The organism is Pseudoalteromonas sp. (genome assembly GCF_041613455.1).
Lineage (GTDB): Bacteria > Pseudomonadota > Gammaproteobacteria > Enterobacterales > Alteromonadaceae > Pseudoalteromonas.
This window is the reverse complement of sequence record NZ_JBFJHD010000003.1, coordinates 1-57,671: the sequence shown is the minus strand read 5'-3', so window position 1 is coordinate 57,671 and position 57,671 is coordinate 1. Positions and strand designations below refer to the sequence as shown.

The window sequence follows — 57,671 nt, the reverse complement described above, 5'->3', positions numbered from 1 at the left end:
TGTCAAGAATCTGATGGCGCGGTGGCAATGATCATTACCAGTGTTGAACGCGCCAAAACGCTAACACATAAGCCGGTAGTGATTAAAGCCGGTTCACAAGGTATTGCCGAAGGCCAGCAAAGTATGACCTCGTATTATCGCGATGATATTACCGGCTTACCAGAAATGGGCATCGTGGCTAAGGAGCTATACGCACAATCGGGCTTAGGGCCTGATGATTTTCAAACGGCGATTATTTACGATCACTTTACCCCTTTTGTACTCCCCCAGCTTGAAGAATTTGGTTTTGCTGAGCGCGGTAAAGCAAAAGACTTTATTCGCGCAGGGCATCATCAACGTGGTGGTAAGTTACCGATTAATACTCATGGTGGGCAACTAGGTGAAGCCTATATTCATGGCATGAATGGCGTGGCCGAAGCCGTAAGGCAAGTGCGTGGTACGGCAGTAAACCAAGTTGATAATGTTGAAAATGTACTCGTTACAGCGGGCACTGGTGTACCTACCAGCGGCTTGATTTTAGGCGCAGAGTAGGAGTGCAACATGTTTATTGATTTAACAGCAGAGCAACGGGCGCTACGCCTTGAAGTACGTGATTATTTTTCTCAATTAATGACCCCAGAGCTACGTAAAAAGCTACGTGGCAGTGAAGGCGGCGACGACTACCGTCAAGTGGTACGGCAAATGGGTAAAGACGGCTGGCTTGCCGTTGGCTGGCCAAAAGAGCACGGTGGTCAGGGTTATCAAGCCACCGAGCAATTAATCTTTTTTGAAGAAGCGAATATCGCGGGTGCGCCGCTGCCATTTGTTACTATCAGCACCGTGGGTCCGGCGTTAATGCAATACGGTACTGAGCTGCAAAAAGAAAAGTTTTTACCGGGAATTGCCAATGGCGAAATTCATTTTGCGATTGGTTATTCGGAGCCGAATGCCGGCTCTGATTTGGCTACCTTAAAAACCAAAGCAACCCTAGAAGGCGATAACTTTATTGTTAATGGCAATAAACTATGGACGTCGGGCGCAGACTCAGCCGACTATATTTGGCTTGCGGCACGCACCGATCAACAGCTGGCACGTCACAAAGGGATTTCTATAATGATTTTAGATACCCAAAGTGAAGGCTTTAGCAGCACGGTGATCCCTACCTGTTCCAATCCCACCGCCGCCACCTATTACGACAACGTAAAAGTACCCAAAGAGATGCTGGTGGGACAACTTAATGGTGGCTGGCAGCTTATTACCTCACAGCTGAATCACGAGCGGTTAGGGTTGGGGTCGTGGTCAGATAAAGTAGTGGGCTTATTTCGCCGCGTTTATTTATGGGCCAATAGCGCCGATGAACACGGCAAATGCGCCGCCGATAACCCATGGGTACGCGCAGCCTTAGCTGAGTGTTACGCTAAATTAGAAGCGATGCGGTTAATTAACTTTCGCATTGCTGCCGACTTAGAAAAAGGTCATATGGACATTGCGCTGGCTTCAATTACCAAAGTGTATGGCTCAGAATGTTCTATCGAGATCCTGCGCAAGCTAATCGATATTGTGGGACTTAATGGGATGGTGCGTGATGACTCTGCCGCGTCATTTTTAATGGGCGAGCTGGAATACGAAGTACGTGCTTCGGTCACCTTAACCTTTGGCGGTGGTACAAATGAGTTACAACGAGAACTGATTGCCCAATTTGGTATTGGTATGCCACGCGCAGTGCGCTAACAAAGGAGAACGGCATGAGTGATTTAACTGAGTTTCGTCAGCAAGTGCGTCATTGGCTTGAGGAAAACTGTCCGGTATCGCTGCGTACGCCAACACCAGAGGGTGAGCTTATTTGGGGGGGCAGTGAGGTGAACTTCAGCTTTGATGAGCAACGCCTGTGGTTTGAGCGCATGCGCGACAAAAACTGGTTTTGTCCAAGCTGGCCCACGCAATATGGTGGCGGTGGCTTATCGGCACAGCAAAACAGCGTATTAGAAAGTGAAATGCGCCGCTTAAAGTGTCGCCCGCCACAGATCAACTTAGGTATTTGGATGCTGGGTCCGGTGTTGTTACAACACGGTACTGAGCAGCAAAAACAGCAGTTTTTAACCCCGATGACCCGTGGTGCAGTGCGCTGGTGTCAGGGCTTTAGTGAGCCAAATGCGGGCTCCGATCTGGCTAATATTCGCACCAGCGCGGTTGATCAGGGCGATCATTATCTGGTCAATGGCAGTAAAATTTGGACCTCGTACGGCGATAAATCCGACATGATGTACGCGCTCGTAAGAACCGATGCTAAAGCCCCTAAGCATCAAGGTATTAGCTTATTATTACTGGATATGCACAGTGCAGGCGTAGCGGCTAAGCCGATTGATCTCATTAGTGGCAAGTCGTCTTTTTGTGAAGTGTTCTTTGACAATGTAAAAGTGCCCAAAGACAACCTGATCGGTGAGCTCAATGGTGGCTGGCAGCTGGCCAAAGAATTACTGCAACATGAGCGCAGTGCCATGTCGAAATTTGGTGAATTTCAATTGCCGACACACTTTGATCTGATGGCATTGCTGAGCGATTATATGCCCGCGCCACACAGTCCCAGTGAAGCGTTAGTGTTTAATAAAGCGGTGGCAGCCGAAATGGAGCAGCGAGCGTATAACCTCACCGCGCAGCGTTTGGGCGAAGAAATGCAAGCAGGAAAAAATTGCTTTGCACTGATGTCGATTATGAAGTTGGTGCACACCGAGCAAGAGCGCAGTAAGTTTGAGTTACTGCTCGATGCTATGGGGTATCGTGCGCTTGGCTGGCAAGACGATAGCTTTAGCGAACAAGAGCAAGCCGTTAACCGTGCTTGGCTGAATAGTTTTTCACAAACCATTGCGGGTGGATCGTCAGAGGTTCAGCTTAATGTAATAGCGAAGCGGGTGTTGCAACTACCCGAAAATAAAGGAGTAAGCGCATGAGTATGCTCTATAGCGATGACGATCGTATGCTCGCCGATAGCGCTGAAGAGTTTTTCAGTGCACAAAGTCCGGTGGCGGCGCAGCGTGCCTTACGCGATCACAGCAGTGAACTCAATTATGACCCTAATGTATGGCAACAAATGCTGGAGTTGGGCTGGGCAGGGGTTACCTTTCCCGAACAGTTAGGCGGCCTAGATTTTGGTTTTAAAGGCCTCGGCGCCATTTTTGAAGCAAAAGGTAAGTACTTAGCGGCCTCGCCAATGTTCTCCTCGGTGGTATTGTCTGGTTCGTTGTTGCAGCAACTAGCAAATAGCGAGCAGCAGGCTTGGCTTAGTGACATTATCAGTGGCGAAAAACGTGTCGCACTGGCGTTTGAGGAGCAAGCAAGGCATGCTCCCGACAGCTGCCTGACGACCGCCACTGAGCATGGCAACGACATTATTCTGACGGGTAAAAAAACCATGGTAATCGATGGCGTTAGCCCCGATGCCTGGTTAGTAACGGCATGTTATGAGGGCGAAAACCGAGTATTTATCGTGCCCTTTAGCGAGCAGGTTACTGTACAGCGCATTAATTTAGTCGACTCGCGTAATTATGCCGAAATTAGCTTTGCGCAACTAAAACTACCTAAAACCGCATTACTTGGCAGTGCTGCAGAGACGCGCAAAGCATTAGCACATACCCTTGACTTAGGGCGTTTGTGCTTAAGTTGTGAATTGCTTGGTGCGGCGAAAGCATTGCTCAATATGACCGTAGAATACCTAAAAGTACGCGAACAATTTGGTGTGAAAATTGGTACTTTTCAGGCATTACAGCACCGTGCTGCCCGTTGCTTTGTGGAACTGGAGTTGGCGCAATCAACCGTAATGGCGGCACTTAGCGCCGCTGATAACGCCGATAGTGAGTTCGCATCAAGTGTCAGCTTGGCAAAATGGAAACTTGCCAATACGGCTGATTTGATCTCCAATGAAGCGGTGCAAATGCATGGCGGTATCGGTGTCACCGATGAGCTAGATATTGGCTTATTTGTCAAACGCATTCGGGTTGCACAAATGTGCTTGGGCGATGCCGACTTTCACCACGCCCGTTTTGCAGCATTAATGGCTTAACTTTAAAGTTCAATTAAACATAAAAAACCAGCCTGTAGTGAAGCACTGTGGGCTGGTTTTTTGTTACTACGGTGAGTAATTTAAGATGAAGAAAGGGGGATTACTGCGCGGGGGCACCAGGCACGCCATAATAATATTGCCCTGCGGTTAGGCCGCCATCGACCACCATTTCGGTGCCATTACAATACGACGCGTGCTCAGAAACTAAAAATTTAACCATATTAGCCACTTCTTCAGGCTGGCAACCGCGTTGCTGGGGAATAAATTTATAGCGCGCATTAAGCTCATCGCTACTTAGCCCCTGAGGGTTAGTCATCGGGGTGTTTACCGCACCTGGGTGCACGCTATTAACGCGAATCCCCCATGGCCCCAGTTCAAGCGCTGCGGTGCGAGTGAGTCCTCTCACTGCATATTTACTGGCCGCATAGGCTCCGGTACCATTATTGGGTGAAATTGCTGAGGCAGAAGAGATATTTACAATGGCACCACTGCCGGCTTGTTTCATACAGGGGATCACGCTGTGCAAGCCTAAAAAGGTGCCGGTAATATTAATATCGATTAATTTACGAAACTGTTGTGGCTCGGTGGTTTCAAGTGTGGCAAACAGTAAAATACCGGCATTGTTGACTAAGATATCTATTTTTTGATGCTGCGCTAAAGTGGCCGCAACAATGGATTGCCACTGTTGTTCGTCGGTGACATCGTGTGTCATCGCTGTCACTTGGTTGCCAAGCTGTTGCGCCATTTGCTCCACCTCGGCTGGCAAAATATCGGTGGCTATCACCGTGGCCCCCGCATCAACTAGGGCTTGGCAAATTGCTCTACCTATACCGCGCGCGGCACCGGTCACGAGGGCGACTTTATTAGTTAAATCTATAGCATTGTTCATGAATTGTTTTCTCGCTGTAAAAGGAGTGATAGCTAGCTTGGCTAAGCCCGTAACAGGGTTAATGATGCAAAGGGCAGGTAGCTCGGCCATTATGCAAATAAAACAGGGGCAAGCGCCCCTAGATTAATTTATCCGGGGGGCTTAGCAGTTTAAGCCCGCTTTATAACCACTGCTAATAGCCCCTTCTATGTATTCGACGCTATGACAATCGCCGATATCTTGCACCGTATGGCCCGCAGCCATTAAGCTATTGGTTAAGCGACTGTCAGCGCTAATACCGGTGGCCATCACTACGCTGTCGGCAACACAGCTGTGGGCTTGCTCAGCGCGTGTATAGTGAACTACTTTAGTGTCGATAGCGGTGACTTGTGCTTCAGTAATTAAGGTGACACCGAGTTGTTTAACATGATCCAGCACGCGCCAGCGCCTGACAATACTCAGCTCAGTGCCTAAGTTGCGTGCGGACTCAATCACCGTGACTTGACGGCCACGCTCGGCTAAAAACTCAGCCAACTCTAAGCCCACTAAGCCACCGCCCACAATCGTGACCTGCTTGCCAAGCGGCATCCATAAATGGGATAAGCGTTGTAATTTACTCAGCTGTTTAGTTAAACCAAGGGCATTACCCGCTGCCAGCATTAAGCGTTGCAGCACGGTTAGTTTATTACGGGTATGCGCGCTGACATCACCGGTGAGTAATTGTCGCAATTGTTCACCCGACCATACATGGTTTAAATCTGTGCCGAGTATATTTTTGGGCATGCCTCGGCTAGCACCGGTTGCCACTAATACTTCATCGGCCTTTAGGCTGCTAATTAATTGCGGGGTTGCCGTGGTGTTGAGCTTTACTGTGACCTTAGATTGCGCCAGTTGATTTAAATGGTAATCAAGTAACTTGCCATTTTCAGCGTAGGCCAGCGCGGCAAAAAATAACGTGCCACCTAAGCGATTACTGCGCTCTAACAAGGTGACCTTATGACCGCGCGCACTGGCGGTAACAGCCGCTTCAATACCCGCCGGGCCGCCGCCAATCACTACGATGTGTTTTGCTTTATCGGTCATAATGACCTTGAGTTGAAATTCTTTCCCGGTGGCGGCATTAACCGCACATTTAACCCGCTGATTAATAAACACTTGGCTCACGCAGACATAACAATAGATGCAGGGGCGAATATTGTCGGCACGGTTGGCGCTGAGTTTATTTGGTAATTCAGGGTCGGCTAAGAGTTTTCGTCCCATAGCCACAAATTGACATTTACCGCTGGCAATCGCTGCATCGGCAACATCGGGCTCAAGGCGGCCCACCGCGATTACTGGTATCGAGACCGCTTTACTTACCTCGGCTGCCCAGTCTAAAAAGCCCGCCGGTTTATGCACCAGCGGCGCGGCGGTAAATGCAGAGCCGTTAGTTAATGTGGCATAAGCTGAAATACTCACCGCATTGACACCCGCGTGTTCAACCAGCTTGCTTACGGCAATACAGTCTTCAAGGGTAATGCCGCCTGGGGTATTGAGTTCGTGTGCGTCTAGGCGTACCCAAAGTGGCATGTCATTACCGACGCGCTCGCGTATTGCCGCGATTACCTCGAGCAGTAACCGGGCGCGGTTTTCAATACTGCCGCCATACTCGTCATCGCGTTTATTATAATAACTTGATAAAAAGCCCGCCAAAATATACGAGTGCGCACTGTGTAGCTCAATGGCATCAAAGCCCGCTTGCTGAGCGCGTTTTGCTGCGGCGGCGAACCATTCTACCATTTGCGCAATATCGGCTTTTTCCATTACTTTTATGGTAACCGGTTTATCTGCAGCGGGGCGTACAAAGGTGCTTAACTCTGTGGGGGTCACTGCTTGCATGATATCGTTTTTTGGTGGCGCGGGCGGCATGGAAGGGACCCATAACTCGCGCCCTTCGGCTAAATCGCGTACTGCGGTTTTTCCCGCATGTTGCAATTGCACCGCAATTTTAGCGCCATGTTTGTGCACTCGCTCGGTAAGTGCGGTTAGCCCCGGAATAAACTCATCTTTTGAAATGCCCACCTGATAAGGCTCGGCAGTGCCTGCGGGAAATGCAATGGCAATTGAGCCCATGGTAATAAGGCCGACACCGCCTTTTGCTCTGGCTTCATAAAACGCTTGAATACGCTCGCTACAATGGCCATCTGGATCAGCATAATTAGAGCCCATTGGCGCCATCATAATGCGGTTGCGCAGCGTTAATCCGCCTATTTCCCCCGGTTTAAGCAAGTGCTGATAATGTGACATAGATTAATACCTCTTATTATTTATGTTATTTGAGGTGCTGTATTAGCCGTGCTGTAGAAAATCAATGCAGCTGCTGTTAAACAAGCGTTGATGTTCTACTTGAACCCAATGACCACAACGGTTCAGCATAATAAAGCGTGCTGTGGGTACGTTATCCAAAATTTTATGCATGCCTTGATGGGGGTTAAATTTATCGTTAGTGCCCCAAAAACCAAGCACTGGGCAGTTCAGCTCGCCAAGCCGTTCGGTCATGTTTGGCACCATCATAGTGGTAAATAAATTAGCCGGTTGTGTGACTGCCACGGCGGCACGCTCAGCTAATATATCATCAGAAAGCACTTCTGAATCAAAAAGTTGTAACGACATCACTTCGCGCATTTGCGCAACCCCCATAGGGCCTCGGCTGTATACTTCTACCATGCGCACTATGCCTTCCATCGCAAAGTAAGTTTCGCGCTCTTCAACGCCCCCTGGAGCCATTAAAATGAGGCGCTCTACGGTATCGGGGTGATCAAGTGCTTGGCCCAGCGCAATCGCGCCGCCTAATGAGTTGCCTAATAACGTTACTTTAGGTAGCGCAAGGGCGCTAATAAAGCCATTTAGTGCAGTCACAAAGAATGCCAAATCGTAATTAACGTCATCGGGTTTATCAGAGCGGCCAAAACCGGGTAAGTCGAGCACAATATTACGATAACCCGCGTCAGCAAATTCAGGGTAATTACCTTTAAAGTTACTAAAACCGCTGGCACCCGGACCACTGCCATGCAGCCAAATAACCACAGGCCCTTGGCCTTGCTCTAAATAATGTAATTTTAGGCCGCTCTCTAGGGTAACAAAGTGTCCCAGTGGTAACGGTAAATCCTGCGCATTGCCTGGATTGGGTGTTTGCTGATTCAAAACGCTTACTCCTAATTTTGCCGTTCAAACAGGTAACGAAGCGCCATCACCTGTGCTGATTTATATAATTTTCCTACTCCATACTGCGTGCCACACCTGCTTAAAACATCGTCCATTTAGACCACTATTTTGTTTGCTGAGCTTAGTCTTGTTGGACGATGCTGCTTGTTATTACATCTTTCAGTATTAACGGGTAATTAATAGAGCTGCGACTGCAAATGTTGCTCTAGGTACGCCAAATTGGCTTGAGAAAAACAAGGGGATAAAAATGAAACATCAGGATCAAGTTGTGCTAGTAACAGGTGCAGGGCAAGGCATTGGCCAATCAGTAGTCAGTTATTTTGCAGCTGCAGGCGCGAATGTCGCTGCGGTAGATATTAACGCCGACACATTAAATGCCAGCGTTAATGATATTAACTCTAAAGTGGCCGGCAATATTGTGGCAATTACCGCCAACATTGCTAACAGCGAATCGGTACGCGATGCCATTGCCACAGTGGTAGAAAAATTTGGCCGACTCGATGCCATAGTCAATGTGGCCGGTGTCGGCTCTATTGATGCATTTGTAGATACGCCAGATGAAAACTGGGACAAAGTGATTGCAGTTAACTTAACCGGTACTTTTTTATGTTGTCGTGAGGCGGCCAAAGTTATGCAAGCCCAAGGATCGGGGTGCATTATTAATGTCTCCAGCACGGCGGCATTAACCGGTGAAGGCCCAAGTCATTATTGTGCTTCAAAAGCAGGAGTTATGGGGCTGACGCGCAGCATGGCACGCGAACTAGCGCCAGCAGGAATTCGCGTAAATACCATAGTACCTGGGCCCACTAATACCCCCATGATGGCCGATATTCCAGAAGAGTGGACACAGCAAATGATTGCATCCATTCCACTTGCTCGCATGGGCGAAGGTGAAGACATTGCCAAAGTGGCAGGCTTTTTAGCGGGTGATGATTCTGGCTTTATTACCGGCCAAAATATCGCCGTCAATGGCGGCATGGCCTTTATCTAGGAGTGAATATGAGTGACTTAAGTTTAAGCCTTGAACAACGCATTGACCGCCTAGAGTCTATTGAGTCAATTCGTCAGCTCGCGGGTAAATACGCGTTGTCATTAGATATGCGCGACATTGACGCCCATGTTGGCCTATTTGCTCCCGACGTACGCGTCGGGGGCGGCAAAAGCGGCCGAGCACATTTAAAAGCCTGGGTTGACTCAACACTGCGCGACCAATTTACCGGCACCTCGCATCATTTAGGTCAGCACATTATTGAGTTTGTTGACGAAAACAACGCCATTGGTGTGGTGTACTCTAAAAATGAACATGAAACCGGACGGGAATGGGTGCTGATGCAAATGCTGTATTGGGACGATTACCAACGTATTGATGGCGTGTGGTATTTCCGCCGTCGTCTTCCCTGTTATTGGTATGCCAGCGATATTAATTCAGCGCCGATTGGCGATATGAAAATGCGCTGGCCGGGTCGCGAGCCCTACACCGGCACCTTTCATGATTTGTTTCCCTCATGGCAGTCATTTTGGCAGCATCGCCCTAACCCCGATGCGTTACCCGAAGTGGCAACGCCCGCGCCAGTTGAACAGTTTTTACGGACCATGCGGGGTGATACCCCGGCACCTAAAATTCGCGTTCGTTGATTAACACCAAAGGAGATTATATTTTGCATAATAATAAAATTCCTTATGCTGGCAGTCTCGACAACGCACCAGTATCAAGAGCCGAAACACAACAAAAAATGGATAAGCGTGCCCTTGCGGTACGCTCGGTAGCGCCATCGCAAAAGTACAGCATCGCCGATCGCTTAGAAGCGCAAGCAGCAGCGCAAGGTGAGGCGCCATTTTTGTATTATCAAGGTAACAGCTACAGCTATCGCGAAGTGGATGCCCAAGCAACTAAATACGCAAAAGCAATACAGGCGCGCGGATTAATGGAAGGCGATGTATGCGCTATAGCAATAGAAAACCGCCCGGAATTTTTCTTTGCCTGGTTTGGCTTAACTAAGTTAGGTGTGGTGGTTGCCTTTATTAACACGCAAGTGCAGGGCAGTGTACTTGAGCATGCAGTGAATACCACTGAAGCCAAAGTGGTGATCGTCGGTGAAGAGTGCGTACAGCGTTTTATTGACACCCCCGAGCTGGCAAATAAGTCTATTTGGTTGCTCGGCGATGATGAAGTGGTTGATAAACCCACGCTGCCAGCGTGGATTGATGACCGCTTTGACAGCGATATTGCCGCGCGCAGCGATGCGCCTTGTGAGCAGGCTCGCGGCTCGACCGTAGGTGAAACCCCCACGTTACTTATTTTTACCTCAGGCACCACCGGATTACCAAAAGCGGCGATTTACAGTCATATGCGTTGGTTAACCTCGGGTGATGTGATGGTGGAAACCATTGACGCTACACCGAACGATGTATTTTATTGCTGTTTACCGCTTTATCATGGGGCGGCGGCGACCTCAGTGACATCAACGGCGCTGGCCGCTGGAGCGAGCATCGTGGTCAGGCGCAAATTTAGTGTTAGGCAGTTTTGGCATGATATTCAAACGCATAACATTACCGTTTGCCAATATATAGGTGAGATTTGCCGCTACCTGTTGAACTACGCTGAAGCGACGGGAGTAAAACCAAAAGATCATCAACTGCGCTGTATGTTAGGGGCTGGTTTAACCGAAACCAGTTGGCGGCGCTGGCTTGAGTACTTTGGTGATATGGATATACTGGAAGGGTGGGGTTCAACCGAAGCGAACACTAACTTACTTAACTTAGATAATTACATCGGCTCCTGTGGACGCGTGCCACGCTGGGATCGCACTAATTTTAGGTTAGTGAAGTTTGACACCGAAACCGAAACCCATGTTAAAGATGCGAACGGCCACTATGTACTTTGCCAACCCGGCGAAGTGGGGGAAGGGCTGGGAATGATCATTAACATGCCTGATTTTGGTGGCGGGCGCTTTGAGGGCTATACCTCAAAACAAGGCACTGAGCAGAAAATTTTACGCAATGTGTTTCAGCAAGGTGACGCCTATTGGCGCTCGGGCGATTTACTGCGCTACGATGACAACGGTTATTTTTATTTTGTCGATCGCATTGGCGACACATATCGCTGGAAAAGTGAAAATGTTTCATCGCAAGAAGTGGCCACAGCACTGGCCGAATACGAAGGCGCTGAGCTGGTTAATATTTATGGCGTACAGGTGCCTGAAAATGAAGGTCGTGCAGGCATGGCGGCGATTGTGATGCAGCCAGGACGGCAGTTCGATGCCGACGCGTTTTATGCTTTAACACAAGAAAAAGTGCCGAACTACGCGGCCCCTCAATTTGTGCGAGTGAGCAAAGCGGCCGACATGACATCCACCTATAAGCTGCGTAAAGTAGACTTACAAAAACAAGGCTATGATCCTATTGCCTGTAACGAACCCATTTTTGTGCGTAACGATAAGTTAGGCTGTTATCAGCCATACAGTGATGCAGCGTTACAAGCGGCCGGGTTTTTACCGTTTAGAAGTGATAAGGAGAGCAGCTAATGGGCTTAGCAGGAAACGCCGCGATTGTGGGGGCGGCGCAATATAAACCAGAAAAATACCAAACTGCACCGCAAATGTTCCACTTAGAACAAGTGGCTGACTTAGCAAACCAAGCATTGTTAGATGCTGGGCTACAAAAAAGTGATTTAGATGGCTTGGTGATTAACGGCCCGCACTTTCATGAAGCGTCGGTGTTTGTACCGGCAATGGCCGCGGAATATTTAGGCATTGAAGTCAATTTTGCCGAAGTAGTTGATTTAGGAGGCTGTACCGCCGTTGCACAAATTTGGCGTGCCGCGGCGGCGATTGAGCTGGGATTATGCCAAGCGGTACTGTGTGTTATTCCCGCGCGTATGGCACCCATGGGCCCCAATGAAGATCCCGCTTGGATGGCGCAAGCAATGCGTTATGGGGGGCACAGTACGGCATTTGGCGCGCCCGAAGCGGAGTTTGATTTGCCTTATGGGCATATGGGGCAAAACAGCGGTTATGCAATGATTGCACAGCGTTACGCAGCGCAATATGGCTACGATCAGGCAGCGATGGCGAAAATAGCTGTTGATCAGCGCTTTAATGCGCAGTACCACCGCGACGCTATTTTTAAAGGTAAAGAGCTCACGGTTGACCAAGTACTCGCTTCTAAAATGGTCGCCGATCCACTGCATGTACTTGAAATAGTGATGCCGGTATCGGGCGGCGCAGCGGTTATTGTGGCTTCTAAAGAAGTGGCTGCAAGAGCAAAAAAACGTCCCGCTTTTATTACCGGTTTTGGTGAGCGTTTATCATTTAAATCGCCATCCTACGCGCAAGATATGACAGTAACGCCAGTGGCCGAAGCGGCAAAGCGTGCGTTTAGCATGGCTGGGCTAACACCACAAGATATTCATGCGGCGCAAATTTACGATTGCTACACCATCACCGTGTTGCTGTCACTTGAAGATGCCGGCTTTTGTCCTAAAGGGGAAGGCATGCGCTTTATTAAAGAGCATAACCTTACCTTTAAAGGTGACTTTCCGATGAACACCCATGGTGGGCAACTTAGTTTTGGTCAAGCGGCCGCCGCTGGAGGATATTCGCAAGTTATTGAGGCTTTCCATCAAATTTCAAACTCTGCTGAGAAACGTCAACTAAAAGGCTGCGACAATGTATTTGTCAGTGGCACCGGTGGCGTCATGAGTGAGCAGGGCGCATTGATATTACAAGGAGGCTAGCATGGCAACGTTAAAACCTATGCCAGTAGCAACAGCTATTTCAGCGCCATTTTGGCAGGCGCTTAACGACAATCAATTAAAAATTCAGCAGTGCCAGCAGTGCCAAGGCTGGGTGTTTTTTCCCCGCAAGCACTGTACGCATTGCTTGGCGCACGACTTGCAATGGCAGCAAGTGAGTGGTGAAGGCACGTTGTACTCATACACGCTGACACGCATTCCCACGTTGCCAGAATTTAGTGACGAAATGCCGCAAGCATTAGCGGTGGTTGAGCTGGCGCAAGGGGTACGCATTAACACCACGCTTATCGATGTTGCAGAGCAAGACATTAAAATAGGCATGGCGGTAAAACCGGTATTTGACAAAGTAACTCGCGATGGCGACACCTTATTGCGATTTACTTCATGCGACAATGCCGGCGGCGTACGTGACTATTGCGATCCGCTTGAAGCACTGGAGCGCAACGACAAAGGGCAAGTTAAAGTGCCGCTTAGTAACCTCAGTGCCTTGTATGCATTGGCCGATAATAAATTTACCGACTGGAGTAATCAGCTGGTGGTTGATCAAGACTTGATTAACGCGTTTGCCGATTTATCGGGGGATGATTATTGGCTACACACCGATCCTGAGCGTGCCAAAACACAGAGCCCGTTTAAAACCACCATAGCCCATGGTTCATTAGTGCAAGTGCTACAGTCGCGCTTAACCATTGCCTTACCGTTTGAAATCACAGGCTTTAATACCATGGTTAACTATGGCTCAAACCGCTTACGCTTTCCAGCTCCGGTGCCTGCAGGTGCAACCATTCATGGCCGCAGTAAGGTAAAAGACATCAGCATGTCACATAAAGGGGTGCAGTTAACCCTAGAAATGAACATTCATGTGCTTGGCAATGACAAACCGAGTGTGATCAACGATTTGGTGATTCTGTACCGCTAACGCGTATCAACAGAGTATAAAATAGCACGCCGCTGCGCCCCTTTAGGGTGCCGCGGCTTTTTGTTTTTTAGATTTAAGTTTATGACATTTAATGCTTTTTTTTCGTGTTGAGGGTTAGTCTCAATGGACGATGAAGCAATAGTAATTTGCCCTAATAATGAACCTAATCACAATTTTGTTAGAGAGGGTTCATGGATATTCGCGCTTTAGGTTATTTCGTAGCACAAACTGACGCGCCACATGAGTGGCAACACTACGCAGAGCAAGTATTAGGGATGATGACGGCGCCAACTGACGACGGTGGCTTCTATATCAAAATGGATGAGCGTCCATATCGCATGTTAGTGCAGCCCGGTGCAGACAAACGCTATTTTGCCTCTGGTTGGGAACTGACAGGCGCAGCGGCTTATAACGAAGCGAAACAAACGTTACTCGATAAGGGCATTGCCTTTGAAGAAGCCGGAGCAGCGTTATGCGCGCAGCGCCGCGTTCAAAGCATACTGATTGTGAATGACCCTGCGGGTAACCGTCACGAGCTGTATTGGGGTCATGTGTCTGACTGCCAACCGTTTATTTCTCCTCAAGGTGTGCCTGCATTTGTTACCGGTGAGATGGGCTTAGGCCACACCGTGCTGCCAGCACCAAATTTTGACGAAACCTTTGCGTTTTTAACCGACGTGTTGGGGTTTGCATTATCAGATTTATTTAATTTTAAACCGGCACCAGAGGCCGACCCGATTCGCATTTACTTTATGCACTGTGGTAACGCGCGGCATCACAGTTTAGCGATTTGTGAGTTTCCAGCCCCTAGTGGCTGTGTGCATGCCATGGTGGAAGTGGAAAACATGACCGAAGTGGGCCGCGCACACGACAGACAGCAGCAGCATCAAGTACAGCTTTCGGCCACTTTAGGCCAGCACCTGAACGACAAAATGACCTCGTTTTATATGAAAACACCATCGGGCTTCGATTTAGAGTATGGCTTTGGTGGTTTGCAAGTTGATAACTGGGAAGAGCATTGCGCTTTTGAATTTAGCCGAGTGAGCCTGTGGGGCCACGATTTCTCAGTAGGAGAAAAATAATGAATAAAACAACAACAACCGCACAGATGGTGGCAGAGCTGCGTGATGGTATGACTATTGGTATTGGCGGCTGGGGTCCGCGTCGCAAACCAATGGCGCTAATTCGTGAAATTTTAAAATCAGATCTGAAAGATCTAACCATCGTCGCCTATGGCGGTGCCGATGTGGGCATGCTGTGTGCTGCCGGTAAAGTAAAAAAGCTGATCTTTGCGTTTGTCTCGCTGGATTTCATTCCACTGGAACCGTTTTTTCGTCAAGCGCGCGAGCAAGGTGAGCTTGAGCTAATGGAAATCGATGAAGGCATGCTATTACTGGGTCTGCGTGCTGCAGCATGGGGCTGCCCGTATATTCCCACGCAAGTAGGCTTAGGCACCGATGTATTGACCCATAACCCCGATATTCAAGTGATTGATAGCCCCTATGATGATAAAGAGTGGGTCGCCATGCCAGCACTGAAACTTGATGCGGCACTGGTGCATGTTGATCATGCCGATGAGCGTGGTGTGTGTCAGATCTCAGGCCCCGATCATTACCTAGACGATTGGATTGTGCGCGCGGCAAATAAAAGCTACATCACCTGCGACAAACTGGTGAGCAGTGAGCACTTTTATGATCGCACCGCGGCAGACAAGGTATTTTGGGAGCGCAGTTTAACAACCGCGGTATGTGAAGTTCCCGGTGGTGCGCATCCTACCAGCTGTGCACCGTTTTACGGCATCGATAATAAACACTTGCTGCAGTATAACAAATACGCAAAAGAAGGCGGCTTTAGTGCTTACTTTGCTGAGTTTATTAACAATAAATCAGAGCAAGAGTACCAAGCTAATTTAGGCGGCATCGAGGCGATCCGTCAAATCCCGAACACCCGTTACTAAGGCAGGACATTAACATGACAGCAACTCAATACAGCTTGGCAGAATTAATGATTTGTGCCGCAGCAACCGCATTTGATAACGACGGTGAAGTACTTGCCACCGGCATTGGCGTGATCCCGCGTTTAGCGGCAAGTGTCTCAATGAGCACCAACAACCCAGATTTAATGATGACCGACTCAGAAGCTTACTTACTAAGTGAGCCTAACCCCATTGGCCCGCGCGCTGACGACTTTGTACAGCGCAACGAAACGTGGATGGGTTTTTCCCGCATTTTTGACAATGTGTGGAGCCGTAAACGCCATGCCATGATAGGGCCAACACAAATTGATCAGTACGGCCAATGTAATATTTCAGCGCTCGGCGGTGAATACGCTAAGCCAAAAATTCAAATGTTAGGGGTGCGTGGTTTGCCGGGTAACTCGATTAGCCATGCCAACTCGTTTTTTGTGCCCAATCACAGTAAGCGCGTATTTGTAGCGCAAGAATGTGATGTGGTGTGTTCTATTGGTTACAACCCAGCGCGTTTGCCAAAAGGGTATCAGTTATCGGATGTCGATATTCGTTTAGTGATCACCGATATTTGTGTGATGGATTGGCAAGGGCCAGAGCATCAATTGCGCTTAGTCAGCGTGCACCCTGGAGTGAGCGTAAAAGAAGTGATTGAAAAAACCGGCTTTGAAATTCACGTTGAGGAACACACCCCAACTACCGCTGCGCCAACCGCGGAGCAATTAGCGTTAATTGCTAAATTAGATCCGCATAACCTGCGCGCCAAGCAACTAAAAGACAACCCACCGGGTGTACGCCCTGAGGAGTCATAATGAGTCACGTTCAAACAATCGATGACGTGGTGTTATATGAAGTGCGTGAGCAGGTGGCTGTAGTCACCATGAATCGCCCAGAATATAACAACGCGCAAAACTCGCAAATGACCTACGCATTAGATAAAGCGTTGCAATTAGCGTGTAACGACGACGAAGTAAAAGTGATTGTACTGGCTGGTAACGGCAAGCACTTTTCTGCTGGCCACGACATCGGCACCCCTGGGCGCGATGTTGATAAAAGCTTTGAGCGCACCACGCTTTTTTACGATCACGCTAATAAGCCGGGTGGCGAGTTTTTGTACGCCCGTGAACATGAAGTGTACCTAGGAATGTGCCGTCGCTGGCGTGATTTACCTAAGCCGACCATCGCTATGGTTCAAGGTGCCTGTGTAGCGGGGGGCTTAATGCTGGCATGGGTGTGCGATTTAATTATTGCCGATGACAACGCGTTTTTCTCGGATCCCGTGGTACGCATGGGCATTCCTGGGGTGGAATACTTTGCCCATGTGCATGAACTTAACCCGCGTATTGCCAAAGAGTTTTTATTTACCGGCGACCGCATGTCGGCAGACCGTGCTTATCAAATGGGCATGGTGAACCGCGTAGTACCGAGCGAAAACTTACAAGAAGCCACCTTTACACTAGCAAATCGCATTGCACAAATGCCACGACTGGGTTTGCAACTTACCAAGCAAGTGATTAATAACGCCGAAGATTTAATGGGTAAGCGCTCAACCATGGATATGGCATTTGGCTTACATCATTTTGCTCATGCGCATAACGAAACAATCTCAGGCGATCGGTTAGGCGGTTATGATGCTAAAGCGATGGCGAACGCGAATAAATCAGCAGCCAAGGAAAACTAACCATGAGCACACAGAGCAATATGGCTGATACCCGTTGGAGTACGCCGTTAACAGAGGCACTGGGCTGTCGTTACCCGATTATTCAAACGGCGATGGGTTGGGTCTCTGATGCAAACCTGGTTATAGCAACAACGCGCGCGGGCGGTTTTGGTTTTTTAGCGGGCGCGACGATGAGCACTGAACAAGTAGAAAGCGCGATAAAAACAGTTATTGCAGCGACCGGAACCAGCAATTTCGGTCTTAATTTTCATATGTTTCAAGAAAATGCGCAGCAATGTCTGGATTTAGCCATTGCCTATAAATTACGTGCAGTGAGTTACGGACGCGGCCCTGATAAAGCCACTATTGCCCGCCTGAAAGCGGCAGGGGTACTGTGTATTCCCACCGTGGGCGCGGTAAAACATGCGGTAAAAGCGGTGGCAATGGGCGCCGATATGATCACCATTCAAGGCAGTGAAGGTGGCGGTCATACTGGCAGCGTACCGAGTACTATTTTGTTACCGCAAGTATTAAATGCGGTGTCAGTGCCGGTGATTGCTGCGGGTGGTTTTTCCTGCGGGCGAGGCTTAGCTTCGGTGTTAGGCGCAGGCGCTGCAGGCATGGCAATGGGTACTCGTTTTTTACTGACCAGTGATGCACCGACACCGAAAATTACTCAGCAGCGTTATTTGGATACCCAAGACAGTGCCGATATTCGCATTTCTACCGCGGTAGATGGCCTGCGGCATCGCATGATCAACACGCCGTTTATTGATGACTTAGAGCGCGCGGGTGGAACGAAACGCTTATGGCTGGCATTAAAAAGTGCTCGTCAGTGGCAACAAGAAACCGGCATGACATCGCTACATATGCTCAAAGTATTCATTAATGGTTTACGGGAAGATCCTAAAGCGGCTGCCACCTTAGTGATGTCGGCTAATCAACCAGTGTTAATTCAAAAATCCATGGTTGAGGGTAAACCCGATGAAGGTATTTTACCCAGCGGCCAAGTCGCGGCGGTAATCGACACCTTACCCAGCGTTGAAACGCTGATAAACGAAATTATCGCCGAGGCAGATACTTGCCTTGAGCAACTGTTAATGCGCCGGACTAACCGGTCAGTCGAACAAGAGGCCTAAGCTATGAACCCAGCATTTACTAGCCATATCGAAAATGGTATTGCCGAAATAATTATTAATAAAGCACCGGTTAACGCACTTGACAGTGTGGAATGGCAAGCGCTCGCTGATCTTGTTAACAGCATTGGTAAAGACTTTGCTGCGCGGGTATTAATTATTCGCGCAGAAGGGCGTGGTTTTTGCGCCGGTGTGGATATTAAAGAGTTAGATCAATACCCGGAGCGTATTGTCAGCGTTAATGCCGGTAATTACGAAACTTTCAAGGCGGTGCATTTGTGCCCCATTCCAGTGATTGTTGCCCTGCATGGTTATGTGCTCGGTGGTGGCATTGGCATTACCGGCGCTGCCGATATTGTGGTGGCGTCAGAATGCACCACCTTTGCATTACCTGAAGTAGACCGCGGTGCGATGGGCGGCGGCGCGCATTTACAACGCTTATTTCCGGTGCAAAAAGTACGTTACCTGTTTTTTACTGGCGACACGATTACGGTGCAAGATGCCGACAAATACGGCTTTATTGAGCGTATTGTACCAAAAGCACAATTACGTGATGCCGCTCTGGAAATTGCTAGCAAAATTGCCGCTAAAAGCGCTGATATGATCCGTATCGCCAAAGAAAGCTTGAATGGCATTGAGGATGGTGATTTAGAAGCCAAATACCGTTGGGAGCAAGGGTTTACACTACAAGCCTATACCAGCCCAGATTCTGCTGAAACCCGCCGCGCGTTTGTCGACAAGCGCGACGCGAATTTTTGAGGCCGACTATGAAACTAACTTTTACCCCAGAACAACAAAGCTTCCGTATGGAAGTGCGCCAGTGGCTGGCAGACAATGTGCCACAAGAAAAACTGCCCACCTACGACACCAAAGAAGGCTTTGAGTTGCACCGCCAGTGGGAGCGTAAGTTACACCAAGCTGGATTATCTATGGTGATGTGGCCTAAAGAATATGGCGGTCGCGGTTGTAACTTAATTGATTGGCTTATTTTTGAAGAAGAATATTACGGCGCCGGTGCGCCGGGTCGAGTGAACCAAAATGGGCAACTATTACTGGGCTCTACGTTACTTGAATTTGGTACGCAGCAACAAAAAGCCCATTTTCTACCGCGTATGGCATCCAGCGAAGACATGTGGGCGCAAGCGTGGTCTGAGCCCAATGCTGGCTCTGATATGGCTAACATTAGTAGTAAAGCGACGTTGAGTGGCGACCACTACATTATTAATGGCCAAAAAACCTGGTCTACGCGGGCGACGTACGCTGATTGGGCGTTTGGTTTGTTTCGCTCTGAAGCGGGATCACAGCGCCACCACGGCTTGTCTTTTTTAATGGTGCCGTTGGATGCAGAGGGCGTCACTATTCGCCCAATTAAAGCCCTTGATGGTGAAGATGCCTTTGCCGAAATATTTTTTGATAACGTTAAAGTTCCGGTAGCAAATCGCATTGGTGAAGACGGCAAAGGCTGGCATGTGGCCATGGCTACTGCCGGCTTTGAGCGGGGATTACTGCTGCGCTCGCCGGCGCGTTTTCAACAACCGGTGCGCAAATTGGTGCAACTATACCGTGATAACAAAGCGGCGGCCGATCGCGATCCTGCCATTGGCGCTGCGGTAGCTAAATGTTGGGCGGATGCCGAAGCGTATGCATTGTCGGCGTATAACACCGTTGGACGCATCAGCCGAGGCGATAAAATTGGCGCCGAATCAAGCCTTAATAAAGTGTTTTGGTCTGAGCTGGATTTGCTTATTCATCAAACGGCGATGGATATTTTGGGCGCAACGGGCGAATTATTGTCGTCGGCGCCTCTTGCCGCAGAGCATGGCTATTGGTTAAACGGCTTTTTGTTTTCTCAAGCGGGCCCAATTTATGCGGGCGCCAATGAAATTCAACGCAATATTGTTGCTGAGCGTGTGCTTGGCCTACCTAGATAGTGAGTGACACTATGGATTTTACCTTTACAGAAGATCAATTAATGTTTCGTGAAGCTATCAGCCGCTTTTTAATGACTGAGGCGGCACCGGAAGCATTACGCGAAATATGGGAAACCGACGCGGGTCGCTCTCCCGAGTTACGCAATAAAATGGCAGAGCAAGGACTCACGGCGTTATCGGTGCCTGAGCAATTTGGTGGCTTGGGCATGGGCGACATAGCGTGGTCATTAATGACGCAAGAGCTAGGTTACTACGCTATTCCCGACTCCCTTGCCGATACGGCTTATGTCGGCAGTGGCGTATTTTCGGCGCTTGATGATAGTGTGGCGTGCAAAGCCGATTACTTAGCTAAAATCTGTGCCGGTGAGCTGCGCTTAGCCATTGGTCATTCGTGCAGTGAGCTGGTGTCGGATGCGCATTTGGCGCAGGTATTATTAATGCAGCACGGCGATGAAGTGCATTTAGTGCCGCGTGAGCAAGTGGATAACGTGGTTAACTTAAGTATTGATGCGTCGCGCCGGTTATCGCAAGTCACTTGGCAACCTAGCGCCGACACCTGTATTGCCAACGGTGCTGCGGGTGAAAAAATTTGGCATGACGCGCTTAATCGTGGCGCGCTATCGGTAGCTGGACAATTACTCGGCTTAGCGCAGCGGATGCTCGATTTAACCGTTGATTATAGTGTGCAGCGTAAGCAGTTTGGCAAAGCCATTGGTAGCTTTCAGGCTGTAAAACATCACTTAGCCGATGTGGCTGGAAAAATTGAAATTGCCAAACCGGTATTGTATCGCGCGGCGTGTTCGCTGGAAAACAACCACCCGTTGGCGGATGTGCATGTGTCTCAAGCACGTAACTTTTGTAGTGAAGCGGCAGCACTGGCAGCGCGCCATGGGATTCAAATTCATGGTGCGATGGGGTATACCTGGGAAGTGGACTTACAAATGTTTATGAAGCGCAGTTGGGCACTGAATAATAGTTGGGGGGATAGCATTTTTCACCGCGCCAGAGTGCAAGATTATGTACTTAATTCTGATGTTGATCTAGCCCCTGCTAAAACATTTGAGGGCGCATTATGACTCATGCTTATATTGTAGATGCATTACGTACTCCAACAGGCCGGCGTAAAGGCGGCTTGGCCCATATGCATGCCATCGACCTAGGGGCGGCGGTATTAAAGCCGTTAGTTGAGCGCAATAACATTCCCGCAGCAGATTACGATGATGTCATTTTTGGCTGTGTCGATACAATTGGCTCGCAAGCGGGAAACATTGCTCGCACCAGCTGGTTAGCGGCGGGGTTAGCAATGAATGTGCCGGGCACCACGGTTGATCGGCAATGTGGCTCATCGCAACAAGCAGTGCACTTTGCAGCGCAAGCGATTATGAGCGGCACGCAAGATGTGATTGCGGTAGGCGGTGTGCAAACCATGACACAAATTCCTATTTCGTCAGCCATGCTTGCCGGGCAGCCGCTGGGTTTTAGTACCCCGTTTGCCGAGAGTAAACTATGGCATGCGCGCTTTGGCGATGCGCCGGTTAATCAGTTTTATGCGGCGCAACGCATTGCCGATCATTGGGGCATAAGCCGTGCCGATATGGAAGTGTTTGCGTTAGAAAGCCACCGCCGTGCATTAGCGGCGGCCGCCGAGGGACGCTTTGATCGCGAAATTGTGGCGGTTGCAGGGTTAACTGCCGATGAAACGCCCAGAGAAAGCAATTTGGCTAAAATGGCAGAGCTGGAGCCAGTAGACCCTACTTTTCCAAGCATTACTGCTGCGGTGTCGAGCTCGGTGTGCGATGCATCAGCAGCGATGCTGATTGTGTCTGAGCGCGCGTTAAAAAAATACAACCTCACGCCACGTGCGCGCATTCATCATGTAAGCGTATTAGGAGATGATCCTATTTGGCACCTTAGAGCGCCCATTCCAGCTACTATTGCGGCATTAAAAAAAGCCAATCTAACACTTGATGATATTGATTTGGTCGAAATTAATGAAGCGTTTGCCTCTGTGGTCATGGCGTGGCTAAAAGAAACCGGTTACAGCCATGAAAAAACCAACGTTAATGGTGGTGCCATTGCGTTAGGGCATCCGCTGGGAGCGACTGGGGTGCGCTTAATGACCGGATTACTCCATGAATTAGAGCGGACAGGCGGGCGTTATGGCCTACAAACCATGTGTGAAGGCGGCGGCTTAGCCAATGTCACCATCATTGAACGATTATAATTAAGGAGAAAGCTATGGCTATTTGCCAACAACGTACAGTGATTATTACCGGCAGTGGTGGCGGCTTAGGCCGAGCTTATGCATTGGCCTTTGCAGCAGCAGGTGCCAATGTGGTAGTGAACGACATTCGCCTTGATGCCGCAACAGCAGTGGTTGATGAAATTGTTACCGCGGGCGGTAATGCGATTGCTAATTGCAGTGACATTACCACCACTGCCACGGCGCAGCAGATAGTAGATGACGCGATTGCTGCCTTTGGTGAAGTGCATGTATTGGTGAACAATGCCGGCGTATTACGCGATGGTATGTTTGTTAATTCGAATGAAGAGGGTTGGGATATGGTGATGCGAGTGCACTTAAAAGGGCACTTTTGTTTAGCCAATATTTTAAGCCGCCGTTGGCGCGATCAGGCCAAAGCGGGCAACCCCGTCGCGGCGCGTATTATTAACACCAGTTCTGGTGCCGGTTTGCAAGGCTCGGTAGGGCAGGCTAATTACTCGGCTGCGAAAGGCGGCGTGGCTGCACTAACATTAGTGCAAGCGACGGAGTTAGCCCGTTACGGGATCACCGTAAATGCATTGGCACCGGCAGCGCGTACCGCAATGACCGAATCGGCGATGCCAGATGTGGTGAAAAAACCCCAAGACGATAGCTTTGATGCTTGGGCACCGGAAAATGTTGCCCCTTTAGTTGTATGGTTAGGCAGTGAAGCATCAAGCGCCGTCACCGGACAAATATTTGAAACGCAAGGCGGACGTATTTCATTATGTGATGGCTGGCGCACCGGCCCCACGATTGATAAAGGCGCCCGCTTAAATGTTGATGAAATTGCCGGCGTGATTGAGCAATTAAATGCCCAAGCGGTAGCACCACAAAAGGTATGGGGTAGCAAGTAATGACGCAGGTAAATTTAGCGAGACGACGACTTATACAAGCATGTGGCGCACTAGGTAGCATGTCTATGCTAGGTTTATCGCTTTCAAGTCAGGCTTCGGCTGCAGCAACCGCTAAGCCGAGGCAAGACGACTATGACAATTGGGATATGTCGACCATGGCGAATTTATTGCGCCAAGGCGATGTAAGCCCATTAGAATTAACCGACAGTGCAATTGCACGGTTTGAAGCCCATGCTGCGCTTAATATGATAGCCGTTAATCATTTTCAGCAAGCACGCGAGCAGGCACAAAAGTTAAACCAATTAAGCACTGCACAGCGAACAGCTAAAATGGCCCGCGCGCCGCTGTTAGGCGTGCCGTTTGCGCTTAAAGATTTAGGCGTAACTATGGCCGGTACTATTACCACTAATGGTTGCCGTTTTTTTAAAGATAATCGAGTGGCTGAAAATTCAACCTTAGTCAATCGCTATCAAGCCGCAGGGCTGAACATTATGGCCAAGCTTACCAGCCCTGAGTTTGGTCAAACGCCTACCGGGGAGTCGAGCTTACATGGCGACACGCTCAACCCATGGAATACGGGTTATAGCAGTGGCGGCTCATCGGCAGGCTCTGCGGTGGCGGTGGCGGCGAGGATATTACCCGCCGCTCATGGTAGTGATGGTGGCGGCTCGATTCGTATACCTGCCGCGCATTGCGGGCTATTTGGACTTAAACCCAGCCGTGGCCGAGTAGCCTCTGGTCCCACGAACTTAGAAAGCTCTATGGGGTTATCTGTTCATCATGCCTTAACACGCAGTGTGCGTGACTCGGCATTACTGTTGCAACTGAGTCAAGGGGCTGAGCCAGGCTCGCGGGTGACGCTAGCTAACGATGATATGTTAGCTGCAGTAAATGCACAGCCCAAGCGCCTTAAAATTGCGTTAATGGACAGCCACCCATTTGGCTACCCGTTACATCAAGACTGTAAAGATGCGCTAAATAAAACCATTAAACTGCTGACTAGCTTAGGGCACATTGTTGAGCAAGCACAGCCAACACTGCCACTGGAGCAAATGTTTGCTGGTATGGGGATTGCCACGTCAAGTGGCATGCTGAACGCGGTACAAGCCAGAGAATTAAAACTCGGACGTGCGGCACGTGAAGATGAGTTTGAAGCCATTGTGTGGGGGCACTTACAGCGGGCTAAAGGGTTTACTGCACAGCAAATGCTCGCAGCGCGCAGTGCGTTTGATCAGGGCGGGCAAGCCTTTGATATGTTTTTTAACGACTACGACGTTATTTTAGCGCCAGTAACCACAGCGCCGCCGCCAAAAATAGGTGAGCTTAGTTTAAATCAACCCTACGATGCCTTTGTCCAGCAGGTACTAAAAGCATCCCCCATTGCGGCATTATTTAATATGACAGGGTTACCCGCCATGTCGGTGCCACTGCATTGGAATGACAATGGTTTGCCAATAGGTGTGCAGTTTGCCGGTGCGTATGGCAGTGAGGCGCAATTACTTACGCTGGCTGCGCAATTAGAGCAAGCCGCGCCGTGGGCCGATAATAGGCCACCTATATTAAGCTAAGGCACAAAAATAGAGCGCTGCTAAGCAGCAAACCACAAAAGAGCCAACTAGGCTCTTTTTTAGTTGTAAAAGTAGCAACTATGCGGCGTTAATTCAGTCGCGGTTAACTATGCTAATACCTTAGCAATAGCGGCATTCAGCTGAGTTATTAAATACTAGGCAAAAAAAAGCCCAGCAATGCTGGGCTATAAAATATTCTAAGGGGAAGTAGTTAGTGTCGGGTAACACTAAATTGTCCAAAAGTGTACACTTTGAACAAGTAAAAAGTATTGATCAACACCAAACTCATATTTGAAATAATACTCGACGACATCAGATCTAAGCTAAATGATAAAAATAACAAACCACACGCACTCACCGCGGCAATACGCAGTAATGTAAGTTGGTTAATAAAGAAAGCACCTAAACCTAGTGCAAGTAATATCGTGTTTAAAAGCCAATCTAGCTCGTTTAGCATGGTCGTTTCAATAGTTCAGTTGTTGAAAAAAGGAGCGCCATTATGTTGATCTTTTGCACACCTTTCAACCAAGTAATTTTAAATTTTCAGATTAGTTTTTTTAATGAATAAAGAAGGCTTTTATTGCAGAAAACAAACCATTATCTGCCACTATTTGATATTTTTGACAGCTCTTTAGATTGTTCGCATCAATACATAAATAAAGCGCTTTACGCTGCTTGTCGAGTTTAGGGCGTAAGTTTGAGTCGACTAAAGTGGTGCCATAACCGAATAGCCCTGGCCAAAAAATACTTTCGCTCACCATATCTAATTTTTTATAGGTGAGCAGAGTGGGTTTAGGAAATGAAATTAACAACAATAACAGCAGTAATGATGCAATTAAAACACCGCGTTTTGACTGTGCGGTCGCGGGTTGATTAGCAGCAGCCGGTGCGGCCTTATGGTTATTATTTGGCTGGCGAGTGGGGCGAGGACGCTGTGTATGCGACCTTGCTTTGGCTTGTTGTGGTGTTTTACCGAGTAATGACTGTTTTTTTGTAGTTTTCGACATAAAGCAAATCTGGCCTTTTTGGCTTAGCTCTCTATAATAAGTAAATAATTGTATTTAAAGCAAATGATAGCATATTGTAAACACTGCTTTTAGCCCAGAAGGATCACCCATGCATACGCAACTTGCCATTTTAATCGTTGATGATGTTAGTACCGTGCGTAGTTTCTTAAGCCAAACCTTAATGCATTTAGGCATTGAGAACGTTAAAGAAGCCTCGACAGCCGCGCAGTGTATTAATGAATGCCGCGCTGCAGATTATAACATGATCTTTTTAGATATTGAGTTACCCGATGGCGATGGTAAAGAGTTAATTGCACAAATTAACCAGCTAAACCCAGATACTAAGGTGGTGATGGTGTCAGCCCACTCGGCGGTGGAAAATGTTAAAGAAGCGATAGATAAAGGCGCCAAAGGCTTTGTGGTAAAACCATTTTCTCCTAAAAAAATAGCCTCAATGTTGAAAAAGTTTTACCCCGAACTAGAAACGGTGTGAATACGGCGTAGCAGAGCCAAATTTTAACGAAAAAAAAACCGGCCAAAGCCGGTTTTTTAGATTCTTGCAAAAACAAATTATAGCGCTTTAATTTTAGCAGCTAAACGGCTCTTATGACGAGCAGCTTTGTTTTTGTGGATTAGACCCTTAGTTGCGTAACGGTCTAGGATAGGTGTAGCAACAGAGAAAGCTTGCTGTGCAGCTTCTTTATCGCCAGCTTCAATAGCTACGATTACTTTTTTGAAGTATGTACGCATCATTGAACGACGACTTGCGTTATGCTGACGGTTTTTTTCGCTTGTGATAGCGCGTTTTTTTGCAGACTTGATGTTAGCCAAGGTTTGCTCCTAACAATCTTAAATAAAGCTTAAATTAAAGGCCGTGGAATATGCCTGTTTTTATCATGAATGTCAATTTAATTTTAACAATTCAAGAAAAACTGCTCCTTATAACGAACATCAATTTGCCGCTTTAGCAGTTAATATCCACATTGTAACAAAGCCCGCGGTTCCAGCCTAGTGCTTTAAAGCGATTTCTAAAAAAGACTATGGCATAATTAGTTAATTGAGCAGCTTTAAGTATGGATTTATAGTGTCGAAAGGTTTATTTCGTTCGGGAATGATAGTAAGCGCCATGACTATGATTTCACGAATATTAGGATTAGTTCGTGACGCCGTGGTGGCAAATTTATTAGGTGCCGGTGCAGCAGCTGATGTATTTTTGTTTGCCAATCGAATTCCCAACTTTTTACGTCGCTTGTTTGCCGAAGGGGCTTTTGCACAGGCATTTGTGCCGGTATTAAGTGAAATAAAACAGCAACAGGGCGACGACAAAGTAAGAATATTTGTCGCGCAAGCGGCAGGCACCTTAGGCACCATTTTACTCATTGTGACACTAATAGGGGTGGTTGCATCGCCGGTCATTGCCGCGCTGTTTGGCACCGGTTGGTTTATCGATTGGTGGCAAGGCGGGCCTGATGCAGAAAAATTTGAACTGGCCAGTGCCTTGTTAAAATTAACCTTTCCGTATTTGTTTTTTGTTAGTTTAGTGGCGCTGAGCGGGGCGGTAATGAATGTGTATAACCGCTTTGCGGTGGCCGCGTTTACCCCGGTATTATTAAATGTAGCCATTATTAGTTGCGCTATTTTGTTACATGATCAGTTTTCGGTGGGCGCGTATGCCTTAGCCATTGGCGTGTTTGTTGGTGGTGTGGTGCAGCTATTATTTCAATTGCCGTTTTTGTATCGCGCGAAGATGTTGGCGCGGCCCCGTTGGGCGTGGCAAGACGAAAATGTTAAAAAAGTACGAAAACTAATGCTACCGGCCTTATTTGGGGTGTCTATAAGCCAAATTAACTTATTGCTCGATACCGTGATTGCGTCTTTATTGATGACCGGCTCCATCGCGTGGCTGTATTACTCAGACCGCTTAATCGAGTTTCCACTAGGGCTATTTGGTATAGGTATTGCCACGGTTATTTTACCGACGTTGTCAAAATTACACAGTAGTAACAACAGCAGTGATTTTCAGCACACCTTAGATTGGGGGGTACGCTTTGTTATCTTTTTAGGTATGCCGGCGATGGTGGGGTTAATGATTATTAGCCCACTGATTATTACGGTATTATTTGATCATGGGGCGTTTAAAGAAGCGGGCATTGACCATGTAAAAGCGGTGAGTTTAGGCGTTATGGCGTACTCGGTCGGGTTAGTGAGCTTTATGCTGATAAAAATATTAGCCCCGGGGTTTTATGCCCGTCAAGATACCAAAACACCGGTGCGTATTGGCATTATGACCTTAGTGCTAAATATGGTGTTTAATATTATGTTGGCGCCGTTTATTGGTTATTTAGGCTTGGCACTGGCGACGTCGTTGTCGGCAAGTTGTAATGCGTTGTTGCTTTACCGACAGCTTAAAAAAGAGCAAGTGTATCAATTTTCCTCGATGAGTTTGCGCTTTACCGCTAAATGTATTGTCGCCAGTGGCGTTATGGGGGGGCTGGTGTGGCTCACTAGCCAACATTATAACTGGGCAACGTGGCACTTTAGTGAGCAAGTGATATTACTGCTGGTATTACTCATGGTTGCCGTGGTGAGTTACTTTAGCGCGCTGTTTTTGATGGGGGTGCGACTAAATACGATAAAAAGTGTAGCAATTACTGAATCAAATTAAAAAAAAGATTATAATCGGCAATTCTGCAACTTCAATTTAGATAAAGTTGTTAATTAATAACTCGCTATAAAAAGGCATTCGGCGGCATGGAGCTTATTAGAGGTATACACAATATTCGCCCACAACATTCTGGTTGTGTGTTAACTATTGGTAATTTTGATGGTGTTCACTTAGGTCATGCTGCGGTATTAAAAGGCTTACTGGCTGATGCTAAAGCGCATAATTTACCGAGTACGGTGATGCTGTTTGAGCCTCAGCCGCAGGAATTTTTTGCAAAAAACAATGCCCCAGCACGGTTAACGCGTTTGCGAGACAAACTGCTGTTACTGAGCGAGTTAGGCATAGAAAGAGTGATTTGCATTAGCTTTAATCAGCAATTTGCCAACATGCATGCCGAGCAATTTGTCAGTGATATTTTAATTAAAAAGCTGGGTGTTAAAGCGTTAACGGTCGGCGATGATTTTAGATTTGGTAAACAGCGCCAAGGTAACTTTGAGTTACTGGTGACCATGGGTAAACAAGCGCACATGGATGTTAAAAGCACCGCGAGTTTTCGCCGCTTAAATGCTAGAGTGAGCAGCACGTTAATTCGTGAAGCGCTTGCCGCGGGTGACTTAAGTAGTGCGAAGCTGATGCTTGGCCACGATTATGCCATTTCAGGGCGAGTAATACATGGCTGGAAACGCGGCCGCGAACTGGGGTTTAGAACGGCAAATATAGCGCTGAAACGCCAAGTTTGTCCGGTAAATGGGGTGTTTGCGGTGCAAGCAACCATAGCCGGAAAGCAAGTTTATGGGGTTGCCAATATTGGTAATAAACCCACCTTTAATGGAACGCGAGCATTATTAGAAGTTCATCTTTTTGATTTTGCAGACGACATTTATGGACAATTTATGCATGTGGAGTTGATTAAAAAACTCCGCGACGAGAAAAAATTCGAGACATTAACACAATTAACGGCGCAAATAGCAACCGATGTTGCCGCCGCTAAGCAGTGTTTTGGTTTAAATTTAGGTAGCCGATAGATACGGAATGTAGGATTAATGAGCGACTATAAACATACTTTGAACTTACCGGAAACACCGTTTCCAATGCGTGGCAATTTGGCACAACGTGAACCAAAAATGCTAAAAGCATGGTATGAAGACGACCTATACGGTCAAATTCGCAGTGCTAAAAAGGGTAAAAAGACCTTTATTTTGCATGACGGTCCTCCGTATGCAAACGGCGATATCCATTTAGGCCATTCAGTAAATAAAATACTAAAAGACATTATTGTTAAGTCTAAAACCTTATCTGACTTCGATGCGCCCTATGTGCCGGGGTGGGATTGTCACGGTTTACCAATTGAGTTAATGGTTGAGAAAAAAGTAGGCAAGCCAGGAGTGAAAGTCACCGCAAGTGAATTTCGTGAAAAGTGCCGTGCTTATGCGAAAAAGCAAGTTGAAGGTCAAAAAGTTGACTTTAAGCGCTTAGGTGTATTTGCCGATTGGGATAAGCCCTACTTAACCATGAACTTTGATTTTGAAGCCAATGCCATTCGTGTATTGGGCCGTATCATAGAAAAAGGTCACTTACATAAAGGCGCTAAGCCCGTGCACTGGTGTACCGATTGTGGTTCTGCATTAGCCGAGGCTGAAGTTGAATACCAAGATAAGCAGTCGCCCGCTATTGATGTACGCTTTGTTTTTGATGATCAAGCCGCAGTAATTAACGCCTTTGATTTAGCTGCAGGGCATGAAGGCACAGGCCAAGTGGCTACTGTTATTTGGACCACAACTCCGTGGACGTTACCGGCTAACCGTGCGGTTGCGGTGCATGCTGAATTAGAATACGCATTGGTACAAGTGGATGACGAAGGGAAGCAACAACGCTTAATTTTAGGTTCTGAGCTGGTTAAAGATGCCATGGACCGTTATGGCTTTAATCATTATCACGTATTAGGTTATGTAACAGGCGCTGCGCTTGAAAACTTACAGGTTGCACACCCATTTTATGATTTTACTGTGCCGGTTATTGTGGCAGAGCACGTAACCACAGACTCAGGTACTGGGGTTGTACATACCGCGCCGGGTCATGGTCAAGAAGATTTCGTGGCAGGCCTTGAGTACAAACTTGAAGTAGCCAATCCAGTGGGGGCCAACGGCGTGTACTTACCAGACACCGAGCTATTTGCCGGCCAGCATGTATTTAAAGCCAATGCGAGCATTGTTGAGGTATTGAAAGAGCGTGATGCGTTAATGCATCACCATGCATTAACACACAGCTACCCGCATTGTTGGCGCCATAAAACGCCGATTATTTTCCGTGCCACTCCGCAGTGGTTTGTGAGCATGGATCAGGCTAGTTTACGTCAAGATTCATTAAGCGAAATTAAAAACACCCAGTGGATTCCAGAGTGGGGCGAAAACCGCATTGCTAATATGGTTGAAGGGCGTCCGGATTGGTGTATTTCACGCCAACGTACCTGGGGTGTACCGATTGCTTTGTTTGTTGATAAAGACACCGGTGCGCTTCACCCAAATACGCAACAGCTAATTGAGCAAGCCGCGCAGCTGGTGGAAGAATCAGGTATTCAAGCGTGGTACGATTTAGAACCTGCAACACTGCTGGGTGAACAAGACGCTAAGCAATACATGAAAGTGCAAGACACGTTAGATGTATGGTTTGACTCGGGTGTATCGCATGCCTGTGTGGTTGATGCACGTGAAGACTTAGTTGGCCCGGCCGATTTATACTTAGAAGGCTCGGATCAGCACCGTGGTTGGTTTATGTCGTCAATGATGACATCGGTGGCAATTAACGGCCACGCCCCTTACAAGCAAGTATTAACGCATGGTTTTACCGTTGACGAAAACGGTCGCAAAATGTCTAAGTCATTAGGTAATGTTATTTCACCGCAAAACGTGATGAATAAACTCGGTGCTGACATTTTACGTTTATGGGTTGCCTCTACCGATTACACCGCAGAAATGACGGTATCGGATGAAATATTTAAACGTTCTGCCGATCGTTACCGCCGCATTCGTAATACCAGCCGTTACTTACTGGCGAACCTAAATGGCTTTGATCCAAAAACCGATCAAGTGGCTGTTAACGACATGGTTGAGCTTGATAAGTGGATTGTGGGTCGTGCAGCACAATTACAAACAGAAATTTTAGCCGCTTACGATAGCTACCAAATGCTATTAGTGACGCAAAAGCTAATGAACTTCTGTACCGTGGAGCTTGGTTCGTTCTACTTAGACGTAATAAAAGACCGTCAATACACCGCGAAAAGCGACAGCCATGCCCGTCGTTCGTGTCAAACGGCGTTGTATCATATTGCAGAAGCCATGACCCGTTGGATGGCGCCAATTATGAGCTTTACCGCCCAAGAAATTTGGCAAGCATTACCGGGCGAGCGCGATGATTATGTATTTACATCAACGTGGTACGAAGGTTTGCAAGCACCTACTAACAATCAATTTAGTAACGATGATTGGTTAGAAATATTAACGGTGCGCGACGAAGTAAACCGTTTATTAGAAGCGGCACGTAAAGAAGAAGTGATTGGTGCCACCTTGCAAGCCACGGTTAATTTATATGCCAACACTGCGCTTGCAACTAAATTAACGGCGCTGGGCGACGAACTGCGTTTTGTATTTTTAACCTCAGCGGTTAACGTCACTGCGGTTGACAGCCAACCAAGCGATACACAAAGCACCGAAATTGACGGGCTATACATTACGGTAGCGGCAACAGATGCAGCTAAATGTGAGCGTTGTTGGCACTACAGCGAAGATGTAGGGGTTGAGCCAACGCACCCAGATATTTGTGGTCGTTGTGTAAGTAACGTGGATGGCGAAGGCGAACAACGCCAATTTGCTTAGGAGTTAATGAGTGAGCAAACTAGCCCAAAAAAGTGGCTTAGTGTGGCTTTGGTTAAGTCTACTGCTGGTAGCGGTAGACTTTGCCAGTAAAACACTGGTCGTAAATACCATGGCTTACCAAGAGTCGATTAATTTACTGCCTGTTTTTAGTATTACCTACGTGCATAACTACGGTGCCGCGTATAGCTTTTTAAGCGAAGCGGGGGGCTGGCAACGCTGGTTTTTAAGTGCTATTGCTATTGCCATTAGTGCATTATTGGTATGGTGGCTAAAACGCCTACCCGCCTCTAATAAGCTATTATGTGGTGCTTACTCTTTGGTACTCGCTGGGGCAATTGGTAACTTATATGACCGTATTGCTTATGGTTATGTAATTGACTTTATTCACGTATTTTATAAAAACTCACATTTTCCGGTATTTAATATTGCCGACTGCGCAATTTGCATTGGTGCCGCACTATTATTATTTGATGCCTTTACAGGCGAAAGTCCGAAGGAGCATAAAGCATGAGCCAAGCAGTAATTGGTGAAAACTCGCAGGTTATTTTTCATTTTTCTATTAAATTAGCCGATGGCTCTGCGGCCGACTCTACTAAGGTGCATAACAAGCCTGCTAAGTTGGTAATGGGCGATGGTAGCTTAACGGCGAACTTCGAAAAGTGCCTATTAGGCTTAACGGCTGGCGAGAGCAAAACATTTGAGTTAGAGCCTGAAGACGCTTTTGGTCAACCAAATCCCGATAACATTTATTATGTTGAACGCAGTAAGTTTGGTGCAGAAACACCGGCTCAAGTTGGCGCCATTATCGCCTTTACGCAACCTGACGGTACCGAGTTGCCGGGCTTAGTGCGCGAAGTGCAAGGTGAGTCGGTTACTATCGACTTTAATCACCCTCTGGCGGGTCAGCGTTTAACGTTTGAAGTTGATATTATTGAGGTGCAAGGCTAATGGATATATTACTTGCCAATCCACGTGGCTTTTGTGCAGGTGTTGACCGTGCAATTAGTATTGTAGAACGCGCGTTAGATATTTTTGAAAAGCCAATTTACGTTCGCCATGAGGTGGTACATAACCGTTACGTGGTGGATGGCTTAAAAAAGCGCGGCGCGGTTTTTGTTGAAGAGCTTGATCAAATACCCGACGATAGCATTGTTATTTTTAGTGCTCATGGGGTATCGCAAGCGGTGCGCTCTGAGGCAAAGCGTCGCGACTTAAAAGTATTTGATGCAACTTGCCCGCTCGTAACGAAAGTGCATATGGAAGTCACCCGTGCGAGTCGTAAAGGCATAGAGTGTATTTTAATTGGCCACCAAGGACACCCTGAAGTAGAGGGCACCATGGGCCAATACGGTAATGCTGATGGCGGTATTTACTTAGTAGAGACCGTAGCAGACGTGGCGGCCTTACAGGTAAAAAATGCAGATAACTTGTTTTATTGTAGCCAAACCACATTGTCGGTAGACGACACAGCCGATGTGATAGATGCGCTGCGTGCTAAGTTTCCAGCAATCGATGGTCCACGTAAAGATGATATTTGCTATGCAACACAAAACCGTCAAGACGCGGTACGCAACCTAGCCGATAAAGTGGATGTGTTGTTAGTGGTAGGCGCTAAAAACAGCTCTAACTCTAACCGGTTACGTGAACTTGCCGGTAAAATGGGCACCACTGCCTATTTAATCGATGACGCGACTAGCCTACAAGAGTCGTGGTTTACAGAGGTAAAGAGTGTGGGTGTCACTGCCGGCGCTTCTGCACCTGAAGTGTTGGTACAACAAGTGATTGCCCGCTTAAAAGCGCTGGGCGGTAAGCAGGTTGTTGAAAACCCTGGAAAAGAAGAAAATATTGTATTTGCGGTTCCTATCGAGCTGCGTTAATCTAAAAATACTAGATTAATAAGGAGGGTCGAAATGAGCAATAAGGAAATAGATAAATTGCTTTTTTCGGCCCTTTTTAATGAGCGCGGTGTGCTTGCCTCGTTAGTGGTTGCACAAGTTATTGCCATCGTGTTAGCGTTTGCTCCGCATGTTAGCGGCGATAGTTGGTTGCGGCTCGGTATCATTAGCTTATTTTTACACTTAATCGTGTTATTCGGCACTTCCATTTTATATTTGTTTCGTGACTTTTTACACACCCGCACACCTGCCGTGCAACTGGGATGTTTTTTTTCCAGTTATATTTTTAGTAGCTGCTTGTTTAGCTTACTTTTTTCTTATTTTGCATTTGATATAAAAAATAACCAACAACTGTGGTTTTTTGTGCTGCGTAATGCGTTAATTATATTTTTGCTCAGCGCATTATTTGTGCAGTTTTTGCTAATTCACTATGAAAAAAAACAACAAACCAAAGCTTTAGCCCATGCCGAGCTAGATGCATTACAGGCGCGCATTCGCCCGCACTTTTTGTATAACAGCTTAAATACCGCTGCAGAGCTGACGCACCACGATGCCGATGCGGCAGAGCAGGCTATTTTAGCGCTTGCGGCGCTGTCGCAAGCTGCGATGCGCTCGGGTAAAAGTGTGCCGCTTGAAGATGAAATTACCCTGAGCAAACAATATATAGCACTTGAAACATGGCGCTTTGGCGAGCGTTTAAAAGTAGACTGGCACATTCCTAGCGAACTCCCTACGCTTAATATTCCGTGTTTAACGTTACAACCTTTAATCGAAAATGCTGTCTGCCATGGCGTAGAGCCAAGCATAGCAGGTGCTCATATTAAGGTGGAGCTTCATGTTTCAACAGGGTATTTAACCATCATTGTTGCTAATCCAATCGCAGTCACAAGCGCTAAAACACGACCAAACAACGGCATGGCACTGGAAAATATTAGGCAGCGGTTAAATATTTATTATGCGAATAAAGCCCAGCTCAGCATTACCACAAAAAATGCAGTGCATAGAGTAAAAGTGGTGATCCCAAAACAGCGGCAAGATGACAGATGAATATACTCATTGTGGATGATGAACCCTTAGCGCGCACGCGATTAAGGCGCTTGTTAATTGAGCAAAATTGGCCACTGCATAGCGAAGCAAGTAACGCCACTGAAGCGCTCGCTTTAGTAAACAAAAGCCTCCCCGATTTAGTGTTTTTAGATGTCGATATGCCAGGTATTAGTGGTTTAGAGGTGGCAAGCGAGCTCAACAAATTACCCATAGCACCGGCGATTATCTTTGTTACCGCCCACCCCGAGCATGCGCTTGAGGCACTGCAGTTAAATGCTGCAGGGTATTTAGTAAAACCGGTATCGGCAGCAAATTTACAAAAAGTACTGGCGCAAATAGGGCGTTTAAACAAAGTGCAGTTGCAAAAGCAGCAACTTACAAAAATAAGCTATCAACTTGCTGGTACATTAAAAACAATTGATTTAGAAAGCGTGTATTACTTTAGTGCTGAGGAAAAATACACCAAAATGGTGTTCAAAGGCGGCACAGCGCTGATTGAGCAAAGCCTTAAACAGTTGGAAGCTTTATACCCTACCCAGTTATTACGTATTCATCGTAATACCTTAATAAACAAACATCAGCTGGTGGCGTTACACACGCAAGCGAACGGCAGTCATAGCGTTGAGCTAATGCACTGCGGCGAACAGTTAGCGGTGAGTCGTCGTGAACTTAAAACAGTTAAAATGGCACTGTAATTGTTTAGTTAAGAGCTAAACAGTCGCTTATTAACCGTTTATCAACAAAAGTAACCGTTCGTCCTAGTGTTGTTTGCATCTTTATTATGACGGCATACACTTACCATAAGATAGTTTTATTTATGTGGCTTTATTATGCATTCATCCCCCAATCAAGCGCACAGTGGCTTCACCTTAATCGAAGTTTTGATAGCGTTTATCATCCTTAGCTTTGGCTTATTAGGTGCGGTTGCACTGCAAGCAAAAGCTAAACAAGCCAGTTTTGACGCTATGCAACGCGCTGCTGCGGTGGCACTGGGCAATGATATTATTCAGCGTATACGTGCTAACGACACTCCCCAGCTAGTGACGCTATATGAGCAAGAATTTACCAGCGAAACCGCAACAAATTCATCGGTTACGTGCTTTTCGGGCGCTTGCAGCGCAGCGCAAATTGCCGCTCTGGATTTAGAGCAATGGAAACGCGCCATACGCGCGCGAGAAAATACCGGCGCATTGGATGGGGCGACTGTGTGTATAAAGCCTCGCGCCGTTGCAGGCTCTGGCGGCAAAGCGTTTAATATTGATGTGGTGGTATCGTGGCAAGGACGTCAAGAATTTACTGCCAATGATGCCACCAAAAATATTAATTGTGGTAGCGCTGACAAAAAGCGTCGCTTAGTGGCATTAACAAGTTTTATTTATGTTAGGAGCTAACATGAAACAACACGGTTTTACGCTAATTGAAGTGATGATCTCGCTCTTTATTGGGGGCTTGATCCTCGGTGGGGTGATGTTTACCTACGTAGGGATGAAACTAACCACCAAAGACACTATGACCATAGGCGAATTACAAGAGTCGGGGCGTTTAGCAATTAATATAATACAGCGCGATATTGAGCAGGTGGGCTTTTGGGGCACGTTTTATGATGACTCTTTGACCATTGCCAATACCACAAGTTTAGCTAATCCAGCCGGTGATTGTTTTGAAGGCGATAATAACGGTAGTTTTCCCGATTTAGCCAGCAGTAGTAACTTTAGATCGATTTATGCTAAAACCGCCGGTGGCAGCAAAGAGTTAAATTGCGTTAACAATCCGCTTCAAGGCACTGATATTTTACAAATAAAGTTTTTACAAGGTGATCAACTCACTGTTGAGGCGGGCAATAATGAAACGCAAATAAACAGAAACTACTTTATTGCAGAGCAAGAAAGAGCGCAATTTGTACGGGGTATAGTGGCTGCTGCGAGTTTAAATGTAAATGCGACGGTGTGGCCTTATAGTCACCATACTTATTATATTTCCGAGCAAAGTTACACGGTGAATAATAACAGTATTACGGTACCGGCGTTGATGCGAAAACGTTTAGTGGCGGGGAATATCACCACTGAGACGATTATGGAAGGCGTAGAGAATATGCGTTTTGTGTTTGGCCTAGATACTACCGCCAATAACCGTGTTGACACCTATAGAAGCATAAATCAAATGACTCCCACTGATTGGGAAAACCGCAAGGGCATACTCACTGTACAAGTGTTTTTATTGGTTAGAGCGCTGCAACCCGATGCGGGTCTGAGTATTAAAAACCAAACATATACGCTCGGCGAAGATGACAATAAACGTGAGTTAACCTTTACCGATAATTTTAGACGTACGGTATTTACCACCACCATACGGTTAAATAATGTGGGAGCAAACTTATGGCGTATTTAACACAACGACCTAGTGCGCAGCAGGGGGTGGTGCTTATCACCGCACTGATCATGGTGATTGCAGTAACGGGCATTGCGGTGACGTTAATGAGCAGTAGCAGTGTTGATATTAAAATAACCAATGCTGCGCAAGAACGTGAAGTGGCCGAAAACGAGTTAATAGGTGAAGTGCAACGGATGATTTCGGGTGAAGCAAATAAAGGCGCTGGCAATCAGTTTTTTTTAACCCCCGAAGAAGTAACCGCCATTTCAGCGGGAGATACTAACGGCATGGTGATTGCCAATAATAATGACATGCAAAGTAAAATGATTAACCTAAATAAGGGAGCAATGAACTTAGAGTGTCCACGACGCTTTAACTTCACCGCTGGCATTTCGTGCAACATGATGCAAGTAGCCACCACCATTGACTATGGCTCGAAAAGTAAGCATCAACTGACAATAGTGACTGGTATAGCCCAAGAGATGGCTAACGCTGGTAAGGGGATTTAAAATGAAATTTAAATTAAATAAAGTACTTGCTGGCGTTATGGGCCTAACCATCAGTATGTCTACAGTGGCGGAAGATATTGAACTGTACGTTAATTATAATGTGCAAACTAATGAAAAACCACGCGTACTGTTTGTATTTGATACTTCAGGCAGTATGGATTGGAGTGTAATTAATGGTGATAATCAAGCGTGTTATACCAAACACCTGAGATCGACAAGCGATGGTAGTGTTGATCAAAAGAAAGATAAAAAAAAGGGTGATGACGATGGTGAAGACGCTATTTTTGAGTATCAAAGTGTTACTTGTTATGCCAGTAAAGACACGTATGCAGAGTATGAAGAGCAGTGTTATATAGAAGTAAATGATGAATATGTGGCACAGTGTCATGATCGAAGAATTGACGTTGCCAAAGCAGCGATCACGCAGTTGGTTAATATTAATAATGACATTGACTTTGGCTTAATGCGCCTTAAAGGTAGCAGCGGGGGTTATGTCTTGGCAAAAATTGGTGCAGAAAAATCGTTTGTTTTAGACAAAATCGCTAACTTACCCGCCAGTGGTTCAACCCCCTTAAGCGAAACCCTATGGGAAGCCTATTTATATATTACAGGTAAACCAGTGGCTTACGGTCTAGGGATCTCTGATCGTGATATTAATGCTGAAACCTCAACGTCTTCTAATGTTTATAAATCACCCTTTGCACCCATAAGTGGAGAGCCACTGCGCTGCGATAACAGCGTGAATGTTATTTTAATGAGTGATGGCGACCCAACCAATGATTCAGAAAAGAACGAGGCTATAAATAACTTACACAACAATACTTTTACCGGTGAAATAGCCCCTGTGTATAGTGGTAATTATTTAGCTGCTTTAGCTAAAGTTATACATGGCACCAATGATGTCGAGGTTGACTTATACCCTGCAACTACCGAGGTGCACGATATAGGACGAGTGTTCACCATAGGTTTTGGTACCGGGATGAGTAGCAAGGGTAAAGAAATCTTGGGTAAAACAGCCGAGTATGGCGGCGGGCAATACTTACATGCGAATACCTCAGCACAATTGTCGGATGCATTAAAAAATACCATTTCGCAAATACGTGAAGTAAACGATAGCTTTTCGTCGCCTTCAGTGGCGAGCAACAATGTGGATCAAACCCGTAGTCGTGATGCGATTTACTTTGCTATGTTTTATCCCGAAACCGGCGCGCGCTGGCGCGGTAACTTAAAAAAATTAAAAGTGAGCGGCAGCCAAGTAGTTGACTCAACCGGCAGTATCGCCCTCGATGCAAATGGTTTAATAAGTAAAGACGCGAAAACCTTTTGGTTGCCAAGCGGGGAGCCTGCCGATGGGAATGCTGTGGCACAAGGGGGCGTTAATTTACATTTAACCACTCGTGATCCACAAAGTCGTCAGCTGTATACCGATACAGCATTAGGTGCGATTGTTGAATTTGATACCTCAATTATTAGTGATACTAGCGAGCTACTCGGCGGTGAAGCGACGCTATCTAGCACCGATATACAGTGGGCCAGCGGCATTGATGTCGATGATGAAGATAACGACGGCTCCACAGTCGATCAACGTCGGGATATTTTTGGCGACCCGCTGCACTCAAAACCGGTGGCGATTGATTATGGAAATGATGATATTCGTTTATTAATTGGTACCAACGCTGGCTTTTTACATATGTTTAAAGACAGTGATGACACCGTGAGTGAAAGTTGGGCATTTATTCCCTCGGCGTTATATAACAATATAAAGCCGTTACGCGAGAAACAAGCCGACAGCAAAGTATACGGTATGGATGGCCCCATTAGCGTGTACTTTAGCAATAAAAGCTTGAATAACGATGGTGTAAACGATGGCGTTATTGATGCGACGCAGGGTGATAAAGTCTGGACCTTTGCTGGTATGCGCCGTGGTGGTAACAACTACTATGCCCTGAATATTACCAATCCAAATACCCCCACTAAATTATGGAATGCGCCGGTGGAAGGTGGCCAAGGTGACTTTGTTGAACTTGCACAAACGTGGTCAAAACCACAAATTGCTTATATTAAAGCGTTTGGTGATAAGCCATTACTGGTGTTCGGTGCAGGTTACGATACCAATAAAGATGCCGCTATTCGTAGTGAAGACAGTAAAGGTCGCGGTATTTATATTATTGAAGCGGAAACCGGAAAACGTGTGTGGGCGCTGACCCCAGACATTAACGGCTTTACTGGTAAACACAGTATAGCGGCCGATGTCAGCGTACTTGATTCTGACTATGATGGTTATATAGACCGTATTTACGCGGCCGATACGGGTGGCGATATTTGGCGTGTTGATATGCCGGGCGCTGATAGCAGCAAATTTAGTCACTTTAAGTTAGCTGAGCTAGGTAGCGCCACAGCAACTCAAGACAGACGTTTTTTTTATAAACCATTGGTTGCGCGGACTATGTTTAGTAAAGTAACGCAAAAAACGGTCGATGGTAATGTCGTCACTACGCGCTTAGATACGCCGTATGATGCGATAGTGATTGGCAGTGGTAATCGCTCTAAACCAACCGATACTAACGAGCAAGATCAGTTATTTATGATAAGAGATGAAAATACCGTCACTAAGTCATTTTTAACTGAAGCACCGGCAACGATTAAACCTGCAGACTTAATGCAAATAAATCATGACCCATTTGGTAACTCGTTAGATGATGTAGACGGGTTTGTCGCACTAGAAGCCGATTTAGCAAAAGTGAAAGGTTGGCGTTATGAATTGGCAACCGGTGAAAAATCACTGGCCGCGGCAACGGTTGTAGGTGGTGTGGCATACTTTACCTCGTTTACACCGGCATCGGAAGCGGCGACGGTTAACCAGTGTTCATTAACGGGCGGTGGCGGCTCACTGTATGCGTTTCATTTACATTATGGCACTAAGGTATACGACGAGCTGAAGTTTTCAACCAGTTACGACGTACCCGATACCCCACAACTGTACTTTGGTGAAGGGCCGTCGTGTGCCGATGGCAATGGTGACGGTAAATGTGATGAAAATCCGACCGTTGATGTAAAACAAGAAAGTCAGTTTTATTTAATCGGCCCAGGCATCAAAGGCGAAAATGCCGAAAACCCGATGAAGCCAGTTGAAATAAAAGGCCCAGGTTTAAAAATTGTTGATGGTCAAATAGAATTAGTAAGTAATGTACGCCCCATTGGTTTTGGCTTTAAAACCCAACAAACCTATATTTACAAACGAGAAGAAAATGGTTCGCAACAATAAGGAGTTCAAATGACTAAACCACAAGCAGGTTTCACGCTAATAGAGCTGATGATAGCGGTGGCTATTGTGGGAATATTAGCGGCCATTGCGGTACCCAACTACAGCGAATATGTTAAGCGCGCCTCACGGGTGGAGGCCGCAGCGGCGCTGCTCGATGCGGCTAATAAACAAGAGCAATACTTTGTAGATAACCGCGAGTACAGCACGTCTTTTACTGATTTAGGGCTGCAAAGCAAAACTGAAAATCAGCATTTTGAGTTAAGCATAACGTTAAATGCAGATGCAAATACCTTTACAATAACAGCAAAACCAATCGCTGGACCGGTAAAAGGGGATGGCGACTGTACTGAGTTATCTATTACCGACACCGGCCTAAAAGGCGCTAAAGGAGCAAAAGGTGGCTCGGATGTTGATTACTGCTGGGGCAGGTAAGTCATTTATTGTTGCTGACATTTGTCGGTAGATTTAATGCGTATTCTCCCTGTTTGACTTACCGATAATGCAAGCCCTTCAAGGCTTGCATTATCGCTATTTGGGCAATAAATAAAAGTACCATTTTGAAAGCCATTCAATGAACCATCGGGTCTAAAGGTAATCGCATCGCGCGGATATTCTAGGCTGTCTGCGTGGTGAGTGTGCTCAAAGGTGCTGATGATTAACTCGTCGTTGTTGATTGACGTAGATGTATCGTTATCGACAAATAACGATATTTGTTCACCCCAGTCGTCTTTATCACACTCATTATTTTTTAATCCGCATAAGGTGACGAAGGTGCCATGCTCTATGGCATACAGTCGAGCGTAATTAATATTGCGGTGTAGTAGATTTACTTGGTTTTCAGCACGGTTGAGTGCTAAAAAGTCGGGGAAAAACCACAGAGATAGCTGGCTAATAATGGCCACAATCACCATTGTTACCATTACTTCAAGCAAGGTAACCCCACGTTGTTTAGTTAGTGCCGTAAGTAACTTCATCCCTGAAGTCCTGAATCAATGACTCATTATTTTAGTTTAGTTACTAATAAAGAAATGACCACATTTGATTGGTTGTTTATTAACTGCAAGTTTTAGCGGTGTCACCGACAAAAAAGCTTGTGCCAGACTGGGATACGGTGAGCGCTTTATTATTTTTGTTATCGTTATTAGGGCAATAAATAAAGTCCCCTGCAGCGCTAATAAGGCGGCCTGTTGCATTAAAGCTAAGTCGAGAAACGTTGCCGTCATATTTAACTTTATCTGAGCTAGGTGTGTCGCTCATTACGCGTAATAAACTGTCGCTATCGGCATCGTAATTACCGTCCCGATCGCCATCCACAAAGAGTATTACGGTACTGCCGGCTCCCCACTCATTGCGACAGTTTAAAGTGGCTTTACTGGTGGCAACATCGCCACTGGCTGCGGGGCAAACCACTACAATAGAATCGGTACTGGCCGCTTGAGAGCGAGCGTAGGTAATATTACGTTTAAGCTCAAGCAGAAAGTTTTCCGCGCGATTATCTTCTAACATATCGCTACTATTCCACAGTGCGATTGTGGCAACAATACCGACAATGGCAACGGTGACCATTAGCTCTAATATCGTGAAACCTTGTTGTATTTTTTTCATAGTCAGCTCATTCATTACTTATTGTTTTAGTATAGCTATTTTTGTGGCGTAAACCATCCTACGGGTAAGAGTTTTATCTTGATGATTCAACCACTTTGTTTGCTATGCGCTCTGTGATTGTCTAAAATCGAGGCAACGACAGCTTTAAAAAGTAATTAATATGAAAAAAATAGAAGCAATCATTAAACCTTTTAAGCTTGATGATGTGCGCGAAGCACTATCGGAAGTGGGGATCACCGGCATGACTGTCACCGAAGTTAAAGGTTTTGGTCGGCAAAAGGGGCATACTGAGTTATACCGCGGCGCGGAGTATATGGTTGATTTTTTGCCTAAAGTAAAGTTAGACATTGTACTGGGCGATGATGACGTTGAGCGTGCCATTGAAGTGATTATTAACACCGCGCAAACTGGCAAAATAGGTGATGGTAAAATATTTGTCACTGATGTTGAGCGGGTAGTACGAATTCGTACCGCAGAAGAAGACGAAGAAGCGATTTAAGCTTTTAAAAACAACAGCATCAATTCGTAAAAAAGGCGCTTACTGAAATCAGTTAGCGCCTTTTTTAATACCGTACCTGAGCAAAAGTTATTTGCGGCGATTGAGTTTTCGTGCCTGTTTGGCATCATTGCTTAGCTCGGTAAGGCCGAGCTTAGCGTAACTTTTTTCCATCATCTCAAGGGCATCGTTTAAATAGCTGCTTTGTGAGTAATGTTCAACCACATACTTACCACGGTTAGCAGCGGCCAAATAGGCTTCGCGTTCGTAATAGTAAGTCGCTACTTTTAGTTCATAACGCGCCATACGGTTTAATAACCACACTAAGCGACGTTTTGCCTCGGGGGCGTAGTCACTTTGTGGAAAACGCTTCACTAAGGTTGATAGGTCAGTAAAGGCGACGCGGGTACGGTTTGCATCGCGGTCGGCTCTATCCACACCAAAGTATTCTTGAAATGCGTTTTTATCGGCCTTAATATTAACTAAACCACGCATATAATACATGTAGTCTAAATCTTTATGGTTGGGGTTTAAGCGAATAAAACGGTCAATGGTAGCGAGTGCTTGTTCGGTATTACCCGATTGGTAATGGGCATACACTAAATCCATTTGTACTTGTTTAGAAAATGGTCCAAATGGGTAGCGAGAGTCAATAGCACTTAACAGTTCAATGGCACGAGCATACAAGCCAGAGTCGAGCGTTTGTTTTGCATCTTCATACAGCGCGTGAGCTGATTTATTAGGTACACGTTGAATATCTTCTTGATCGGGCGCCGATGAACACGCACCTAAACTGAGTACAGAAACTGAAAAAACAATGGCGAATGCACGTTTCCCTATTTTATTTATCATTTTATTTGTTACCTTCGTTGTCTACGGCTAGGCCAAGTCGGTAAAACCGAGTAAACTATGCGTATTATATTATGCTTTTATTAAAAGCGATTCTAACCCAGTCGAGCAAAGCTTGCACTGGTAAATTGGGTAAAATTACTAATGTCAGAGCAAATTTCTCTACAAGCCGAGGTTCCAACCGACTTAGGTGGTAAACGTCTAGACCAAGTATTAGCACAATTGTTCCCTGATTATTCAAGATCAAGGATCAAAACGTGGATTTTAGATGATAAAATCACCGTTGACGGTGAACTGTTTAACACCCCAAGAGAAAAACTCTTTGGCGGTGAAGTGGTTTGCGTCGAAACGACCATAGAAGCGCCGCGTGAGTACGAAGCGCAAGATATCAAATTAAATATTGTTTATGAAGACGATGATATTTTAGTGATCAATAAGCCGATGGGGCTGGTTGTGCACCCAGGAGCAGGTAACCCAGATGGTACGGTGCTTAATGCATTATTACACCATTACCCCGACATTATAAACGTGCCACGTGCCGGTATTGTGCATCGTTTAGATAAAGACACCACAGGATTAATGGTGGTGGCTAAAACGATTCAAGCACAAACACACTTAGTGAAGGCACTGCAAAAGCGTGAAAACTTCACCCGTGAATACGAAGCGCTGTGTAATGGCACTATGACCGCCGGCGGTATGATTGAAAAGCCAATTGGTCGTCACGCAACGCAACGTACCCATATGGCGGTGCACGAAATGGGCAAACCTGCAATTACTCATTACCGAGTAGCCGAAAAGTTCCGTGCCCATACGCGTTTACGGTTACGTCTAGAAACAGGCCGTACGCACCAAATTCGTGTGCACATGGCGTATTTAAACCATCCGTTGATTGGCGATCAATCTTATGGCGGTCGTCCTCGTCCACCAAAGGGAGCAACACCTGAGCTGTTTGAGCTATTACGTAGCTTTAAACGCCAAGCATTGCATGCGGTTAAATTAAGTATTGCACACCCAATTACGGGTGAAATGATGACCTGGCAAGCCCCGATCCCTGACGACATGGTCGCAATGACGCTTGCACTGCGTGAAGACACTAAAGCAAACCCTGATATCGATAGATAATGCAATTATTATCAGCAACATGGGGCATTCCCGCGACCGTGGTGGGAACGCTCAGCACGACGCGCAGTGGTGGAGTATCGCTGCCGCCGTTTGCCAGTTTGAACTTAGGACTGCATGTTGGTGATAATACGCAGCAGGTACTGCAAAATCGGGCCAAGTTAACCGCGCATTTGCCGCAACCTGCGGTATGGCTTAACCAAACACACAGTGTTGATGTGGTTATTGTTGATCAGCAGCTCGATTGTACCCGTGTGCATGATGGTGATGCGCTTTACACACGTCTTGCGTGTCAGCCGCTGGCCATAATGACCGCTGATTGCTTGCCTATTTTACTCGCGAGTAATAATGGTAAGGAAGTGGCGGCTATTCATGGTGGTTGGCGTGGTTTATTAAACGGTATCGTGAAAAACACGGTTAACTGTTTTAGTGCACCGCCAACGGCAATTGAGGCTTGGTTAGGCCCGGCTATTGGCGCTAAAAAATTTGTGGTAGGGGCTGAGGTATATCAACAGTTTGTCACGCAAAACCCCATATTTGCGGCTGCATTTACGCGCCATTCTGAACAAAAATACCTAGCCGATATTTATCAGCTGGCGCGGCTGTTATTACGCCAGTGTGGGGTTAAACATATTAGTGGCGGTGAGCACTGCACGGTATCGCAGCCGGCGACGTTTTTTTCTTACCGACGTGATGGACAAACCGGCCGTATGGCAACTGTGATCTGGCGCAAATAATAGCGTGTTTAATTGATTATATTTTCCACAACACCTTGATCAAATCACTATGCATACCCATTAATTAAGCAATTAAAGTTTTTATTAATAGGTAACATATAATGCGTTTAGATCGATTTACCAGTAAATTTCAGTCTGCGCTGTCCGATGCGCAATCATTGGCCCTTGGCCGAGACCATCAATTTATAGAACCCGTACATTTAATGTACGCGTTATTAAAGCAGAGCGGCTCCAGTGTACGTGCATTATTAGCACAAGCAGGAGTGAGTGCCGATGAGCTCAATACTAAACTTTCGCAAGAAATAGAAAAGCTCTTTAAAGTAGAGGGCGTGGGCGGCGATGTGCAGCTGTCGAACAGTACGATTTCACTGATTAATTTATGTGATAAATACGCGCAAAAGCGTAAAGATAAATATATCTCGAGCGAATTGTTTGTATTAGCGGCTTGCGACGATAAAGGTCCGTTAGGCGCTATTTTTAAAGCCTTAAATATTAGTGCCGATAAAATAGAAAGCGCTATTAATGCCATGCGAGGTGGGCAAAAAGTAGACGATCCTAATGCCGAAGAAACGCGCCAAGCATTAGAAAAATACACCATAGATTTAACCGAGCGTGCCGAGCAAGGTAAGCTCGATCCGGTGATAGGCCGCGATGATGAAATTCGCCGCACCATTCAGGTATTACAACGTCGCACTAAAAATAACCCGGTGTTAATTGGTGAGCCTGGGGTGGGTAAAACAGCGATTGCTGAAGGCTTAGCACAGCGTATTATTAATGGTGAAGTACCCGAAGGATTAAAAAACAAGCGGGTACTGTCGCTTGATTTAGGGGCGCTGGTGGCCGGTGCTAAATATCGCGGTGAATTTGAAGAGCGGTTAAAGTCGGTGCTCAATGAACTGGCCAAAGAAGAAGGCCAAGTGATTTTATTTATTGATGAAATTCACACCATAGTGGGCGCTGGTAAAAGCGATGGCGCGATGGATGCGGGTAACATGTTAAAACCCGCGCTGGCGCGCGGTGAGTTGCATTGCGTTGGCGCGACAACACTGGATGAATACCGTCAATACATTGAAAAAGACGCCGCCCTTGAGCGCCGTTTTCAAAAAGTGCTCGTTGAAGAACCTTCGGTGGAAGACACTATCGCGATATTACGTGGCCTCAAAGAGCGTTATGAGCTGCATCATTCGGTAGAAATTACCGATCCGGCTATTGTTGCGGCGGCGCAGTTATCGCACCGTTATATTAGTGACCGTCAATTACCCGATAAAGCAATAGACTTAATTGACGAGGCGGGATCATCAATCCGTTTACAAATAGACTCAAAACCGGAGTCATTAGATAAGCTTGAGCGTCGCATTATTCAGTTAAAGCTAGAAGATAATGCTTTGGCGAAAGAAAAAGACGAGGCCAGTCATAAGCGCCGTACTGAAATGCAGGCGCTGATCACTGAGTTGCAACAGCAATACAATGAACTGGATGAAATTTGGAGTGCAGAAAAGGCGTCGTTACAGGGGACGCAAGTAATTAAAGCCGAGCTTGAGCAAGCACGCCTCGATTTAGAGGTTGCCCGCCGTGCCAGTGATTTACAACGTATGTCTGAGCTGCAATATGGCCGTATTCCTGAGCTGGAGCGCAAACTTGATTTAGCCTCACAAGCTGAAATGCAAGAAATGACCTTGTTAAAAAATCAAGTAGGCGAAGATGAAATAGCAGAAATACTGTCGCGTTGGACCGGTATTCCGGTGTCGCGAATGCTGCAAGGTGAGCGTGAAAAGTTACTGCAAATGGAAGAAAAACTGCATGAAAAAGTGATCGGCCAAGATGAGGCTGTGGTGGCGGTTGCCAATGCGATTCGTCGTTCGCGTGCGGGGCTTGCCGATCCTAACCGTCCGATTGGGTCATTCTTGTTTTTAGGCCCGACTGGGGTGGGTAAAACAGAGCTTACCAAAGCCTTGGCCGGTTATATGTTTGACACCGAAAGTGCCATGGTACGTATTGATATGTCTGAGTTTATGGAAAAACATTCGGTGGCTCGTTTAGTCGGTGCACCGCCGGGCTATGTTGGCTACGAAGAGGGGGGCTATTTAACCGAGGCAGTGCGCCGTAAGCCTTATTCGGTTATTTTATTAGACGAAATAGAAAAAGCGCACCCAGATGTGTTTAATATTTTGTTGCAAGTGTTAGATGACGGCCGCTTAACCGATGGCCATGGACGTACGGTTGACTTTAAAAATACCGTGATCATTATGACCTCGAACCTTGGCTCAGATATCATTCAAGAGCAAGCCGGTAATAACGATTACGCCACCTTGAAAGAAAAAGTGATGGGAGTATTGGTTAACCAGTTTAGACCCGAGTTTATTAACCGTATCGATGAAACTGTGGTGTTCCATCCGCTAGCGAATGAGCATATTAAAGAAATTGCCGATATTCAGTTAAGTAAACTGCGCGAACGATTAACCGAAATGGGTTATGCGCTTGAGCTAACCGATGCAGCGTTACAGCGCATTGCAGCAAGCGGCTTTGATCCGGTTTATGGCGCGCGACCACTCAAGCGGGCTATTCAACAAACCATTGAAAACCCATTGGCACAGCAACTGCTTAACGGTGATTATTTGCCGGGCAATGTGATTGTCATTGATGATGCTGAAGAAGGGCTCGTATTTACTAGCCGTTAAACACGCTTTACATAACAACCCAAAAAAGCCGCTATGAAAGCGGCTTTTTGCTATCTGTAAACACGCGTTAAATTTTAAAAGTAAGGAGTAAGTCGTTCACTTTTCGTGAGCCATCCACCAGCTCAGCGGCCTCTTTAGCGACATTAAAGCTTAGCGCTAAATTATCATCGCCTAAATCTTTAATGCGCGCTACGTTGCGGCTAATATCCTGGCTGACCACTTGTTGCTGCTCTGCTGCTGTTGAAATTCCGCTTGCCAGTTGCGTTATTTCGCTAATTTGCGTAAAAATACTATCCAGCTCGTGCTGTGTGTGTGTGGTGGTATTAACGCAATTATCCGCTTGCTGTTTGGTGTGTTGCATTATTTGTGACCAGTTAAACAAGGTGTCTTGAATGTCTTTTATAGAGCCGTAAATTTGTGCCGTGGCTTTTTGCGTTCTAGACGACAGGGCACGTACTTCATCAGCCACGACCGCAAAGCCACGGCCATGCTCACCGGCTCTGGCTGCCTCAATGGCCGCATTAAGTGCCAGTAAATTAGTTTGTTCGGCTATACCTTCAATTTCGCCCATTACCTGGCCAATTTTATCGGCCTCTGAGGCGAGGTTATTCGCTGTGGTGGCGGCTTGCTCTACCTGTATCGCTAAGTCTGAAACCATCAGGTTGTTATCGGCGATATGTGCTTTGATATCGGAGCAGCTTTGATAAGTAATACTGACTTTATCGGCGGTATTAAAGGTGTTACTCGATATATCGCCAATCGTTGCACTCATTTGCGCCATAGCAGAAGCAATCTGTTCAAGCTGCGCGCTTTGCGATGCAATACCTTGCTCTGTGAGTGTTGACTGTTTATCTAAATTGAGCGCGATACTATTAAAACTTACGGTCGCGTCCTTAACGCGACCAAGCACAGTGCGCAGTTTGGCATTGAGCATTTGCTCGCGGTAGTCACTAATACTGTGTGGGTGACGGCCACTAAAAATATAGCGTGAGATAGAATCGCTTTGTCGTTTTTGTTGCTGCAACCGCTTTGGGGTGAGCCACAACTCGTCATATTGCAAGCTAATCACCAGTAAGCAGGCAACTAAATTAATTAACGCCATCGCTACAGAGGCCCATAAAGCACTAAATCCCAGCCACAGCAGTAATACAGTAATAGTGATGCTTTGTCTTAAGTGGCTTTGTTCACGCCAATTAAATTGCGATTTATTCCCATTGAGCTGTTTATAAAGTGCTTCTGCTCGTGCTTGTAATGAGGCACTTAACTTGGTTCTTACCGACTGGTAACCCACCAATTGGCCATGTTCAAAGATAGGTGTAACAAAGGCATCGACCCAATAAAAACGTCCGTCTTTACAGCGGTTTTTAACCGCACCGCGCCAAGAGTGACCTTGCTTTAAGGTATGCCACATTTCTTTAAATGCCGCGGCTGGCATCTGCGGATGACGGACAATACTGTGGTTTTTCCCTACCAGTTCATCAATACTGTAGCCGGCAATATTGCAAAACTCAGGGTTAGCATAGGTGATCACCCCACGCAGATCGGTTGTGGATACCAGTTGTTGAGAGTCAGCAAAATTTACTTGTTCATTTATTATGTTTTGATCGCTAGGCATAGTAATTATTCATCACCTAAATTAGGGGCGTTGTCGATAAATAGATAATATCCTGAGTGCGTTGAAATAAAGCTATGCTAAATCTATTCGTTGTACTTTCTATGATCTCAATCAAAGTTGCAGTGATTATGTTTAATAAATTTTAGCAAGTGGGGCGGTAAAGGTTAATTTGCTGTTACGGTTAAATAAAAATGGGAAAGCAATTGTATATTGTGCTTAGCAATGGCAAGATTATTGTTTATGTGCGGTTATATTAAGCCTGTTAAAAGCAAAGAAGATACACTGCAAAAAAGATATAATTTAGTTTTTTAGTAGTTAATCTTGAGTATAGGTAATTAGCCCCCATAACCCTATGATTAAGCCACTTGGCTCGAGGAAGTATTTTTGGCAACACATGATCTAACCAGCACGCTAGAAGCGCTATCTGCTACGCAACATAAATTTGCAATTAAAGGGATTAAACGTGGTATTGAGCGCGAGTCACTCCGTATTAAAGGTAATGGTGCTATTTCTAAACAACCGCACCCAGCGGGTGTAGGCAGTGCGCTTACCAATGGACATATAACCACCGACTTTTCTGAATCATTACTTGAGTTTATTACTCCGGTGAGTGAGTCGTCAACGCAAACCCTAAAGCAATTAAAAGACTTACAAAAGTTTACCCTAGAAAAAATGGGTGACGAACTGCTCTGGCCAATTAGTATGCCGTGCTTTATTGAACATCAAGATGACATAGTGCTGGCGCAGTTTGGTACCTCTAATGTAGGGCAAATGAAAACCTTATACCGTGAAGGGCTAAAAAACCGTTATGGTAGTATGATGCAAGCGATTGCGGGTGTGCATTTTAATATTTCGTTTCCAGACACGCTATGGCAGTCATTACACAGTTTATCGGGCAGTGAACTTAGCTTAAGCGATTTTATATCGGCAGGTTATTTAGGCCTTATTCGTAATTTTAAACGTGAGTTATGGCTGATCAGTTATCTATTTGGTGCGTCGCCGGCGTTATGTAGCTCGTTTTTACAAGGGCGAAAAACAGACTTACCGTTTAAAAAGCTTGGTAAAGGCACGCTATATTTAGCAGTAGGCACGGCGCTGCGCTTAGGTAACTTAGGCTACACTAACAGCGCACAATCGTCGTTACGGGTAATGTATAACTCGTTAGATGAATATGTGGCCGGTTTGAAAAAAGCCATCCACACCCCTTCAGAGCTGTATGGTGGAATAGACGACTACACCAGCGAGCAGCCTAAGCAGTTAAATAAAAATGTCCTGCAAATAGAAAACGAATTTTATTCACCGATACGTCCGAAACGTAACGCTAAAAATGGTGAAACCCCAACCGATGCATTGCTTCGAGCTGGCATTGAGTATGTTGAAATTCGTGCGCTAGATGTAAATCCATTTAGTGAAGTGGGCATAGATGAAGAGCAATTCCACTTTTTAGACGTGTTTTTAACTTACTGTTTGCTTAAAGACTCAGCCCCCATGGGGTGGGATGAGCAAATGCGCAGTACTGCAAACCTTGATACTGTGGTGAATAACGGCCGAGAAAAAGATCTAATGCTTAATTATTATGATCAAGCCCGCCCGCTGCAAGCATGGGGCGAAGAAATTTTTGCGCAGTTAAGCGACGTAGCACGTTACATGGACAGCGCCTATGACGTGAGTTACTACAGCGCAACCATTGCTCGCATGGCTGATTGGATCAAGCAGCCTGAACTTACTTATTCGGGACGGTATGTTAGCGAATTAGAGGCTTCGGGTTTAGATAATGGTCATTATGCGTTGGCACTGGCGAATAAATATAAGCAAAATCATCAAACTTGTGACTATCAAGTGTTTTCTAAGCCATGGTTAGAGCAGCAGGTAGCGCAATCTAATGCCGCGCAATTAGCGATTGAACAAAGTGACTCAGTGTCGTTTACGGCATTTTTAAATGAGTACTTTAAGGCTAAGTGATAACAAGTAAATACAATACGCAGCCTAAGTCGCTGCGTCATTATTTTTTAGAATGAAATGCTGCTGAAACGGCAGCACTTGTTACTTTAAAGTCAAGGCGCTGCAAAACTCAGTGAGATACTCAAAAATGAAACATAATATAGTTATTTTATCTTTAGCGCTTAGTTTAGCCGGCTGTGCGACCGCTCCGCCAAAGCAACCTAACGATATTTGTAAAATTTTTGAAGAAAAAAGAAGTTGGTACTTTGGCGCCAAAGATGCGCAACAGAAGTGGGGCGCACCCAAGCATGTACTGATGAGTATGATGTACCAAGAAAGCTCGTTTAAGCACGATGCTGCGCCGCCAATGGAATACTTTTTATGGATAATACCCACAGGCAGAGCCAGCTCGGCGTATGGCTACTCACAAGCTAAAACCATGACCTGGTCTGACTATATTCGCGAAAGTAATAACAGTGGCGCAGACCGAGATGATTTCGATGACGCTATCGATTTTATGGGCTGGTTTGTGTATAAAACCCATAAAATAAACGGTGTTTCTAAATGGGATGCCTATGGACAATACCTTAACTATCACGAAGGTTGGGGTGGCTATAAACGCGGCACTTATAAAAAGAAAAAGTGGCTTATGAGTGTGGCTAATAAAGTAAAACACCGTGCGAGTCGTTATGGAGCGCAGTTAAAGCGTTGTGAAGCAGACTTGAATAAAGGCTGGCTGCAACGATTGATTTTCGGTTAGTTAAAGGTATTAAAAAAGGAGCCATAGGCTCCTTTTTACGTTATTTCTTTCTTTTATTTGGCTGTATTTTTACCAGCTTGATCATGTTTTCTTTTACTTCGAGTACTTCAATAGGGTAACCCGCAATACGCAGACTGAGGTTGGCATCAGGAATGTTTTCTAGGTATTCCACGATTAAACCACTGAGCGTTTTCGGGCCGTCGAGTGGAAACTCCCAGCCCATTTCTTTATTTAAGTCGCGCACGTTAGCTCCGCCATCCACTACCACAGAGCCATCACTTTGTGTGGTTACTTCTTCGCTGGGAGTGCGTGTTTGTGTGGTGGTAAAATCCCCCACCACCTCTTCAAGAATATCTTCTAGGGTCACTAAGCCTTGAATATCACCGTACTCATCAACCACTAAACCTATACGCTCTTTAGATTGCTGAAACTTTAATAACTGGGTATTAAGTGAGGTGCCTTCGGGAATAAAGTAAATTTCACGTACCGCACGTAACAGTGAAGGCTTATCAAATTGCTCTTTAGTTAACAGCCGTAAGGCGTCACGGGAGTGAATAAAACCCACTGCGTCATCTATGTTGTCGCGATACAATAAAACGCGCGTGTGTTGCGCATGCGTAAGCTGACGGCTAATAAGCTTCCAGTCGTCGTTGATATCTATTGCCACAATTTCATTGCGGGGGATCATAATATCTTCCACCGTAACTTGCTCTAATTCTAAAATAGAGGTCAGCATGCTTTGGTGGCGGGCAGGTATCAGTGCCCCCGACTCATTTAACACCGATTTTAGCTCTTCCTTACTGATGCTGTGCTCATCTATTTCTGCCGCACTGATACCAAATAAGCGTAAAATCCCGTTGGTCAGCCAGTTAATAACCACCACCAGAGGGAACATTATTTTTAGTAGCCCTTTGAGGATCACTGAGCTGGGAAACGCCACTTTTTCAGGGTACAGCGCGGCCAGCGTTTTCGGCGTGACTTCGGCAAAAATAAGTACCACTAAAGTGAGCACACCGGTGGCCACCGCAATACCTAAATCGCCGTATAAGCGAATACCAATAATTGTAGCCACTTGCGCGGCGGCAATATTAACTAAGTTATTGCCGATTAAAATTAACCCTATGAGCCTGTCTGGACGACTAAGTAATTTACTGACACGTTTAGCCGCGCGATGGTTCTCTTTTGCGAGATGGCGCAGGCGTATACGATTGATTGACATGATCCCGGTTTCTGAGCCGGAAAAGTAGGCAGAAAAAAGCACCAGTAAAGCTAAAATGATAAACAAGGTACTTGTCGATATGGCGTCCAACGATGGATCCTTTTATTATTAACTAGCGTGTATTAGGCTAGAGTGAGTAACTAGAGTCAAGTTAAAATTTATTTAGAATGACTTCTTGAATAAAGCGGCTGCCAAAATAAGCCAGCGTAAGAATAAAGGCAGCAATCATGATACCAATAACTACTGGTTTTCCACGCCAGCCTTGCTTTACATGGCCCACAGCAATCACAGTAAAAATAATCCAAGCCAGCAATGATAAAATTGTTTTATGGATAAATTCACTGGCAAACATGCCATCAAGAAACACAAAGCCAGATATCAGTGCCACTGTCAGTAGCGTAGTGCCTAAATTAAGCAGTTGATATAGTTGACGCTCAACTACCATTAATGGCGGTAAGTGGCTATGTACTATGGCTAAATCTTTGCGTTTTAAGCGCTTATCAATAAAGTAAAACTGTACACCATATAAGGTCGCAATGATTAAAATACAATAGGCTAATAAAGATAATGAAATATGGGTGACTAAGCCAACATTGATATTAATACTTTGCAGTAATATATGGTGGGGAATAAACAAACTGGCAAGAGTGAGTAATGCAGCAAAACCATAGACAACGGGTAACAGCAGTGTGGCGGGAAACTTTAACGACACGGTAGTGACAGATACCACAATGACCCAGCAGGTTAATAGCGCCACATTAACGATGCTTAAGTCTTGCCCGTCGGCGCGAAACACCGAGTTAACTAACAGCAGCATATGCGCCAAAATAGCCACGGTGCTTAATATAATAGTGAGTTTTTGGCTCGGTCCTTGTTTATGAAACAACCGTGATAGCACGTGAGAGGTTGCTAACACATAAAATAAACTGGCAATAATAGTTAAGCTAATAATCAGCATGGTGCTTTGGTCACTTAATTTAAGTCAAAAAATTCATGAGTGTTATTGAGCCATTGTATTTTATAGCAAAGCAAATGCATAGACCTAAAAAAAGAAACTCAATAAGCTGCACTTGAACACTGTATTGTGCGGCACCATTTACGGTATACTGTTTTTAATTGAAATTTAATAGTATCAATTCCATTAATAAAGTGTGTTATTTAAAGCGATGTTAATTAAATTGGTATAAACGTCTTATCGGAACCGTGACATGTTTGAGAATCTCCAAGAACGATTAGGTAAAACCTTAAAAAACATCAGTGGCCGTGGCCGCCTAACTGAAGATAATATTAAAGACACTCTGCGCGAAGTACGCATGGCGTTTTTAGAAGCCGATGTGGCCTTGCCGGTTGTTCGCGAGTTTGTAAAACAAGTTAAAGAGCGTGCGGTAGGTGTTGAAGTCACCAAAAGCTTAAGCCCAGGCCAAGTGTTTGTAAAAATAGTGCGCGAAGAACTTGAAAAAGCCATGGGTGAAGCCAACGAAGAGCTAAGCCTTAACGCCCAACCGCCAGCAGTGGTAATGATGGCGGGTCTGCAAGGTGCGGGTAAAACCACCAGTGTGGGTAAATTGGCTAAGTTTTTAAAAGAGCGCAAGAAAAAGTCTGTGCTGGTAGTGAGTGCCGATGTTTATCGCCCTGCGGCGATTAAACAGTTAGAAACCCTAGCAACAGAAGTGGATGTTGAGTTTTTCCCTAGTGACATTTCACAACAGCCGGTCGATATTGCTACTGCGGCGATTTCGCATGCGAAAAAGAAATTTATCGATGTGGTACTGGTAGATACCGCAGGTCGTTTGCACGTTGATAACGACATGATGGATGAAATAAAGGCGTTACATAGCGCTATTAACCCAATTGAAACGCTGTTTGTGGTTGATGCAATGACAGGTCAAGATGCGGCTAATACAGCAAAAGCGTTTGATGAAGCATTGCCGCTGACCGGTGTTATTCTAACCAAAACAGATGGTGACGCACGCGGTGGTGCGGCGTTATCTATTCGTCATATTACCGGCAAACCCATTAAATTTATGGGTGTGGGTGAGCGTACCGATGCACTTGAACCGTTCCACCCAGACCGCATAGCGTCACGTATTTTAGGTATGGGCGATGTACTTTCATTAATCGAAGAAGTCGAAATGAAAGTAGATAAAGAAAAAGCCGCCAAAGTGGCCGAAAAAGTATTTAAAGGCAGCGGCTTTACCCTAGATGATTTTGCTGATCAGCTTAAGCAAATGAAAAACATGGGTGGCATGATGTCGATGCTGGATAAACTGCCGGGGATGGCTAATTTACCGGATGCAGTTAAAGGTCAGATGGGGGATAAAACCTTTATTCAAATGGAAGCCATTATCAGCTCCATGACCAAACAAGAGCGTGCGCGTCCAGAAATCATTAAAGGCTCACGCAAAAAGCGTATTGCCGCAGGTTCGGGTACTCAAGTTCAAGAAATCAATAAGTTGCTTAAGCAATTTACCCAAATGCAAAAAATGATGAAAAAAATGAAAGGTAAAGGCGGCATGACCAAGATGATGCGCGGCATGAAAGGGATGCTACCACCTGGTATGATGGGCGGTGGTCCACCTAAGTTTTAACTTTTAAAGTGAAGCAAAAGTTACAAAAAGGAGCAAAACGCTCCTTTTTCGTTGAATAAATTATGCGTACTTGTCGCTGTAAGTAACCTTTCAACGCTGAGATCACGATTTTACCTACTAAACTAACTTTTTGCATCACTTCTTACTTGCATTGTTGCTAAAAACTCGTACAATTCCCCAGCTCCCCATTCTGGGGAGTAAATCTTATTAATGAAAACAGTCAATCTTTATAGAGGACGGTATGGTAACTATTCGTTTGCAACGTGGTGGCGC

53 protein-coding genes (1 of these 53 running past the window's edge) are annotated in these 57,671 nt (G+C 46.1%); 41 read left to right on the top strand and 12 right to left on the bottom strand.

Going from position 1 to position 57,671, the window contains the following annotated elements; all coding sequences use genetic code 11:
• From ABYB02_RS00760 to ABYB02_RS00745, 4 genes are all read left to right on the top strand, one after another.
• Window positions 1-531, top strand: part of the annotated coding region (locus ABYB02_RS00760) for a lipid-transfer protein (RefSeq protein ID WP_372760056.1) (this coding region is incomplete at its 5' end). The annotated region extends 636 nt beyond the left edge of the window; 531 of its 1,167 annotated nt are in view.
• 9 nt (window positions 532-540) lie between these two features.
• Entirely contained in the window at window positions 541-1,710 is a 1,170-nt protein-coding gene (locus tag ABYB02_RS00755; protein ID WP_372760054.1) for an acyl-CoA dehydrogenase family protein, read from the top strand.
• 14 nt (window positions 1,711-1,724) lie between these two features.
• Window positions 1,725-2,927, top strand: coding sequence for an acyl-CoA dehydrogenase family protein (locus ABYB02_RS00750; protein WP_372760053.1), 1,203 nt, complete (start codon window positions 1,725-1,727; stop codon window positions 2,925-2,927).
• A complete protein-coding gene (locus ABYB02_RS00745) occupies window positions 2,924-4,036 on the top strand; it encodes an acyl-CoA dehydrogenase family protein (protein WP_372760051.1) in 1,113 nt (370 codons plus the stop codon). Before ABYB02_RS00750 ends, ABYB02_RS00745 begins: the two co-directional genes overlap by 4 nt.
• Before the next feature lie 100 nt (window positions 4,037-4,136).
• On the opposite strand, the gene ABYB02_RS00740 is transcribed toward ABYB02_RS00745, so the two are convergent.
• The 3 genes from ABYB02_RS00740 to ABYB02_RS00730 form a co-directional block, all read right to left on the bottom strand.
• Window positions 4,137-4,925 carry an SDR family NAD(P)-dependent oxidoreductase gene (locus ABYB02_RS00740; protein ID WP_372760049.1) on the bottom strand — a complete coding sequence of 263 codons (789 nt, stop codon included), beginning with the start codon at window positions 4,923-4,925 and terminating at the stop codon, window positions 4,137-4,139.
• A 141-nt stretch (window positions 4,926-5,066) separates the two neighbouring features.
• Window positions 5,067-7,190 carry an FAD-dependent oxidoreductase gene (locus ABYB02_RS00735; RefSeq protein WP_372760047.1) on the bottom strand — a complete coding sequence of 708 codons (2,124 nt, stop codon included), beginning with the start codon at window positions 7,188-7,190 and terminating at the stop codon, window positions 5,067-5,069.
• A 42-nt stretch (window positions 7,191-7,232) separates the two neighbouring features.
• The gene (locus ABYB02_RS00730; RefSeq protein ID WP_372760045.1) at window positions 7,233-8,087 is read right to left on the bottom strand and encodes an alpha/beta fold hydrolase; all 855 of its coding nucleotides are present in this window, start codon (window positions 8,085-8,087) and stop codon (window positions 7,233-7,235) included.
• A 268-nt stretch (window positions 8,088-8,355) separates the two neighbouring features.
• Between ABYB02_RS00730 and ABYB02_RS00725 the strand changes: the two genes are divergently transcribed.
• The 16 genes from ABYB02_RS00725 (at window position 8,356) to ABYB02_RS00650 (ending at window position 25,161) form a co-directional block, all read left to right on the top strand.
• Window positions 8,356-9,099, top strand: coding sequence for an SDR family NAD(P)-dependent oxidoreductase (locus ABYB02_RS00725; protein WP_372760043.1), 744 nt, complete (start codon window positions 8,356-8,358; stop codon window positions 9,097-9,099).
• Between the two features lie 8 nt (window positions 9,100-9,107).
• Entirely contained in the window at window positions 9,108-9,743 is a 636-nt protein-coding gene (locus tag ABYB02_RS00720; RefSeq protein WP_372760041.1) for a nuclear transport factor 2 family protein, read from the top strand.
• Window positions 9,744-9,766: 23 nt separating this feature from the next.
• On the top strand, window positions 9,767-11,632 hold the full coding sequence (locus ABYB02_RS00715) for a long-chain-acyl-CoA synthetase (RefSeq protein WP_372760039.1): 1,866 nt from the start codon (window positions 9,767-9,769) through the stop codon (window positions 11,630-11,632).
• Window positions 11,632-12,843 (top strand): thiolase family protein, encoded by a 1,212-nt coding sequence (locus ABYB02_RS00710; protein WP_372760037.1) that lies wholly within the window; start codon window positions 11,632-11,634, stop codon window positions 12,841-12,843. Before ABYB02_RS00715 ends, ABYB02_RS00710 begins: the two co-directional genes overlap by 1 nt.
• Before the next feature lies 1 nt (window position 12,844).
• Window positions 12,845-13,780, top strand: coding sequence for an OB-fold domain-containing protein (locus tag ABYB02_RS00705; protein WP_372760035.1), 936 nt, complete (start codon window positions 12,845-12,847; stop codon window positions 13,778-13,780).
• 191 nt (window positions 13,781-13,971) lie between these two features.
• Window positions 13,972-14,862, top strand: coding sequence for a VOC family protein (locus ABYB02_RS00700; protein WP_372760033.1), 891 nt, complete (start codon window positions 13,972-13,974; stop codon window positions 14,860-14,862).
• Entirely contained in the window at window positions 14,862-15,737 is an 876-nt protein-coding gene (locus ABYB02_RS00695; RefSeq protein WP_372760031.1) for a CoA transferase subunit A, read from the top strand. Before ABYB02_RS00700 ends, ABYB02_RS00695 begins: the two co-directional genes overlap by 1 nt.
• A gap of 14 nt (window positions 15,738-15,751) precedes the next feature.
• Window positions 15,752-16,558, top strand: coding sequence for a CoA-transferase subunit beta (locus ABYB02_RS00690; protein WP_372760029.1), 807 nt, complete (start codon window positions 15,752-15,754; stop codon window positions 16,556-16,558).
• Complete coding sequence (locus ABYB02_RS00685; RefSeq protein WP_372760027.1) at window positions 16,558-17,427, top strand: enoyl-CoA hydratase; 870 nt, start codon at window positions 16,558-16,560, stop codon at window positions 17,425-17,427. Before ABYB02_RS00690 ends, ABYB02_RS00685 begins: the two co-directional genes overlap by 1 nt.
• Window positions 17,428-17,429: 2 nt before the next feature.
• Window positions 17,430-18,545: an NAD(P)H-dependent flavin oxidoreductase gene (locus ABYB02_RS00680; RefSeq protein ID WP_372760025.1), complete on the top strand. Its 1,116-nt coding sequence runs from the start codon at window positions 17,430-17,432 to the stop codon at window positions 18,543-18,545.
• Between the two features lie 3 nt (window positions 18,546-18,548).
• The gene (locus ABYB02_RS00675; RefSeq protein WP_372760023.1) at window positions 18,549-19,301 is read left to right on the top strand and encodes an enoyl-CoA hydratase family protein; all 753 of its coding nucleotides are present in this window, start codon (window positions 18,549-18,551) and stop codon (window positions 19,299-19,301) included.
• A gap of 8 nt (window positions 19,302-19,309) precedes the next feature.
• Window positions 19,310-20,473: an acyl-CoA dehydrogenase family protein gene (locus ABYB02_RS00670; protein ID WP_372760021.1), complete on the top strand. Its 1,164-nt coding sequence runs from the start codon at window positions 19,310-19,312 to the stop codon at window positions 20,471-20,473.
• An 11-nt stretch (window positions 20,474-20,484) separates the two neighbouring features.
• On the top strand, window positions 20,485-21,549 hold the full coding sequence (locus ABYB02_RS00665; protein ID WP_372760019.1) for an acyl-CoA dehydrogenase family protein: 1,065 nt from the start codon (window positions 20,485-20,487) through the stop codon (window positions 21,547-21,549).
• Window positions 21,546-22,697 carry an acetyl-CoA C-acetyltransferase gene (locus ABYB02_RS00660; protein WP_372760017.1) on the top strand — a complete coding sequence of 384 codons (1,152 nt, stop codon included), beginning with the start codon at window positions 21,546-21,548 and terminating at the stop codon, window positions 22,695-22,697. The genes ABYB02_RS00665 and ABYB02_RS00660 overlap by 4 nt, the downstream gene beginning before the upstream one ends.
• Window positions 22,698-22,711: 14 nt before the next feature.
• Window positions 22,712-23,593: an SDR family oxidoreductase gene (locus ABYB02_RS00655; RefSeq protein WP_372760015.1), complete on the top strand. Its 882-nt coding sequence runs from the start codon at window positions 22,712-22,714 to the stop codon at window positions 23,591-23,593.
• The gene (locus ABYB02_RS00650; protein ID WP_372760013.1) at window positions 23,593-25,161 is read left to right on the top strand and encodes an amidase; all 1,569 of its coding nucleotides are present in this window, start codon (window positions 23,593-23,595) and stop codon (window positions 25,159-25,161) included. Before ABYB02_RS00655 ends, ABYB02_RS00650 begins: the two co-directional genes overlap by 1 nt.
• Before the next feature lie 211 nt (window positions 25,162-25,372).
• Here the strand turns inward: ABYB02_RS00650 and ABYB02_RS00645 are convergent, their stop codons facing one another.
• Together ABYB02_RS00645 and ABYB02_RS00640 are read right to left on the bottom strand one after the other, a co-directional pair.
• Window positions 25,373-25,618 (bottom strand): hypothetical protein, encoded by a 246-nt coding sequence (locus tag ABYB02_RS00645; protein ID WP_372760011.1) that lies wholly within the window; start codon window positions 25,616-25,618, stop codon window positions 25,373-25,375.
• A 100-nt stretch (window positions 25,619-25,718) separates the two neighbouring features.
• The gene (locus ABYB02_RS00640; RefSeq protein ID WP_372760009.1) at window positions 25,719-26,168 is read right to left on the bottom strand and encodes a hypothetical protein; all 450 of its coding nucleotides are present in this window, start codon (window positions 26,166-26,168) and stop codon (window positions 25,719-25,721) included.
• A 109-nt stretch (window positions 26,169-26,277) separates the two neighbouring features.
• Between ABYB02_RS00640 and ABYB02_RS00635 the strand changes: the two genes are divergently transcribed.
• Window positions 26,278-26,661 carry a response regulator gene (locus ABYB02_RS00635; RefSeq protein ID WP_372760007.1) on the top strand — a complete coding sequence of 128 codons (384 nt, stop codon included), beginning with the start codon at window positions 26,278-26,280 and terminating at the stop codon, window positions 26,659-26,661.
• 77 nt (window positions 26,662-26,738) lie between these two features.
• Here ABYB02_RS00635 and rpsT read toward each other — a convergent pair whose 3' ends face one another.
• On the bottom strand, window positions 26,739-26,999 hold the full coding sequence (gene rpsT, locus ABYB02_RS00630; RefSeq protein WP_008114420.1) for a 30S ribosomal protein S20: 261 nt from the start codon (window positions 26,997-26,999) through the stop codon (window positions 26,739-26,741).
• 295 nt (window positions 27,000-27,294) lie between these two features.
• Between rpsT and murJ the strand changes: the two genes are divergently transcribed.
• The 13 genes from murJ (at window position 27,295) to ABYB02_RS00565 (ending at window position 42,223) form a co-directional block, all read left to right on the top strand.
• Window positions 27,295-28,833 (top strand): murein biosynthesis integral membrane protein MurJ, encoded by a 1,539-nt coding sequence (gene murJ / locus ABYB02_RS00625; protein WP_372760058.1) that lies wholly within the window; start codon window positions 27,295-27,297, stop codon window positions 28,831-28,833.
• 86 nt (window positions 28,834-28,919) lie between these two features.
• Window positions 28,920-29,858, top strand: coding sequence for a bifunctional riboflavin kinase/FAD synthetase (gene ribF, locus ABYB02_RS00620; RefSeq protein WP_372760004.1), 939 nt, complete (start codon window positions 28,920-28,922; stop codon window positions 29,856-29,858).
• Window positions 29,859-29,876: 18 nt separating this feature from the next.
• Window positions 29,877-32,705, top strand: coding sequence for an isoleucine--tRNA ligase (gene ileS / locus ABYB02_RS00615; protein WP_372760002.1), 2,829 nt, complete (start codon window positions 29,877-29,879; stop codon window positions 32,703-32,705).
• Between the two features lie 10 nt (window positions 32,706-32,715).
• The gene (gene lspA / locus ABYB02_RS00610) at window positions 32,716-33,216 is read left to right on the top strand and encodes a signal peptidase II (RefSeq protein WP_372760000.1); all 501 of its coding nucleotides are present in this window, start codon (window positions 32,716-32,718) and stop codon (window positions 33,214-33,216) included.
• Complete coding sequence (gene fkpB / locus ABYB02_RS00605) at window positions 33,213-33,653, top strand: FKBP-type peptidyl-prolyl cis-trans isomerase (protein ID WP_372759998.1); 441 nt, start codon at window positions 33,213-33,215, stop codon at window positions 33,651-33,653. Before lspA ends, fkpB begins: the two co-directional genes overlap by 4 nt.
• The gene (gene ispH / locus ABYB02_RS00600) at window positions 33,653-34,582 is read left to right on the top strand and encodes a 4-hydroxy-3-methylbut-2-enyl diphosphate reductase (protein WP_372759996.1); all 930 of its coding nucleotides are present in this window, start codon (window positions 33,653-33,655) and stop codon (window positions 34,580-34,582) included. Before fkpB ends, ispH begins: the two co-directional genes overlap by 1 nt.
• 33 nt (window positions 34,583-34,615) lie before the next feature.
• A complete protein-coding gene (locus ABYB02_RS00595; RefSeq protein ID WP_372759994.1) occupies window positions 34,616-35,647 on the top strand; it encodes a sensor histidine kinase in 1,032 nt (343 codons plus the stop codon).
• A complete protein-coding gene (locus ABYB02_RS00590; RefSeq protein ID WP_372759992.1) occupies window positions 35,644-36,342 on the top strand; it encodes a LytR/AlgR family response regulator transcription factor in 699 nt (232 codons plus the stop codon). The genes ABYB02_RS00595 and ABYB02_RS00590 overlap by 4 nt, the downstream gene beginning before the upstream one ends.
• A gap of 135 nt (window positions 36,343-36,477) precedes the next feature.
• Complete coding sequence (gene pilV / locus ABYB02_RS00585; protein WP_372759990.1) at window positions 36,478-37,038, top strand: type IV pilus modification protein PilV; 561 nt, start codon at window positions 36,478-36,480, stop codon at window positions 37,036-37,038.
• 1 nt (window position 37,039) lies between these two features.
• Window positions 37,040-38,035 (top strand): PilW family protein, encoded by a 996-nt coding sequence (locus ABYB02_RS00580; protein ID WP_372759988.1) that lies wholly within the window; start codon window positions 37,040-37,042, stop codon window positions 38,033-38,035.
• On the top strand, window positions 38,023-38,526 hold the full coding sequence (locus ABYB02_RS00575; RefSeq protein WP_372759986.1) for a pilus assembly protein PilX: 504 nt from the start codon (window positions 38,023-38,025) through the stop codon (window positions 38,524-38,526). Before ABYB02_RS00580 ends, ABYB02_RS00575 begins: the two co-directional genes overlap by 13 nt.
• Before the next feature lies 1 nt (window position 38,527).
• Complete coding sequence (locus tag ABYB02_RS00570; protein WP_372759984.1) at window positions 38,528-41,791, top strand: pilus assembly protein; 3,264 nt, start codon at window positions 38,528-38,530, stop codon at window positions 41,789-41,791.
• A gap of 9 nt (window positions 41,792-41,800) precedes the next feature.
• On the top strand, window positions 41,801-42,223 hold the full coding sequence (locus tag ABYB02_RS00565) for a type IV pilin protein (RefSeq protein ID WP_372759982.1): 423 nt from the start codon (window positions 41,801-41,803) through the stop codon (window positions 42,221-42,223).
• A gap of 5 nt (window positions 42,224-42,228) precedes the next feature.
• Here the strand turns inward: ABYB02_RS00565 and ABYB02_RS00560 are convergent, their stop codons facing one another.
• Both ABYB02_RS00560 and ABYB02_RS00555 read right to left on the bottom strand, forming a co-directional pair.
• Window positions 42,229-42,765 carry a GspH/FimT family pseudopilin gene (locus tag ABYB02_RS00560; RefSeq protein WP_372759980.1) on the bottom strand — a complete coding sequence of 179 codons (537 nt, stop codon included), beginning with the start codon at window positions 42,763-42,765 and terminating at the stop codon, window positions 42,229-42,231.
• A gap of 79 nt (window positions 42,766-42,844) precedes the next feature.
• Window positions 42,845-43,396, bottom strand: coding sequence for a GspH/FimT family pseudopilin (locus ABYB02_RS00555; protein WP_372759978.1), 552 nt, complete (start codon window positions 43,394-43,396; stop codon window positions 42,845-42,847).
• A 160-nt stretch (window positions 43,397-43,556) separates the two neighbouring features.
• On the opposite strand from ABYB02_RS00555, the gene glnB reads away from it, so the two are divergent.
• Window positions 43,557-43,895, top strand: coding sequence for a nitrogen regulatory protein P-II (gene glnB, locus ABYB02_RS00550; protein WP_372759976.1), 339 nt, complete (start codon window positions 43,557-43,559; stop codon window positions 43,893-43,895).
• A gap of 87 nt (window positions 43,896-43,982) precedes the next feature.
• On the opposite strand, the gene ABYB02_RS00545 is transcribed toward glnB, so the two are convergent.
• The gene (locus tag ABYB02_RS00545) at window positions 43,983-44,744 is read right to left on the bottom strand and encodes an outer membrane protein assembly factor BamD (protein ID WP_372759974.1); all 762 of its coding nucleotides are present in this window, start codon (window positions 44,742-44,744) and stop codon (window positions 43,983-43,985) included.
• 141 nt (window positions 44,745-44,885) lie between these two features.
• Between ABYB02_RS00545 and rluD the strand changes: the two genes are divergently transcribed.
• From rluD to clpB, 3 genes are all read left to right on the top strand, one after another.
• Window positions 44,886-45,863: a 23S rRNA pseudouridine(1911/1915/1917) synthase RluD gene (rluD, locus tag ABYB02_RS00540; protein WP_372759972.1), complete on the top strand. Its 978-nt coding sequence runs from the start codon at window positions 44,886-44,888 to the stop codon at window positions 45,861-45,863.
• Entirely contained in the window at window positions 45,863-46,597 is a 735-nt protein-coding gene (gene pgeF, locus ABYB02_RS00535) for a peptidoglycan editing factor PgeF (protein ID WP_372759970.1), read from the top strand. The genes rluD and pgeF overlap by 1 nt, the downstream gene beginning before the upstream one ends.
• Window positions 46,598-46,698: 101 nt before the next feature.
• A complete protein-coding gene (clpB, locus tag ABYB02_RS00530) occupies window positions 46,699-49,275 on the top strand; it encodes an ATP-dependent chaperone ClpB (protein ID WP_372759968.1) in 2,577 nt (858 codons plus the stop codon).
• A 67-nt stretch (window positions 49,276-49,342) separates the two neighbouring features.
• Here the strand turns inward: clpB and ABYB02_RS00525 are convergent, their stop codons facing one another.
• Entirely contained in the window at window positions 49,343-50,890 is a 1,548-nt protein-coding gene (locus ABYB02_RS00525; RefSeq protein ID WP_372759966.1) for a methyl-accepting chemotaxis protein, read from the bottom strand.
• A gap of 384 nt (window positions 50,891-51,274) precedes the next feature.
• On the opposite strand from ABYB02_RS00525, the gene gshA reads away from it, so the two are divergent.
• Entirely contained in the window at window positions 51,275-52,852 is a 1,578-nt protein-coding gene (gene gshA / locus ABYB02_RS00520; protein WP_372759964.1) for a glutamate--cysteine ligase, read from the top strand.
• A 127-nt stretch (window positions 52,853-52,979) separates the two neighbouring features.
• Window positions 52,980-53,591 carry a hypothetical protein gene (locus ABYB02_RS00515; RefSeq protein ID WP_372759962.1) on the top strand — a complete coding sequence of 204 codons (612 nt, stop codon included), beginning with the start codon at window positions 52,980-52,982 and terminating at the stop codon, window positions 53,589-53,591.
• A 40-nt stretch (window positions 53,592-53,631) separates the two neighbouring features.
• On the opposite strand, the gene ABYB02_RS00510 is transcribed toward ABYB02_RS00515, so the two are convergent.
• On the bottom strand, window positions 53,632-54,900 hold the full coding sequence (locus ABYB02_RS00510; protein WP_372759960.1) for an HlyC/CorC family transporter: 1,269 nt from the start codon (window positions 54,898-54,900) through the stop codon (window positions 53,632-53,634).
• 61 nt (window positions 54,901-54,961) lie between these two features.
• Entirely contained in the window at window positions 54,962-55,768 is an 807-nt protein-coding gene (locus ABYB02_RS00505; RefSeq protein ID WP_372759958.1) for an inner membrane protein YpjD, read from the bottom strand.
• Window positions 55,769-56,018: 250 nt separating this feature from the next.
• Between ABYB02_RS00505 and ffh the strand changes: the two genes are divergently transcribed.
• A complete protein-coding gene (gene ffh, locus ABYB02_RS00500; protein WP_372759956.1) occupies window positions 56,019-57,398 on the top strand; it encodes a signal recognition particle protein in 1,380 nt (459 codons plus the stop codon).
• Window positions 57,399-57,671 lie beyond the last annotated feature (273 nt).

Excerpts from the sequence above, each read along its gene's own strand:
- ABYB02_RS00755 (WP_372760054.1), top strand. The coding sequence starts at position 541 with ATGTTTATTGATTTAACAGCAGAGCAACGGGCGCTACGCCTTGAAGTA.
- ABYB02_RS00750 (WP_372760053.1), top strand. The coding sequence starts at position 1,725 with ATGAGTGATTTAACTGAGTTTCGTCAGCAAGTGCGTCATTGGCTTGAG.
- ABYB02_RS00745 (WP_372760051.1), top strand. The coding sequence starts at position 2,924 with ATGAGTATGCTCTATAGCGATGACGATCGTATGCTCGCCGATAGCGCT.
- ABYB02_RS00740 (WP_372760049.1), bottom strand. The coding sequence starts at position 4,925 with ATGAACAATGCTATAGATTTAACTAATAAAGTCGCCCTCGTGACCGGT.
- ABYB02_RS00735 (WP_372760047.1), bottom strand. The coding sequence starts at position 7,190 with ATGTCACATTATCAGCACTTGCTTAAACCGGGGGAAATAGGCGGATTA.
- ABYB02_RS00725 (WP_372760043.1), top strand. The coding sequence starts at position 8,356 with ATGAAACATCAGGATCAAGTTGTGCTAGTAACAGGTGCAGGGCAAGGC.
- ABYB02_RS00720 (WP_372760041.1), top strand. The coding sequence starts at position 9,108 with ATGAGTGACTTAAGTTTAAGCCTTGAACAACGCATTGACCGCCTAGAG.
- ABYB02_RS00710 (WP_372760037.1), top strand. The coding sequence starts at position 11,632 with ATGGGCTTAGCAGGAAACGCCGCGATTGTGGGGGCGGCGCAATATAAA.
- ABYB02_RS00705 (WP_372760035.1), top strand. The coding sequence starts at position 12,845 with ATGGCAACGTTAAAACCTATGCCAGTAGCAACAGCTATTTCAGCGCCA.
- ABYB02_RS00700 (WP_372760033.1), top strand. The coding sequence starts at position 13,972 with ATGGATATTCGCGCTTTAGGTTATTTCGTAGCACAAACTGACGCGCCA.
- ABYB02_RS00695 (WP_372760031.1), top strand. The coding sequence starts at position 14,862 with ATGAATAAAACAACAACAACCGCACAGATGGTGGCAGAGCTGCGTGAT.
- ABYB02_RS00690 (WP_372760029.1), top strand. The coding sequence starts at position 15,752 with ATGACAGCAACTCAATACAGCTTGGCAGAATTAATGATTTGTGCCGCA.
- ABYB02_RS00685 (WP_372760027.1), top strand. The coding sequence starts at position 16,558 with ATGAGTCACGTTCAAACAATCGATGACGTGGTGTTATATGAAGTGCGT.
- ABYB02_RS00680 (WP_372760025.1), top strand. The coding sequence starts at position 17,430 with ATGAGCACACAGAGCAATATGGCTGATACCCGTTGGAGTACGCCGTTA.
- ABYB02_RS00675 (WP_372760023.1), top strand. The coding sequence starts at position 18,549 with ATGAACCCAGCATTTACTAGCCATATCGAAAATGGTATTGCCGAAATA.
- ABYB02_RS00670 (WP_372760021.1), top strand. The coding sequence starts at position 19,310 with ATGAAACTAACTTTTACCCCAGAACAACAAAGCTTCCGTATGGAAGTG.
- ABYB02_RS00665 (WP_372760019.1), top strand. The coding sequence starts at position 20,485 with ATGGATTTTACCTTTACAGAAGATCAATTAATGTTTCGTGAAGCTATC.
- ABYB02_RS00660 (WP_372760017.1), top strand. The coding sequence starts at position 21,546 with ATGACTCATGCTTATATTGTAGATGCATTACGTACTCCAACAGGCCGG.
- ABYB02_RS00655 (WP_372760015.1), top strand. The coding sequence starts at position 22,712 with ATGGCTATTTGCCAACAACGTACAGTGATTATTACCGGCAGTGGTGGC.
- ABYB02_RS00650 (WP_372760013.1), top strand. The coding sequence starts at position 23,593 with ATGACGCAGGTAAATTTAGCGAGACGACGACTTATACAAGCATGTGGC.
- ABYB02_RS00645 (WP_372760011.1), bottom strand. The coding sequence starts at position 25,618 with ATGCTAAACGAGCTAGATTGGCTTTTAAACACGATATTACTTGCACTA.
- ABYB02_RS00640 (WP_372760009.1), bottom strand. The coding sequence starts at position 26,168 with ATGTCGAAAACTACAAAAAAACAGTCATTACTCGGTAAAACACCACAA.
- ABYB02_RS00635 (WP_372760007.1), top strand. The coding sequence starts at position 26,278 with ATGCATACGCAACTTGCCATTTTAATCGTTGATGATGTTAGTACCGTG.
- murJ (WP_372760058.1), top strand. The coding sequence starts at position 27,295 with ATGACTATGATTTCACGAATATTAGGATTAGTTCGTGACGCCGTGGTG.
- ribF (WP_372760004.1), top strand. The coding sequence starts at position 28,920 with ATGGAGCTTATTAGAGGTATACACAATATTCGCCCACAACATTCTGGT.
- ileS (WP_372760002.1), top strand. The coding sequence starts at position 29,877 with ATGAGCGACTATAAACATACTTTGAACTTACCGGAAACACCGTTTCCA.
- fkpB (WP_372759998.1), top strand. The coding sequence starts at position 33,213 with ATGAGCCAAGCAGTAATTGGTGAAAACTCGCAGGTTATTTTTCATTTT.
- ispH (WP_372759996.1), top strand. The coding sequence starts at position 33,653 with ATGGATATATTACTTGCCAATCCACGTGGCTTTTGTGCAGGTGTTGAC.
- ABYB02_RS00595 (WP_372759994.1), top strand. The coding sequence starts at position 34,616 with ATGAGCAATAAGGAAATAGATAAATTGCTTTTTTCGGCCCTTTTTAAT.
- ABYB02_RS00590 (WP_372759992.1), top strand. The coding sequence starts at position 35,644 with ATGAATATACTCATTGTGGATGATGAACCCTTAGCGCGCACGCGATTA.
- pilV (WP_372759990.1), top strand. The coding sequence starts at position 36,478 with ATGCATTCATCCCCCAATCAAGCGCACAGTGGCTTCACCTTAATCGAA.
- ABYB02_RS00580 (WP_372759988.1), top strand. The coding sequence starts at position 37,040 with ATGAAACAACACGGTTTTACGCTAATTGAAGTGATGATCTCGCTCTTT.
- ABYB02_RS00575 (WP_372759986.1), top strand. The coding sequence starts at position 38,023 with ATGGCGTATTTAACACAACGACCTAGTGCGCAGCAGGGGGTGGTGCTT.
- ABYB02_RS00570 (WP_372759984.1), top strand. The coding sequence starts at position 38,528 with ATGAAATTTAAATTAAATAAAGTACTTGCTGGCGTTATGGGCCTAACC.
- ABYB02_RS00565 (WP_372759982.1), top strand. The coding sequence starts at position 41,801 with ATGACTAAACCACAAGCAGGTTTCACGCTAATAGAGCTGATGATAGCG.
- ABYB02_RS00560 (WP_372759980.1), bottom strand. The coding sequence starts at position 42,765 with ATGAAGTTACTTACGGCACTAACTAAACAACGTGGGGTTACCTTGCTT.
- ABYB02_RS00555 (WP_372759978.1), bottom strand. The coding sequence starts at position 43,396 with ATGAAAAAAATACAACAAGGTTTCACGATATTAGAGCTAATGGTCACC.
- glnB (WP_372759976.1), top strand. The coding sequence starts at position 43,557 with ATGAAAAAAATAGAAGCAATCATTAAACCTTTTAAGCTTGATGATGTG.
- ABYB02_RS00545 (WP_372759974.1), bottom strand. The coding sequence starts at position 44,744 with ATGATAAATAAAATAGGGAAACGTGCATTCGCCATTGTTTTTTCAGTT.
- rluD (WP_372759972.1), top strand. The coding sequence starts at position 44,886 with ATGTCAGAGCAAATTTCTCTACAAGCCGAGGTTCCAACCGACTTAGGT.
- pgeF (WP_372759970.1), top strand. The coding sequence starts at position 45,863 with ATGCAATTATTATCAGCAACATGGGGCATTCCCGCGACCGTGGTGGGA.
- clpB (WP_372759968.1), top strand. The coding sequence starts at position 46,699 with ATGCGTTTAGATCGATTTACCAGTAAATTTCAGTCTGCGCTGTCCGAT.
- ABYB02_RS00525 (WP_372759966.1), bottom strand. The coding sequence starts at position 50,890 with ATGCCTAGCGATCAAAACATAATAAATGAACAAGTAAATTTTGCTGAC.
- ABYB02_RS00515 (WP_372759962.1), top strand. The coding sequence starts at position 52,980 with ATGAAACATAATATAGTTATTTTATCTTTAGCGCTTAGTTTAGCCGGC.
- ABYB02_RS00505 (WP_372759958.1), bottom strand. The coding sequence starts at position 55,768 with ATGCTGATTATTAGCTTAACTATTATTGCCAGTTTATTTTATGTGTTA.
- ffh (WP_372759956.1), top strand. The coding sequence starts at position 56,019 with ATGTTTGAGAATCTCCAAGAACGATTAGGTAAAACCTTAAAAAACATC.